Origin of the sequence: Paracoccus methylovorus, from assembly GCF_016919705.1 — a bacterium.
Taxonomy (GTDB): domain Bacteria; phylum Pseudomonadota; class Alphaproteobacteria; order Rhodobacterales; family Rhodobacteraceae; genus Paracoccus; species Paracoccus methylovorus.
In genome coordinates, this window is sequence record NZ_CP070371.1 from 110729 (window position 1) to 167773 (window position 57045).

Here is a 57045-nt window from a genome sequence, read left to right on the forward strand (position 1 = left end):
CAAAGACCGTCAGTTGAGAATCTGCGGCCCAGGCGGCCGTCAGGCTGGTGCTGGCCAGCGCCAGCGCAAGGGCGGGGAAGCGAATAGATTTCATGTCCGTGTTTTCCTTGGGGCAGTTTGAACCGAGGCTAGCGGTCCAGCGAGGCCCTCGCAAGCACGGCGGTGCCTACCAGCGACCCGATGCGCCTCCGCCGCGCGACGAGCCGCCGCCGAAGCCCGAAGAACCGCGTGAGGCGCTGCGATAGCCCGGTGTGGGCTCGCTGCGCAGCATGGTGCCGGTTGGTCCATACCAGACAGTCCGAGGCCGCAGGCTCTGCCTTGTCTCGGTCCAGCCGCAGGCCAAGCAGCGGCGGGTTACATTGTCATGCGAGACCAAATGGCCGCCTTCGGGCAATGGTGTTTCCAGCGGCGTGGTGGCAGTTTCCAATCCGCGCCGGCCGCATTGCGGGCACCGGTTGCGTCGCCAGATCTGCCGCGCGATGCCGCCAAGGATCAGCAACCATGCGCCGCCGAAGATGTAGGGGACGAGGCGGTCCATCAGGCTGTCTTTGGATCCCCCCGCCGGATGGCCTGCTGCGGTCGGCTGGGCGATCAGTTCGATCACAGCTTGCGTTGCTTCGCGGATGCCATGCGAAATCCGGCCGTCACGCAAGGCGGGCAGCATGGTGTTGCGCATGATCTCTTGCGCAAGAATATCGGCATCGTTTTCGTAGCCGCTGCCCAGCTCGATACGGGCCTCGCGATCCTGTGCCAGCACGAGCACCATGAAGCCATCGTTGCGCGTGGCCTCACCTACGCCCCAGTGGTTGAAGAGCCGGGTGGCGAATGGTTCAAGTCCGTCGGTCCCGCCATAGCGCGCGCGGTCGGACAGGGTGACGACCGTTCCCTCGATGCCGGTCTGGTCCTTGAGCAAAGCCAGCGCCGTGTCGATGGTCTGTGCGTCCTCGGGCGTCAGCAGGTCGGCGAAATCATTGATGCGGACATGCTGCCAGTCGGGCAGATCTTGGGCCTGCGCCGGCAACAGCGCCAGCCAGAGCAGGGCGAAAAGGCTGGCGAGCCCGCTAAGGACGGGCCGCAACGCTTTGGCGGCAGGGGCGGTGATCTGGAACGGTCGGGCCATCGGTGATCCTTGCTTGCCTGTCGTTGAACGCGCGGCCCAAGTCGGGTGTTCCGGGGCCTTATCCGGGCAGGATCTCGGGGCCACCAGCGATCTGCGGGTCGGGCTTGCCGATCAGGTCGTCATCGCGTCCGGCGAACTCGACCGCGCGCAGGATGGTCTGGATGGCGGCGAGCCGGGCGCGGCGCTTGTCGTCGGCGCGGATCACGGTCCATGGTGCGATGCCGGAATGGCTGCGCAGCAAGGTGTCGTGGATCGCCGCGGTGTAGTCGTCCCATTTTGCCAGCCCCTCGACATCAACAGGGCTGAGCTTCCATTGTTTCAGCGGATCCTGCTCTCGGTCGAGAAAGCGGGTAAGCTGTTCGGCGCGGCCCACCTCGAGCCACAGTTTGACCAGAATCACCCCGTCATCGACCAGCATGTTTTCAAACAGTGGCAACTGGCGGAAAAAGGTCTCGCGCTGCGCGTCCGAGCTGAAGCCGAAAACCTTTTCGACCACCCCGCGGTTATACCAGCTTCGGTCGAACAATGCGATTTCGCCGCGGGCGGGCAGCCAGTCGACGTAGCGCTGGAAATACCACTCGTCCGCCTCGCGTTCGCTGGGTTTGGGCAGGGCGACGATATAGGCGGATCGCGGGTTCAGGTTCTCGCGCACCCGCTCGATGGTGCCGCCCTTGCCGGCGGCGTCGCGGCCCTCGAACAGCACGACCACGCGCTTGCCCGTATGGATCACGTCGCGCATCAGCCGGACAAGCTGCAGTTGCAGCCCCTGCATCTGCACGTCGTATTCCTTGCCCTTCATCTCTTCGGCATAGGGATAGGATGGATCGAGAATGCGCTTGCCGTCCGCTGCCACGACCTTCTTGCGTAACGTCTCGGGGGCGTCCTTTTCCAGATAGCGGGTGATCGCGCCCACGAAGGGAAGATCGGGCAGCGATTTCGGCTTGTCGTTTTTCTTGCCGTTGCTGGCCATGTCACGCCTCGCCGATGCGGTTCAGGTCGAAATGGGTGGTCTGGTAGATTTCGTTGATCCAGTTGCCGTAAAGCAGGTGGGCATGGCTGCGCCAGCGGTTCGTCGGCGGACGCGTGGGGTCGTTGTCGGGGTAATAGTTCACCGGCACGTTGACTGGTTTGCCCGCGGTCGCGTCGCGATCATATTCGTCCTTGAGCGTCGTGCTGTCATATTCGAAATGGTTGAAGACATAAAGCGCACGGTGATCCGGGTCCTGCAACAGGCAAGGCCCGACCTGATCCGAGGCGATCAGCGTCTGCAGCGCCGGGATGGCGTCCACCTCGTCCTGGCGCACCTCGGTCCAGCGGCTGACGGGAACCAGCACATCGTCGGAAAAACCGCGCAGATAGGGGCTGGCCGGGGTCAGGTTGCGATGCCGGAAGCAGCCGAAGGCCTTGTGATCCAGCAGGTGCTTTTTCAGCCGGTGGAAATGCCAGGCCATCGCCATACCGCCCCAGCAGACGCCGAAGGTCGAGTGGACATGGCTTTGCGTCCAGTCGAAGACGCGCGTCAACTCGTCCCAATAGGTCACCTGATCAAAGGGCAGGTGCTCGATGGGGGCGCCGGTGATGATGAGCCCGTCGAACTTCTCGCCCGTTTCCTCGACTTCGCTGAAGCGGCGGTAAAATGCGGCCAGATGATCGGCGGCGGTGTTGCGGCTTTCGTGATCGGACATGCGGATCAACTGAAAGTCGATCTGCAGAGGCGTTGCGCCGATCAGCCGGGCGAACTGGTTTTCCGTCTGGATCTTTTTCGGCATCAGGTTCAGCAGGCCGATCCGCAGCGGCCGGATGTCCTGCATCGCCGCCCGGCCCGGCGACATGACCATGACGCCTTCGTTCGACAGGATGTCATAGGCGGGCAGGTCATTTGGCAGGGTGATGGGCATCATGCGTCCTTTCTGTCGATGGCCGTCTTTCGATGGCATGGCCGATCAAGGCGATCAGATCGTCCGGGGTTTTTACCTGAACGACCTCTTCGGCCAGCAGCGTTACGCCACGTCGCGCCATGGCCTCGTATCGTGGCTGGCGGTGGGCCAGCGCCCGGGCATAGGTCCAGCGGATGAATTCGTCGGGGTTCACCTGATCCTCGCGCAGGCCCTTTTCGACCCGGTAGTCGGTCCATGCGCGGTCGAGGAATTCAGGCTGGTAATACATCGGCTTGGGCGCGCGGTCGAAGCGGCGCACCAGCTCTTCGGTATGGGCGTCCGAGCCCTTGATCCACACCAGCAGCAATTCGCGTTCCAGCGCATCCAGCACCGGGTCGCTTTCCGCGAACGGGTCCACCACCTCGCAGACCGAGCCGCCGGAATCGCAGACGAAATGGTCGAAGGCATATATTTCCTGGGCGCGTCGGATGAAATGGCCGGAATCCAGCAGTGCGGCGATCTCGGCGGCCCGGTGCTGGGCCTGACGGCGCATGTATTCCTCGAACTCCAGCCCGCCGCGGGTGACGCTGCCCGGCTTGCCCAGATAGGTCGAAAGCGGGGCGAGGTTCTCAAAGGTGATGTTGCTGGCGATATAGACCGAATCCGACAGCAGCAGTTCACGCAGGAACGGCACCTTCATCGCCTCGCGCTTGAAGTTGTCGGCGATCAACTCGCCCATGTAGCGGGTGCCGATGCGGTAATCGATCGAGTAATGGAACCAATCACCCGAGGCGCGCAGCATCGAGGCAAGGAACGTCTTGCCCAGCCCGGACATGCCAAAGAAAAGCACACGCTTTTTTGGGGCGGCCATCCATCCGGCCTTGGTCTGGTAAAGCATGGGCGATCCTTTTGCACGGCTTGGGGATAGTTAATCCCCCGCAGGGCCAAGGAAAAGGGGGCAGGGCGGCAGGATGGGCCGGGGGTGCTTTTCCCGCCCTGCTGGCGGTGTAAGCGTCTGTCGCATGTGTTAACCAATCCGTGGTAGCGCGCTGTCCCTAATCGCGCTATGCTGCCCGCAGACCCGGAAAACGGGCACGTATATCGAGGCAGTGACGGCGGTATCCCATGACCGAGATGGTCTTTGGCACCACGCCCGTACGGGCAGGTGACCCGATTCTTCCACGTTGGTGGCGCACCGTGGACCGGTGGTCCTTGGCCTGTGTGCTGGGGCTTTTCGCGGTAGGGCTGCTTTTGGGCCTGGCGGCATCGGTGCCGCTGGCCGAAAAGAACGGCCTGCCACAGTTCTATTACGTCACCCGGCAAGCGGTGTTCGGCGCGATGGCGCTGGCGGTGATGCTGGTGATCTCGACCTTTTCGCCCAGAATGGTGCGACGGATCGGCGTGATGGGCTTTCTTGTCGCGTTCGTGGTGCTGGCTGTATTGCCCTTTGTCGGCACCGATTTCGGCAAGGGCGCGGTGCGCTGGCTGCGGTTGCCGGGCGGGATGTCGGTGCAACCCTCCGAATTCCTCAAGCCCTGTTTCGTCGCCATCTGCGCATGGTTCATGGCGGCGAGCCAAGAGGTCGGCGGCCCCCCCGGCAAGTCCTTTTCATTCGGGCTGGCCGTCGTGGTGGTCCTGTTGCTGGCCATGCAGCCCGACTTTGGTCAGGCTTCGCTGGTGCTGTTTTCGTGGTGCGTGATGTATTTCATCGCCGGCGCGCCGCTTTACCTGCTGGGCGGCGTGATGGGGCTGGCCTGCGTCGGCGGTATCTTCGCCTATGGCGCATCCGAGCACTTCGCCCGGCGCATCAACGGCTTTCTGGCGGCCGAGATTGATCCGCGCACCCAGCTTGGCTATGCCACCAACGCCATTCAGGAGGGCGGATTCTTCGGCGTGGGCGTGGGCGAGGGCTCGGTTAAGTGGTCGCTGCCCGACGCGCATACCGATTTCATCATCGCGGTCGCGGCCGAGGAATATGGCCTGATCCTGGTCCTGATCATCATCGCTCTTTACACCACCATCGTCATCCGCTCGCTCTTGCGGCTTCAGGGTGAACGCGACCCCTTTGTCCGCATCGCCGGCACCGGGCTGGCCTGCGCCTTTGGTGTGCAGGCACTGATAAATATGGGCGTGGCGGTGCGGCTGCTGCCCGCCAAGGGCATGACGCTGCCCTTCGTCAGCTATGGCGGTTCGTCGGTGATTGCATCGGGGATTGCTCTGGGGATGCTTCTGGCACTGACCCGCTCGCGTCCGCAGGGCCGGATCGGCGACGTGCTTGGGCGAGGGCGGGGATGAGTTCCGGTCCGCTATGCCTGATCGCCGCCGGAGGGACCGGCGGTCATATGTTTCCCGCACAATCGCTGGCCGAGGTGTTGCTGGCGCAGGGCTGGCGGGTCAAGCTTTCGACTGATGAGCGCGGCGCGCGCTATGCCGGCGCCTTCCCGCCCGAAGTCGTGCGCGAGGTGGTCAGTTCCGCCACAACCGCCCGAGGCGGCGCGCCGGCCAAGCTGGCTGTGCCCTTTCGCATCGGCGCCGGCATTTGGGCCGCGATCCGGGCGATGCGGGCAGACCGTCCCGCCGCAGTGGTGGGCTTTGGCGGTTATCCGACGATCCCGGCCATGTCGGCGGCGCTGATGTTGCGCATCCCGCGCATGATCCACGAACAAAACGGCGTCATGGGCCGCGTGAACGCATTTTTTGCACGGCGGGTGGATCGCGTGGCCTGCGGTACCTGGCCGACCGAGCTGCCGTCGGGTGTCACCGGCATCCACACCGGCAATCCGGTGCGGCAGGCGGTGCTGGACCGAGCGGGGGCGCCTTATACGTCTCCGGGTGCGGGGGGGGTGAACCTGTTGGTGATCGGCGGCAGTCAAGGCGCGCGTGTTCTGTCCGACGTGGTGCCCGCAGCCATCGCCGGCCTGCCTGCAGAGTTGCGCGCCCGCCTGTCGGTCAGCCATCAGGCCCGGGCCGAGGATACCGAGCGTGTCACCGACGCCTATCGCGCGGCCGGCATCGCCGCGGTGGTGCGGCCGTTTTTCGACGACGTCCCGCAGCGGCTGGCGGACTGCCAACTGGTGGTCAGCCGGGCGGGGGCGTCCTCAATCGCTGACATCACGGTGATCGGCCGTCCGGCGATCCTGATCCCCTATGCCGCCGCCACCGGCGACCACCAGACCGCCAACGCCCGCGCCCTTGCCGAATCCGGCGCGGCGCTTCTGATGCCCGAATCCGTGCTTGACGCCGAGAGCCTCAGGCGCGACATGCGGGACATCCTTTCCGACAGTGCCCGCGCCACCACGATGGCAGCAGCGGCGCTAACGCTTGCCCGCCCCGATGCGGCGCAGCGCCTTGCAGATTTAGTGACGGAACTTACCCGATGAACGCAGCGACCAAACTTCCGGGCGAGCTTGGCCCCATCCATTTCATCGGCATCGGCGGCATCGGCATGTCCGGCATCGCCGAGGTGCTGATGACGCTGGGCTATCAGGTGCAGGGCTCGGACGCAAAGCGCTCGAAGATCACCGACCGGCTGGAGACGCTGGGCGCCGCCATCTTCGAAGGTCAGTCGGCTGAAAACATTGGAGATGCCGGCGTGGTCGTGATCTCGACCGCGATCAAGAAGGGCAACCCCGAGCTGGAAGAAGCACGCCGCCGTGGCCTGCCCGTGGTGCGCCGGGCCGAGATGCTGGCCGAGTTGATGCGGTTGAAATCCAACGTTGCCATTGCCGGCACGCATGGCAAGACCACGACCACCACCATGGTCGCCACGCTGCTGGACGCCGGAGGCTTCGACCCGACGGTCATCAACGGCGGGGTGATCCACGCCTATGGCTCGAACGCGCGCGCCGGGGCAGGCGAATGGATGGTGGTCGAGGCCGACGAATCGGATGGCAGCTTCAACCGTCTGCCCGCAACTATCGCAATTGTGACCAACATCGACCCCGAGCATATGGAGCATTGGGGCAGTTTCGACGCGCTGCGCAAAGGCTTTCAGGATTTCGTCTCGAACATTCCCTTTTATGGGCTGGCCGTCTGCTGCACCGACCACCCGGAGGTGCAATCGCTGGTCGGCAGGCTGACCGACCGCCGCGTCGTGACCTTTGGCTTCAACGCTCAGGCCGACGTGCGCGCCGTGAACCTGCGCTATGAATCCGGGGTTGCGCATTTCGACATCGCCTTGCAGGGCGAGGCAGAACTGAACGACGGCCAGGCCCCGGTTATCGAGGGCTGCACCTTGCCGATGCCGGGCGACCACAACGTCTCGAACGCGCTGGCCGCCGTCGCCGTCGCCCGCCATCTGGGGATGAAGCGCGCCCAGATCCGCGAGGCGCTGGCCCGGTTCGGCGGGGTCAGCCGCCGCTTTACCCGTGTGGGCGAAGTGGGGGGTGTCACCATCATCGACGATTACGGCCACCACCCGGTCGAGATCGCGGCGGTTCTGAAAGCCGCCCGCCAGGCGACGAAAGGCCGGGTCATCGCCGTGCATCAGCCGCATCGCTATAGCCGGCTGTCCAGCCTTTTCGACGATTTCTGCACCTGCTTCAACGAAGCCGACGTCGTGGCCATCGCCGAGGTCTATTCGGCAGGCGAGGACCCCATTCCAGGCGCCAGCCGCGACGATCTGGTGGCCGGCCTGATTGCCCATGGCCACCGTCATGCCCGCTCGGTGATCGACGAGGCCGATCTGTCGCGGCTGGTGCGCGAACAGGCGCGGCCGGGCGACATGGTGGTCTGCCTTGGCGCCGGAACGATCTCGACCTGGGCCAACAACCTGCCTGAACGCCTGACGGAGGAGGCCGCGTGATCGCGCTGGCCAGCCATCCCGCCACGGCGGCGCTTTGTGCGGTACTGTGGGGCGTGTTGGCGTGCCTTTTGCCTTTCGTGCGGATGCGCTGGCGCAATTCGGCGCTTTGGACACTGGTGCTGTGCGGCGTGCCGGTGCTGGGCTGGCTGACCTATCTTTGCGGGCCGGGCTTTGGCGTGTTGTTCCTGTCGCTGGGCCTGTCGCTGCTGGTCTGGCCGCCCTTTGCCTCGCGCAGCGGGCGCGGACCCCGGCACGGGGCGCATTGAGCGGATGGAAGTCGTCTGGCTGATCGTCGGGCTGACCCTCGCCACGACCATGTGGTTCGGGGCGGTGCGCATGGCCTCGCGCTCTTTCGGGGCGATGGGGATCGGTCTGGCGACCCTGCTTGTCGCGGCCGGGTTGTGCTATCTGATCGGCGAAAGCAAGACGGGTGGTTATCTGGCTGGCATCATCGGCATGTTGCTGAGCATGTTGATGCTGATTGCGGCAGGCGGGCTGGTGGCGGGGGCGTTCCTGCGCTGGCTTTACGACCGGTTGCGGCCGCCAGAGGCGCCGCGCGCGCCGCTGCGCCCGGCATGGGATGTGATGTGCATCGTTGCGCTGGCCGGGCTGGCCGTCATCTTCAGCGCCATGGAGTAATCGCGCGGCCGCATCGCGATGCTTCGGCTGCGGTTGATACGGAACGCGGCGGGTAGCGGCCGCATTGACGCCTTGCGCTGCGCTGATTAGGAGCGGCAGCATGACCCAGATGCTCCCTAGCCCGCGCGGCACCCTGACCCCAAACCGAGCCCTTGCCGACTTGACCTGGCTGCGGGTCGGCGGCCCTGCCGACTGGCTTTTCCAGCCCACAGACGAAGAGGATCTGGCGGATTTCCTGCGCGGCCTTGACCCGGCGGTGCAGGTATTTGCGATGGGCGTCGGCTCGAACCTGATCGTGCGCGATGGCGGCATTCGCGGCGTGGTGGTCCGGCTGGGACGCGGCTTCAACACCATCTCTTGCGACGGCGGTGTCGTCACGGCGGGCGCGGCGGCGCTGGATGCCCATGTCGCGCGCCGCGCGGCCGAGGCGGGGCTGGACCTGACATTCCTGCGCACCATTCCGGGCAGCGTCGGTGGCGCGGTGCGGATGAATGCAGGCTGTTATGGCACCTATATCGCCGATCACCTGATCGCGGTCCGTGCTGTGGCGCGGGATGGCAGCGTTCATGAAATTCCGGCTGCCGATCTGCGTCTGGCCTATCGCCACTCGGAAATCCCCGAAGGTTGGGTGGTGACGCAAGCCCGCTTTCATGCCGAACCGGGCGACCCGGCCACCTTGGCCGCGACGATGGAACAGCAACTTGCCCGCCGCGACGCCAGCCAGCCGACGCGCGAACGCAGCGCGGGATCGACCTTCCGCAACCCGGCCGGGTTTTCCTCGACCGGGCGGGCGGATGACAGTCACGAGTTGAAGGCCTGGTCGCTGATCGATGCGGCGGGCCTGCGCGGTCATCGCTTGGGCGGGGCGCAGATGTCGGAAAAGCATCCGAATTTCCTGCTGAATGCGGATGGCGCCACGGCGGCCGAACTGGAGGCCCTGGGTGAGTTGGTGCGCCAGAAGGTGCGCGAGACCAGCGGGCACGAGCTGCAATGGGAGGTCATCCGCATCGGCGATCCTGACCCGCATAAGCCGTAAGTCGCCGACATTGCCGGAATTATCGCGCAAAACGCGAAATAGGGACTTTTGCGATTCCGTCCAAGCCGCTATCCTGATCCGATAAATACCCGGATCAACCGGGGATAAGAGGCAGGAATTGGTGGGCAGGTCGAGCAGGACAGCCCCGAAAGTCGTCGTCCTGATGGGCGGGCCCTCGGCCGAGCGCGAGGTTTCGCTGTCGTCGGGGCATGAATGCGCGGTTGCGCTGCGGCAGGCGGGCTATGAAGTCGTCGAATTGGATGCGGGCAGGGATCTGCCCGCGCGTCTGGCCGAGCATGCGCCGGACGTTGTCTTCAACGCCCTGCATGGCCGCTGGGGCGAAGACGGCTGCGTGCAGGGCCTGCTGGAGTGGCTGGGCTATCCCTATACGCATTCCGGCGTGCTGGCCTCGGCCCTGGCCATGGACAAGACCCGCGCCAAGGATGTCCTGCGCCTTGCCGGCCTGCCGGTGTTGGAAAGCGTGATCGCCGATGCCGCTGAGGTGCGCGCCCGCCACGTCATGGCGCCGCCCTATGTCGTCAAGCCGAATGACGAGGGGTCGTCGGTCGGGGTCTATATCGTGCACGAGGCCGCGAACGGCCCGCCGCAGCTTTCCGAACAGATGCCCGCGCGGGTCATGGTCGAAACCTATGCCCCCGGCCGCGAACTGACCGTCGCCGTTCTGGGCGATCGCGCGCTTGGCGTAACCGAAATCGTGACCGAGGGCTGGTATGACTATGATGCCAAATACACGCCCGGCGGGTCGCGCCACGTCATCCCGGCCGATATTCCCGAGGAAATCGCTGCCGCCTGTCGCAAGCAGGCTGTGCAGGCGCATCAGGCGCTGGGGTGCCGGGGGCTGAGCCGCAGCGATTTCCGCTGGGACGACACCCGCGGCCTTGAGGGGCTGATTATCCTCGAGGTGAACACGCAGCCCGGCATGACGCCAACCTCGCTTGCGCCCGAACAGGCGGCCCATGTCGGCATGGACTTCCCGGCGCTATGCCGCTGGATCGTCGAGGACACGCTATGCAGGGCCTGAACCCATTCCAGCGCGGGCAAGGCGCGGACAGCAGGCCGGCGCCGGCACGTCCCGCCCCTGCGCGCCCGGCCCCCGTGCAACAGCGCACGACGCGCAGGGACCCTGCGCCTTCGCGGCTGGCCTATCGGCTGAACCGGCTGATGCTGCGCCCGCTGGTGCGGCGGTTGGTGCATGTCGGACTGCCGGCCTTTCTGGCGGCCTTGGTGGCAGGGATCTGGCTGTCGGACGACACCCGTCGCGCCAATCTGACCGGCGGTATCGACGCCGTCGTGGACCATGTTCAGCATCGCGACGAGTTCATGGTCAAGATGATGACCATCGAGGGCGCTTCTCCGGTCGTGGACAAGGGCCTGCGCGCCATGTTGCCGGTGGAACTGCCTGCCTCGAGCTTTGACCTCGATCTGGAAAAACTGCGCGAACGCGTGCTCAAGCTTGACGCGGTCGAGGCGGTGGACCTGCGCATCAAGCCGGGCGGGGTCTTGTCTGCTGTCGTGACCGAACGCGTGCCGGTGGTGCTGTGGCGCCATGCGCGCGGTATCGAGTTGCTGGACAAGACCGGGCACCGCGTCGCGTCGGTCACGTCGCGCGATGTGCGGGGCGATCTGCCGATCATCGCTGGCGAGGGGGCTGATCGTGCCGCACCCGAGGCGCTGGCGCTGATCGATGCCGCCGGCCCGATCTTGCCACGCCTGCGCGGGCTGGAGCGAATGGGCGAGCGACGCTGGGACGTGGTGCTGGATCGCGGCCAGCGCATCAAGCTGCCCGAGGACAAGGCCCTGCAGGCGCTGGAGCGCGTCATCGCGCTGGACCGCGCCCAGCACATGCTGGACCGCGACATCAGCGTCGTCGATCTGCGGCAAGAGGCGCGGCCGGTGGTCCAGCTTGGGTTGGAGGCGCAAAACGCCATCCGCCAGGCCCGGGGTCAGCCGGAACTGGGCCCGGATGGCAAGCCCCTTGAGGCCGGGGCGACGGCGGGCAAGGCGACGAACACGACCAAAAAGAGCGGCTAACGGCTTGAGGAGGCAGCGGAAATGACGGATCTGTATCAAGGGCAGCGGGCGATGCGGAACATGCGCCGCCAGGCCATGCAGCGCGGCGTCATCGCGGTTCTGGATATCGGAACCTCGAAAATCGCCTGCCTTGTCCTGCAGTTCGACGGCCCCAGCCAGTTCCGCGAAACCGATGGTGTCGGCCCCATGGCCGGCCAGTCGAACTTCCGCGTCATCGGCACCGCCACCACCCGTTCGCGCGGGATGCGCTATGGCGAGATCGAGACCATGGCCGAGACCGAGCGCGCCATCCGCACCGTGATCCAGTCGGCGCAAAAGGTCGCGGGCGTGCGCGTCGATCACGTCATCGCGTGCATTTCGGGCGCGCGCCCCGCAAGCTATGGCCTGGCGGGAGAGATTGTGCTGCCCTCTGGCAAGGTGACCGAGGGCGATGTGGCCCGCGTCCTTGCCTCTTGCGACGTGCCGGATTTCGGCCGCGGGCGCGAGGTGCTGCATGCCCAGCCGGTGAACTTTGCCATCGACAATCGCTCGGGTCTGTCGGATCCGCGCGACCAGTCGGGCGGCAAGCTGACCTGTGACATGCACGTGCTGACCATAGACGGCGATGCCGCCAGCAATCTGGTGCATTGCATCCGGCGCTGCGACATGGAGCTGGCGGGTGTGGCCTCGGCCTCATACGCCTCGGGCCTTGCGGCGCTGGTCGAGGACGAGCAGGAACTGGGCGCTGCCTGCATTGATCTGGGCGGCGGCACCACCGGCGTCTCGGTCTTCATCAAGAAGCACATGATCTTTGCCGATGCCGTCCGGTTCGGCGGCGAGTTGATCACCCAGGATATCGCCAAGGGGCTGCGGGTCAGCCATGCCGTGGCCGAGCGGCTCAAGACGCTGCATGGCGGGCTGGAGGCGACCGGCCGCGACGACCGCGAAATGATCGAGTTGGGCGGCGAAACCGGCGATTGGGACACTGACCGCCGCGCCGTCAGCCGCGCCGACCTGATCGGCATCATGCGCCCGCGCGTCGAGGAGATCCTTGAGAAGGTGGGCGAGATTCTGGATGCGGCGGGGTTCGAATACATGCCGGCGCGCCAGATCGTGCTGACCGGAGGCGGTAGCCAGATCCCTGGGCTGGATGTGCTGGCCTCGCGCATGCTGGGGCAGAACGTGCGTATCGGCCGGCCTTTGCGCATTCAGGGCCTGCCGCATAATGCGACCGCGCCGGGGTTCTCTTCGGCCATCGGGTTGGCGCTGCTGACCGCGCATCCGCAGGATGAATGGTGGGACTTCGACATGCCCGCCGAACACTATCCCGCGCGCAGTTTGCGCCGGGCCTATCGCTGGTTCCGCAACAACTGGTAGGGGGGCGGAACCCGGATGCGGTGGTGTGGGCCTGTGCCTCCACCATATGCAGGCGAATGGGCAAGATGCCGCCGAAAACCCCAGCGTTCACCGCGATATTTGGTATGCGGGGTGTGTTTTTTGGGTGACGCTCGGCACGAATCTGGCTAGGCTGGCCAGAATACGGGGATTCGACCGGACTGCGCAGATGTCCGGCGCAACAGATGAAGGCAGGCGAGACATGGAACGGCAGATTCACCTGATGCTGAATGATGACCAGGAATTGAAGCCGCGCATTACCGTCTTCGGCGTCGGTGGTGCAGGCGGCAACGCGGTCAACAACATGATCGACAAGCAGCTGGAGGGCGTCGAGTTCGTCGTGGCGAATACCGACGCGCAGGCTCTGCAGGCCTCCAAGTCCGAAAGCCGCATCCAGATCGGTCCCAAAGTGACCGAGGGGCTGGGCGCGGGCGCCAAGCCGTCGATCGGCGCCAAGGCCGCCGAAGAGACGATCGAGGACATCGTCGATCATCTGATGGGCGCGCATATGTGCTTCATCACCGCCGGAATGGGCGGCGGCACCGGCACCGGCGCTGCCCCGATCATCGCTCAGGCCGCGCGCGAGATGGGCATCCTGACCGTCGGCGTCGTCACCAAGCCCTTCCAGTTCGAGGGCACCAAGCGCATGCGTCAGGCCGAGGAAGGCGTCGAGGCGCTGCAAAAGGTCGTCGACACGCTGATCATCATTCCCAACCAGAACCTGTTCCGGCTGGCCAACGAAAAGACCACCTTCACCGAAGCCTTCGCGATGGCCGATGACGTGCTGTATCAGGGCGTCAAGGGCGTGACCGATCTGATGGTGCGTCCGGGCCTGATCAACCTCGACTTTGCCGACGTGCGCGCGGTCATGGACGAGATGGGCAAGGCCATGATGGGCACCGGCGAAGCCTCGGGTGAAAACCGCGCCGTGCAGGCGGCGGAAAAGGCCATCGCCAACCCGCTTCTGGACGAAATTAGCCTGAATGGCGCCAAGGGCGTGCTGATCAACATTACCGGCGGTTACGATCTGACGCTGTTCGAAATGGACGAGGCGGCCGAGAAGATCCGCGAGAAAGTCGATGCCGATGCCAACATCATCGTCGGCTCGACCCTGGACCCGTCGATGGAGGGGGCGATCCGCGTTTCCGTCGTAGCGACCGGTATCGACGCTTCGGTGGCCGAGGTTCCGGTGCCGCGTCGTGGCATGAAAGAGCCGCTGACCCAGAATCCGCCCGTCGCGCAAAAGCCGGTCGAGGAAGAGTTGTCGGTACCGCCGCGCCGCGTCGCGCCGATGGCCGAGGCCGCGCCGGTGTCGCGTCCGCAGCCCTCTGCCCCCGCCGCGCAATATGACGAGGAAGACATGCCCCGTCCGGCCTATCAGCCCGATCTGCGTCAGCCGGCCGCTCCGGCCGCGCAAAGCGATGCGCTGAACGGCGATGCGGGCGGTTTTGTCGCACCGACCCGTCGTCCTCAGGCGCCGGTGGGCACGCCCTCGGATGCGGTGATGCAACGTCTGGCCGCCGCCGTGCAGAAAGCGCCCGAGCGTCAGGCGGCTGCCCAGCAGCGCGCGACTCAGCAAGAGCCGGCCGAGCAGCCGCGCAACCAAAGCCGCATGGGTGGCCTTAGCCGCATGCTTGAGCGCATCTCGGGCCATGGCGAGCAGGCCGACAAGCCTGCGCCCTCGACCATCGCCGAGCGCGTGAACGAGCGGGTCGCGGCCCGGTCGCGCAGTGGTTTCGACGCGGGATTCGACGATCTGGCCAGCCCCGACCGGGCCGGCGACAATGTCGAGATTCCCGCTTTCTTGCGCCGTCAGGCAAACTGAGCCGATCACAAGATTCCAGTAACAGAATCGCAAAGGACCGCTTCGGCGGTCCTTTTTTGTTTAAAATTCAATAAATTGCCTGCGGGCTGCAGGGTGGGTGCAGAACCCGCCGCCGAATGTTTCACCCCGTTACAAAAGGTTATTTGAGCAATCGGCAGGGCGTGCCTAACTCATCCTCAGGTCGCGGAAATGTCGCGGCACGTAGATCACAATAATCGGCAGGCAAGACCATGCAGACCACCATCGCTCAGAAAGCCCAGTTCCGCGGAGTCGGACTGCATTCGGGTGCGGCCGTGCGGCTGGCGATCCTGCCGGCCCCGATTGACCATGGCATCACCTTCGTGCGCACCGATCTGAACCGCGCGCGGATTCCTGCGCGCTGGGACCATGTGACGCCTTCGCAGCTTTGCACCTTGCTCGATAACGGTCGGGGCGCCACCGTTTCGACGGTAGAGCATGTCATGGCCGCGCTGTCGGGCACCGGCATCAACAATGCCGTCATCGAGGTGAACGGACCGGAAGTGCCGATTCTGGATGGGTCGTCCGCCCCGTTCGTGCAGGGCATCCTGGATGCCGGCCTGCGCCAGCAGCATGCGCCGTTGCGCGCGATTCGGGTGCTGCGCGAGGTCGAGGTGCGTCAGGGCGAGGCTTTTGCCCGCCTGTCGCCCGCCGATCATCTGGAAATCCACTTCGACATTGATTTCGTCGATGCTGCGATTGGCCGTCAGGAAAAACGCCTTGATATGGCCAATGGCAGTTTCGTGCATGAGTTGATGGACAGCCGCACCTTCTGCCGTCAGGCGGATGTGGTGCAGATGCAGAAAAACGGCCTTGCGCTTGGGGGCACCTATCTGAACGCCGTGGTGGTCGATGGCGACAAGGTGCTGTCGCCGGGCGGCCTGCGCCACCGTGACGAGGCCGTGCGTCACAAGATGCTGGATGCGGTGGGCGATCTTGCGCTGGCTGGCGCGCCGCTGCTGGCGCGCTATACCGGTCACCGTGCCGGCCATGCCATGACCAACAAATTGCTGCGCGAACTTTTCGCCCAGCCGGATGCTTGGGAATGGTCGGTCCTGACACCGGCGATGGAGGGTCGCCTGCCTGGCGCGGGGGTAATTTCCTCGGCCGCGCATCTGGCCTCGCGCTCTCGTCAGCTGGCCGTTGCCTGAAGGTGACGGCCATGCCGCCGTTTTACGGTTTTGGCATTTTGCGCAGCCGGATTTTCTGTGCTAGGACGTCCGGGCTGTGCGGGCCTTCTGCCCATGCGGCGGCGTGAATTTCTGACGGGCAGGGTGGAATGACAGGCATCAGATCGGGTTCCTTGGTCGCGGCTGTGCTGTCGTTGGGCCTGCTGGCGGGATGTTCGGGCGGTTCCGGGAAGAGCACCGAATCATTCGAGAATTTTACCGCCGAACAGATCTATAAGCGCGGCGAATATGAGCTGGAGAATTCCAGCCGGCCCAAGGACGCGGTAAAATATTTTTCCGAGGTCGAGCGGCTTTATCCCTATTCTGAATGGGCCAAGCGTGCGCTGATCATGCAGGCCTATTCCTATCACCGCGCCCGCGACTATGAAGAGGCGCGGGGTGCGGCGCAGCGTTTCATCGACACCTATCCGGGGGACGAGGACGCGGCCTACGCGAAATATCTGCTGGCGCTGTCCTATTATGACCAGATCGACGAGATCGGCCGCGATCAGGGCCTGACCTTCCAGGCATTGCAGGGGCTGCGCGAGGTGATCGAGCAATATCCCAACACCGAATATGCGCGTTCGGCGATCCTGAAATTCGACCTGGCGTTTGACCACCTTGCCGCCAAAGAGATGGAGATCGGTCGCTACTATCTCAAACGCGGTCACTACACGGCGGCGATCAACCGTTTCCGCGTCGTGGTCGAAGAATTCCAGACCACCAGCCACACACCCGAGGCGCTGATGCGGCTGGTCGAGGCCTATCTGGCCCTTGGCCTGAATGATGAGGCGCAGACGGCGGGCGCGATTCTGGGTCATAACTTCCAGTCCTCGCCGTTCTATGGCGATGCCTTTGCGCAGTTGCGCGGTCGCGGCCTGCAGCCGCAGGCGCGTGGCGATAGCTGGCTGACCCGGGTCTATCGTCAGGTCGTCCAAGGCAAGTGGCTGTAAGCGCGCGATGCTGCGGCATCTCGACATTCGCGACATGCTGCTCATTGACCGGCTGGAACTGGAGTTCCAGTCCGGCCTGAATGTGCTGACCGGCGAAACCGGGGCGGGCAAATCGATCTTGCTTGATTGTCTGGGCTTTGTGCTGGGTTGGCGCGGCCGCGCCGATCTGGTGCGGACCGGTGCGAGCCAGGGCGAGGTGACGGCGGTCTTCGATCTGCCGCCCGGTCATCCGGCCCGAACGCTGCTGGACGAGGCGGGTTTCCCGGTTTCGGACGAATTGATCATCCGTCGCGTGAATGCCGTGGATGGGCGAAAGACCGGCTGGATCAACGACCGCCGCGCCTCGGGCGAGGTATTGCGGACGCTGTCCGAACTGTTGGTCGAACTGCATGGCCAGCATGACGACCGCGGCCTTCTGAACCCGCGCGGGCACCGGCTGCTGCTGGACGCCTTTGCCGGGGTGGACCTGGGTCCGACCCGCGCGGCTTGGGCAGCCTGGCGCGAAGCGCGCGTGGCTTTGGCCGGGGCTGAGGCGGCGCTGACCGCTGCGAAGAGCGAAGAGGAATTCCTGCGCCACGCCGTGGCGGAATTGGACAAACTCGACCCGCAGCCGGGCGAGGAGGCCGAACTGGATACCCGCCGCCGCGCCATGCAGGGTGCCGAACGCATTCGCGGGGATGTGGCACGCGCCTTGCAGGCGCTGGGTCCTGAGGGTGCCGAGGGCGCGATGCTGGATGCCGCGCGGTGGCTTGACGGTGTCGCCGAGCGGGCCGAGGGCCGCCTGGAAGGTCCTGTCTCGGCCTTGCAGCGAGCGCTGATCGAATTGGGCGAGGCAGCGTCCGGGGTCGAGGTGGCGCTGGACGCGATGGATTTCGATCCGCGCGATCTGGAAAGCACCGAAGAGCGGCTGTTCGCCTTGCGGGCCTTGGCGCGCAAGCATGACGTGCTGGCCGACGATCTGGCCGGCCTTGCCGATCAACTGCGGGAGCGGTTGGGTCGGATCGATGCGGGCGAAGGCGATCTGGTGCGCTTGCGCGACGGGGTTGCTGTGGCCGATGCCGCCTATGAAGCTGCCGCCGCTGCCTTGTCGGAACGGCGCGCCACGGCTGCCAAGCGGCTCGATGCCGCGATGGCGGCCGAGCTTGCACCGTTGAAAATGGAACGCGCAGTCTTTGAGACCCGGTTGTCGCCGGCAGATCCGGGGCCGGAAGGCCGCGATACCATCGCCTTTACCGTGGCCACCAATCCGGGTGCGCCCTCGGGACCGCTGGATCGTATCGCCTCGGGAGGCGAGCTTTCGCGCTTTCTCTTGGCGCTCAAGGTTTGTCTGGCGCGCGGCAACGACGCGCTGACGCTGATCTTCGACGAGATCGACCGCGGCGTCGGCGGGGCCACTGCCGATGCGGTGGGCCGTCGCCTTGCCAGGTTGTCCGAAGGGGCGCAGGTGCTGGTTGTCACCCACAGTCCGCAGGTCGCGGCACTTGGCGGGCATCACTTTCGGGTGGCAAAATCCGTGCAGGGCGGCATGACCACCTCGCAGGTGACCGCGCTGACGGCCAGCCAGCGCATCGAGGAAATCGCACGCATGCTTGCTGGCGAAGAAATCACCCCGGCCGCGAAAGCCGCCGCCCGCGCATTGTTGCAGGTCTAATCCACGATCCGGTCCACTTGCCGGATGATGGACAGCACCTGCGCGTTTTTCGGATCATAGCGGATCAGTTTGCCATCAACGATGCCGTAGAGGCTGCCAGAGGGCGCCTCGCTCATGCCGTAAAGGCCGGGGCGTGTCACGGGATGCAGGCGCGCGTTGTCGAGGTGATCGCCCACGCGCAGCATGGCCGGTTGATTCCCCGTGGCTGCCGCGGCCGATCCTGCGGATTGTTTCAGCGTTTCCGCAAGACAAGCCGGTCCAAGGGCGAACAGCAGTCCGGCGATGAAAAACAGGCTCTGGCGTTTGCGTAACATGGCTCCAGCCTGACACAAAAAACTTGATCAGGGGTTAAACGCCGCAAACCCCTGATCGGCTCCCTCACGAATGCGAGAAATCAATCATGCCTGTGCCGGCTTTCGAATCTGGGCAGCATTGCCGAGAAATCCTGACCTTTTCCGCCCTCTTGCTCGACGAAGCGCGTGTAGAGCGCGGCGGCGAGTTCACCCATGGGCGTGTCCGCATCCGCCGCCTCGGCGGCCTGCTGGCTCAGCCGCAGGTCCTTGAGCATCAGTTCAGAGGCGAACCCCGGCTTATAGCCGTTGTCGGCGGGCGATTGCGGACCCACGCCCGGCGCCGGGCAATAGGCGTTCATCGTCCAGCTATAGCCCGATGAGGTCGAGACGACGTCGAACATCTTTTGCCGGTCAAGTCCCAGCTTGTCAGCCAGCGCAAAGGCTTCGCAGGTGGCGATCATCGTCACGCCCAGGATCATGTTGTTGCAGATCTTGGCGGCCTGGCCGGCGCCTGCCTCGCCGCAATGCACCGCCTTTTGGCCCATGATGTCGAAAAGCGGCTTTACCGTGTCGAAGGCATCGGCTGATCCGCCCACCATGAAGGTCAACGTGCCGGCAGTCGCGCCGCCGACCCCGCCCGAAACCGGCGCATCCAGCGCGCCCAGCCCCGCTGCCTGCGCCTGTGCCGCCACTGCGCGGGCGCTTTCCACATCCACCGTCGAGCAGTCGCACAGCACTGCGCCTGCCTGCATGGCGGGGACCACTTCGGCCGCGACCGCTCGCAGGATCGTCCCGTTCGGCAGCATGGTGATAACCACATCGGCGCCGTTTGCCGCCTCGGCGGCGGTGGCGGCCTTGGCGACGCCTTCGGGCATCGGCGCGGTCAGGTCAAAGCCCGCGACCTCATGCCCGGCTTTGGCCAGATTGGCCGCCATCGGACCGCCCATGTTACCCAAGCCAATGAACCCGATTTTCATTTACCATTCTCCCATTCGATTTCGTCATCGCCCAGCGGCGCGAGCATCGCCGTGACATGCGCGGGGCTGGCATCGGCGGCCCAGCGAGGGCTGCGGTCCTTGTCGATCAGCTGCGCCCGCACCCCTTCCAGAAAATCGCTTTCGGCGGTGGCGCGGGCAGTAAAGCGCAACTCGCGCGCAAGGCTGTCGCGCAGGCTGTCATCGCCGCGCGCCGCGCGCACCAGCGCCAGCGTTGCCGCCAGGGACAGCGGCGAGTTGCGGCGCAGAGGCTTCAACGCTGCCTCGTTCCCCGCCAACTCAAGCGCGGCGATGATATCGGCGACGGTCTGGCCGCCGAAGGGCGAGAGGTCGGCGGTCTCCAGCGACGCCTCGGGGCGTGGATGGCCCTTGATCACCGCGACATCGCCGGTTTCGGCCAGTTGCTCGATCAGGGCGGGCCAATTGGCCTCGGGGATGTAGGTATCGGCAAATCCCGTAAAGATCGCATCGCCCGGCCCTATGCGCGCCGCGGTCAGGCCCAGATATTCGCCGCAACGGCCCGGCGCATGGCCCAACAGCCAGCTTCCGCCGACATCCGGGATCAGGCCGATACCGGTTTCGGGCATGGCGATCTGGGTGGTGTCGCCGACGATGCGGTGACTGGCGTGCCCGCCCACGCCGACGCCGCCGCCCATGACGAAACCCTGCATGAAGGCCACGATCGGCTTGGGGTATTCCGCAATCCGCGCGTTCATGCGGTATTCGTCGCGGAAAAAGGCGCGCCCGACCTGATGGTCGCCGGCAAGGCCCGCGTGATAGACGGCCGCGATATCGCCGCCCGAGCAAAAGGCGCGCTCGCCCTCGGCGTCGATGACCACCAGTGCGACCTCGGGATCGTCGCGCCATTCCTGCAGGGCGGCGTCGATGGCCAGCGCCATCTCGTGGCTCAGCGCGTTCAGCGCCTGCGGACGGTTGAAGGTCAGACGGCCGGCGCGGCGGTCCTTGCGGATAATCATTTCGGCCATCAGTCACGCTCCGCCAGCAGGGCGCGGCCGATGATCAGCCGCATGATTTCATTGGTGCCTTCCAGAATCTGATGGACGCGCAGGTCGCGCACGATCTTCTCGATCCCGTAATCGGCAAGATAACCGTAACCGCCGTGCAGTTGCAGGCATTGATTGGCCACGTCAAAGGCGCGGTCGGTCACATGCAGCTTGGCCATGGCGCAGAATTTGGTGGCATCGCGCTTGCCGTGATCCAGCTTCCACGCCGCCTGTCGCAGGAAGATGCGCGACGATTGCAGCGCCGTCTCCATCTCGGCCAGACGGAATTGCAGCGCCTGGAACTGGTCGAGCGTCTGGCCGAAGGCGCGCCGCTCGCCCATGTAACGCAGCGTCGCGTCCAGCGCCGCCTGCGCCCCGCCAAGCGCGCCGGCCGAAATGTTCAGCCGCCCGCCGTCGAGGCCCGCCATGGCATAGGTAAAGCCCCGGCCTTCCTCGCCGATCAGGTTTTCCTCGGGGATGATGCAATCGTCGAACTGGACCTGTGCGGTCGGCTGTGCCTGCCAGCCCATCTTGTGCTCAAGCGCGCCGAAGCTGAGGCCCGGGGTGCCGGCCTCGACCACCATGGTCGAAATGCCCTTTGGCCCGTCTTTCCCGGTGCGCACCATGACGAGATAGGCGTCCGAGTAACTGCCGCCCGAGATGAACGCCTTGGTGCCGTTCAGCTTCCAGCCGCCCTCGACCCGCTCGGCCCGCGTGCGCAGGGCGGCGGCGTCCGAGCCCGAGCCCGGTTCGGTCAGGCAATAGGAAAACACGCTTTCCATACTGCACAGGTCCGGCAACCAGCGCGCCTTGTTCGCGTCGGTGCCGAACTTGTCGATCATGCCGCCGCACATGTTGTGGATGGACAGGAATGACCCGACCGAGGGGCAGGCCATGGCCAGCGCCTCGAACACCAGCGTCGCGTCCAGCCGCGAAAGCCCGGTGCCGCCGTAATCCTCCGAGACGTAGACCCCGCCGAAGCCCAGCTCGGCAGACCGCGTCCAAAGGTCGCGGGGGATGGTGCCCTCGGTTTCCCATTGCCGGGCGTAAGGTGCGATATGTTCTGCCGCGAAATCGCGGGCCAGATCGAATATGGCCTGCTGTTCCTCGCTCAGCTCGAAATCCATGCTCTTTTCCCCATGTCTTTCGTGATGATTTCTTTTGCCCGGTCATGGCCGGTAAATGTTGCGCAAGTATTGCGGGCTTGCGCGAAATGGGCAGGGGCGTCGATCGCCCCCGCCCGCAACTTGTAAGTCGCTTAGTCCAGCGCCTTGAAGTTCAGCGCGACGCCGTCCTTGATGCCGGAATACCAGCGGGCGGTGACGGTTTTGGTCTTGGTGTAAAAGCGGAAGGCGTCCGGGCCATACTGGTTCAGGTCGCCGAAGGCCGACTTTTTCCAACCACCGAAGGTGTAATAGCTCAGCGGCACCGGGATCGGGAAGTTGATGCCGACCATGCCCACGTTTACCCGGCTGGCGAAATCGCGCGCGGTGTCGCCGTCGGCGGTATAGATCGCCGTGCCGTTGCCATAGTCATTGTCCATGACGAGGTTCAGCGCCTCTTCATAGCTTTGCGCCCGCACGGTCGAGAGCACCGGGCCGAAGATCTCTTCCTTGTAGATCTCCATGTCGCGGGTCACGTTGTCAAAGAGCGATGCGCCGCAGAAAAAGCCGTTCTCGTAGCCTTGGATGTTCAGGCCGCGACCATCGACGACCAGCTTCGCGCCCTGATCCACGCCCGAGCCGATCAGGCGGTTGATCCGTTCCTGCGCGGCCTTGGTGATGACCGGACCGAAATCCACATCGTCGCCGGCGGTGTAGGGGCCGATCTTCAGTTTTTCGATCTTGGGCACCAGCCGCTCGATCAGCGCGTCGGCGGTCTTGTCGCCCACCGGCACCGCGACCGAAATCGCCATGCAGCGTTCGCCCGCCGCGCCAAAGCCTGCGCCGACCAGAGCATCCGCCGCCTTGTCGAGGTCAGCGTCGGGCATGATCAGCATGTGGTTCTTGGCGCCGCCGAAGCATTGCGCACGCTTGCCGTTGGCGGCTGCGCGGCCATAGATATACTGCGCAATCGGGGTCGAGCCCACGAAGCCCACCGCCTGCACGACCGGATGGTCCAGGATCGCGTCCACGATTTCCTTGTCGCCGTTGACGACCTGCAGCACGCCGTCGGGCAGGCCGGCCTCTTGCGCCAGCTTGGCCAGCATCAATGAGGTCGAGGGCACGCGCTCGGAGGGCTTCAGGATCATCGCGTTGCCTGCCGACAGCGCCGGTCCCATCTTCCACAGCGGAATCATCGCCGGGAAGTTAAAGGGGGTGATGCCCGCAACCACGCCCAACGGTTGGCGCATGGAATACAGGTCGATCCCGGGGCCGGCATTGTCGGTGAACTCGCCCTTCAGCATCGCCGGGGCACCCATGCAGACCTCGATCACCTCAAGACCGCGCTGCACGTCGCCGCGCGCGTCGGGCAGGGTCTTGCCATGCTCGCGCGAGACGATCTCGGCCAGCTTTTCCATGTTGTCGACGATCAACTGGCCGAATTTCATCATCACCCGGGCGCGGCGCTGCGGGTTGGTGGCGGCCCAGGCGACCTGCGCCTTTTCGGCGCTGCGCACGGCGGCGTCCAGTTCGGCCGGGGTGGCCAGCGGCAGCCGGGCGATCACTTCGCCGGTTGCGGGGTTGTAGACATCGCTGAAACGGCCCGAGGTGCCCTTGACCTCTTTACCGTCGATCCAATGGCTGAGTTCTTCCATGAGTGCCTCCCATGAGTGTCGGTTGGCGGGATCATAGACTTGCAGCATTGCCGGAAAAAGAGGAAGTCTGGCAAAAGGGATTTGCATTTTTGCAAAGGGGATGGCCGTGGACTGGGATGACCTGCGCATATTTCTGGCGGTCGCACGCGCGGATAGCCTGTCGGGGGCCGGGCGGCGGTTGGCCATAGATGCCTCGACCGTCGGCAGGCGGGTAGCGCGGCTGGAAGGCGCATTGGGTGCAAAGCTTTTCATCAAGACGCCGCAGGGCTATGCGCTGGCGCCAGAGGGCGAGCGGCTTTTGCCCCATGCCGAAGCGGTCGAGACGGCGCTGAGCGGCGCGGAAGAGGCGCTAAGCGGTCCGGGCGATCTGGCGGGGCAGTTGCGTATCGGTGCGCCGGACGGCTGTGCCAACTATCTGCTGCCGCAAGTCTGCGCACGGCTGTCCGAGGCGCATCCGCAACTGGAAATCCAGATCGTCGCCCTGCCGCGCGTCTTCAACCTGTCGAAACGCGAAGCCGATATGGCCATCGCCGTGTCGCAGCCGCAAGCCGGGCGGCTGGTCGTGCAGCGGCTGACCGATTACCAACTGCATCTTGCCGCGCACGAGGATTACCTGCGCGCCCATCCGCCGATCCGTTCGCGCGAGGATCTGCGGGGGCATCGGATGATCGGCTATATCTCGGACATGATCTTTGACCGCGAACTGGATTACCTGACCGAAACCGGCGCGGAATGGGCCGCGCTGACCTCGAACTCGGTTTCGGTGCAGATGCAGGCGATCCGCGTGGGGGCGGGGCTGGGCATCGTGCATGATTTCGCCATTCCCTTCTGCCCCGGTATCCAGAGGGTGCTGACGGACCAGATTTCATTGACGCGCAGCTTTTGGTTGATCCGACATGCCGATGACCGTCGTTCGCAACGGATGAACCGGCTGGCGGATGCGTTGGCGCAGGGTATCCGGGCCGAGGTGGCCCGCCTGCAAGCGCTTGTCTTTCCCTGACTCGCTGCGCTGCAACATCGGGCTTGACGCAAGCGCGGGTTGAGGTGACGCTGTTCGTCAAGGACAGCTTTCGCCAGCCGGAGGAGGAATAGCAATGCTCGTCACCCAGATCCTGTCGATGAAGGCCAGCGGCGATATTATCACCGTCGCCCCGGAAACCAGCGTGGCCGACGCCACCAGATTGCTTTCGGAAAAGCGCATCGGTGCGATCGTGGTATCCGAGGATGGCAAAGTCCCGCTGGGCATCCTGTCCGAACGCGACATCGTGCGCGAGCTTGGAAAGCGCGGGGCAGCGATTCTTGACCAGCCGATCACCGAACTGATGACCCGCAAGCTGGAAACCTGCACCACTGGCGAGGACGCGCTGGTGATCCTGGACAGAATGACGCAGGGCCGTTTCCGCCATCTGCCGGTGGTGGACGAGCAGGGCACGATGATCGGCCTTGTCTCGATCGGCGATGCGGTTTCTGCGCGGCTCAAAGAGCTTGCGGCGGAAAAAGAGGCCCTGACCGGCATGATCATGGGTAACTGATCCGGGTCTGATCACCCGGTCATGCCGCGTGGCCGGGTGGGCGCACGGACTTGCATTTCTTCGCAAAACCCTGTTTGACTGCCGACATTCGGCGAGGAGAAGGCAATCCCCATGCGCATCGGGCTTTACCCAGGCACCTTCGATCCCATCACCTTGGGGCATCTCGATATTATCCAGCGCGCGCTGGAACTGGTGGATCGTCTGGTGATCGGCGTCGCCATCAACCGCGATAAGAGCCCACTTTTCTCGCTTGAGGATCGGGTCGCCATGGTGCGCGAGGAATGCGACAAGGTCGTCGCCCGCCGCAGCGGCGAAATCGTCGTTCACCCGTTCGAGAACCTGCTGATCGACTGCGCCCGCGATGTTGGCGCGACGGTGATCGTGCGCGGGCTTCGGGCGGTCGCGGATTTCGAATACGAATTCCAGATGGTGGGCATGAACCGCGCCATGGATGACAGTATCGAAACCGTGTTCCTGATGGCAGATGCCCGACGTCAAGCCATCGCCTCGAAACTGGTCAAAGAGATCGCACGGCTGGGTGGGGACGTCTCGAAATTCGTCCCGGCACCGGTTCGGGACGCCTTGGTCACCCGCTTCGCGCGCTGAGGCTTTTTCTTTACCGTTGTCCTGGTAACCTTCCTCTCATTGACGGAGGAGCAGATGGTAGTGACCGATTCGAACCCGAAGCCCATTCCCGCCCCGATCCCCGACCCGGGGCGTCCGCCGCTGCCCGACCCCTTGCCCGATCCGGGCCCGGATGAGATCCCGTTACCCGAGGTGATCGGCTTTGACGCCATCCCTGCTGCGCTGGTGGCGGGATGGCAGGACTTTCGGCGCGCGCCGGCATTCGGTTTGCTGTTTGCCGCCTTTTACGTGATGGGCGGGCTGGTGCTGACAGCGGTTGCCACGGCGGCAGGGCAGGAATGGTGGCTGATTCCCTTTGTCGTCGGCTTTCCGCTGATCGCCCCTTTTGCCGCTGTCGGGCTTTACGAAGTCAGCCGGCGCATCGAATCGGACCGTCCGTTGATCTGGCGCGATGTGCTGGGCGTGGTGATCGCGCAAAAGGACCGGCAGGTGCCCTCTATGGCCATGGTCATCCTGCTGATGTTCATGTTCTGGGTCTTTGTCGCCCACACCACTTTCGCGCTGTTCATGGGTGTGTCCTCGCTGACCAATATCACCTCGTCGCCCGAGGTGTTGTTGCAGGGCCGTGGTCTGGTCATGCTGACGACGGGAACGCTGATCGGCGCGGGGTTCGCCGCGCTCTTGTTTGCGATGACCGTGGTCGGCCTGCCGCTGATTCTTGACCGCGAGGTTGACCTCATCTCGGCCATCATCGCGAGTTTTGGGGCGGTGGGTGCAAACCTGCCCGTCATGGCGGCTTGGGCGCTGATCATTGCGGCCCTGCTGTTTGTCGGCTTTCTGCCGCTGTTTCTAGGGCTTTTTATCGTGCTGCCCGTGCTGGGCCATGCCAGTTGGCACATGTATCGCCGACTGATGCCAGACCCGCTGCCATGAAAAAGGGCGGCTCAAGGGCCGCCCGTTTACAGCAATGATCGCCGGATTACTCGGCGTCGCTGTTTGCTGCTTTCGCGGCGGGCGGCGCCAGTTTCGGTGTGATTCCATTGGCCAGCGGGTCTTCCTGACGCTGGACCGAGCCTTCGAAATGGGCGCCGGATTCGATGGCGATGGTTTTGTGGATGATGTCGCCCTCGACCCGGGCGGTGGCGGTCAGGCGAACTTTCAGGCCACGCACACGGCCGATGACGCGACCATTCACCACGACATCTTCGGCGACGATTTCGCCGCGAATCGTGGCGCTTTCGCCCACGACCAACTGATGTGCGCGGATGTCGCCTTCGATCGTGCCTTCGACCTGAACGTCGCCCTCTGTCTGGATATTGCCGGTAACCGTCAAATCCGAGGACAGAACCGAAGGCGCGGTGCGCGTGCGCGGGGCAGCGGCGGGAATGTCGTAACTCGCGTCAAGGCTGCGCGCCGTCTCGGGTTCTGGGGTCGGTTGAGTGCGGGGGCCGGGTTCGGTTACACGCGTTTTAGAAAACATTCTGGGCTGCCTTGATGAAGCTCATAGGATTCACGGCACGACCATTCACGCGGACTTCATAGTGAAGATGCGAGCCAGTCGATCTGCCGGTATTGCCCATATCACCGATCTGGCTGCCGCGCGATACCTTTTGGCCCACCTTCACGCGAATCTTAGACAGGTGGCCATAGCGGGTTTCCGTGCCCAGTTCGTGCTGGATCTTGATGAGATTGCCGTAGCCGCGCTGCCAGCCGGCAAAAATCACCGTGCCTTCGCCCGTGGCAAAGACCGGCGTGCCCACCGGGGCGGCCATGTCGATGCCGTCATGCGAGCGTCCCCACCGTTTGCCGAAAGGCGAGGTATAGCGGAAGGCGGATTTCACCGGCATGGCCAGCGGCATCTTATCGACCGCGATGCGATAGCGGTTCACCTGGTCCAGAGTGATCAGGATTTCGTTGGCCTTGGCCTCGCCCTGGCTGATTTCCGCATTGCCGCTGGAGGAATAGCTGATCGGATTCAGCGGGCCGCCCTGACCGGAATAGCCGCTGCGGACGGTGCGCAGGATCTCGTCCGGGTTTACCCCTACGCTGCGGAACATGTCGTCCAGCGGCTTGACCGAGATGGAAACGGCATCTTCGAGTTGCGACAGGATCTCATCGTTGCGGGCGATGATCTGATCGCGCTCCAGCGTGACGGCGTCGGCAAGGCGCTTGGCATCGTCGGCCTTTTGCACGGCGTCGATGCGTTGGCCAGCAGCCTGTTTCAACTCACCCGCCAGAATGTCCAGCGCAGCTTGCAGTTCGGCCGTGCGGGCGGGGGCGGGTTCGCCATCCGCGTCGCCCAGTGCCTCGGCCAGATGATGGGACTTTACGGTTTCCTGCAGGCTGGCCTGCACGGCGCCAAGGCCGGTTTCCAGTTCGCGCCGTTGCGCTTCTGATTCCAGCAGCAGCGATTGCATGCGTGACACCTGATCCAGCGCCACCGCAAAGCGGTTCTGAGCGGCCACGGCTTCGGCGGCGCGGCGGTCGCGTTCGGCCGAAAGATCGGTGAGCCGCGCTTCGAAGGCGCTTTGGGCCTGCAGTGCCTCGTTACGGGATGAACCCGCGCTGATCGCGTCGATGACAAGGATCGAACTGGCGATGATCGACCAGCCGAAGACCAAAGCGATGCCCCCCAACGTAAACAGTTGCGTGGCAGGACGCAGCCGCAAAAAGCGGGTGGTCTTGTCCGACTTCAGGAAGAGGCGCTGTTCTGGCAGCCAGCGCTCAAGCACCGAATTCAGGCTATGGGTGATGCGCAATGTCCCGGGTCCATTTTGTTTAGGCCGATCTGCCGGACAGAGGCAGTCAGGGCTCCGCACGGATAAATCCGACCTGTGGTCAAAGCGCAACAGCGGTGGCGGGCTGTTGAGATATTGGGCGGATTGATGCCGATCAGCACCCCTTGGCCGGGTGGATATTCGCCGGTGGCAGAGTTTCGGCTTTTGACAACCGTGGATTGATTTGTACGGGTGTTCGGATAACTTAGTGAAATTAATGCAATAATCCGTCGCGTTCGTGCGCGAGCCTCAAGCAAACTCGTCGGCCGTGCCAATTTGCCGCGTTTGCCGGTTTCTGCTCCGCAAATGGGCAGGCCTCGTCGAACCAGCCGCAGGGGTGGCGATTCTCGGGGTTTTTGTCTGCCAATGAGGGAACCCAAGGAGGATGTGCGCGTTTGCCGCCGTTTCAGGCGATCTCATAGGGCAGCGGGCCGGGACGATCAGGCGGGATGCGGATATGCCGGTCCACCGGAGGCACTGAACGCTGATGGCAGTTCGGTCTGGGGCAGATCCGGCAAGAGACGCCGATAGGTTCGAACAACTGGGGGTTGCCGATATCCAGCCCGTCGGCATAGACCATCTCTCGGGCATGGCTGATTTCACATCCCAGCCCGATGGCAAAGCGCCGCACCGGCGCGCCAAAGGCACCGGCGGGCTTTGACACGTCCCGCGCCAGCAGCAGGTAACGCTTGCCGTCCGGCGTTTCGGCCAGTTGGCGCAGAAATCTGCCGGGGGTCTCGAATGCCTGATGTACGTTCCACAGCGGGCAGGCGCCGCCGAAACGGGCGAATTGCATTCGCGTGGCCGAGTGGCGCTTGGTGATCGTGCCGGCCTGATCCACGCGGACGAAAAAGAACGGCACCCCCCGGTCACCGCCGCGCTGTAGGGTGGACAGCCGATGCGCCACCTGTTCCAGAGAAGCGTGGAACAGATGTGCCAGTCGCTCCAGATCGTGGCGCTCTTCCCGCGCAGTGGCAAGAAAGCGGGAATAGGGCATCATTGCTGCGCCTGCGAAATAGTTCGCCAGCCCCAGCCGGGCGATGTCGCGCGCCGAGGCGCTGCGAAAGCGCGCCAGTTCTAGCGTTGCCTCCAACAGGTCGCCTCGCGTCTCCAGCGCCAGCAGGTGCAATAGTTGAAAGGCTTGGGTTGCAGGCTCGGCCGCCGCATTCAGCGTCAGCCGCGTGCCCTCGCGCAGATAGACCGGGGCGCTGCCCAGCTCGGCCATTGTCACCTCGATCCCGCGCTCGGTCAGGGCGGCGATGGCACGGTCCAACGGGCGCAGTTCTGGGCGGGTGCGGGCGAAATGCTCGGCCGCGCGGTCCACCGCGTCGATATAATTGTCGCAGTAGTGGAAAAAGTCGCGCACCTCTTCCCAGGGCGAGGGGGTGGCGTTTTGCGCCCCGGCGCCTAATGCCTCGTCCAGTGCGGCCAGTCGCTCTTGTCCCTCGCGATGGGCGCGATAAAGGTCGAGAAAGGCCCGCGCCAAGGCCGGCGCGTTCGTCGCCGCCAGCCGCAGATCCGCGCGGGGCGGGGTGGTGTCGAACAAGGGATCGGCCAGCGCCTCGGCCATGTCCATCACCATACGCTCGGCATCGCCCACCGCCATGGCGCCCAGATCCACCGAAAACTCAGAGGCGAGTTTCAGCAGCACCCCTGCCGAAACCGGGCGGTGGTTGTTTTCCATCTGCGACAGATAGGGCAGCGATACGCCCAGCCGGTCGGCGAATGCGCGCTGGGTCAGGCCGGCCCGAGCCCGGGTTTCCCGTAACGCAACCCCGGCATAAATCTTTTGCATCGCCATTTGAGGTCCTTTTTGCAAAGCAGACATACGCTTTGCAAAGGCATTGCTGCAAGGGGGGTCAGCCGCGCTTTATCACCTGTCTTTCGCGAATCATCACCCAAAGGATGAAGGCGATCGAGGCAACGGCTGAGACTGCCATGATGACAAGAAGCGGCGCTGCGCCGGTATCGTCGTGCAAAAGCGCGCCAGCCAGCGCCGCCAGACCCGCGCCGCCCGCCACCGCCAAGGCGCCGCCAAGGCCGCTTGCGGTGCCGGCAAGCTCTGGGCGCACGCTCATCATCCCGGCATTGGCGTTGGGCAAGAGCATGCCGTTGCCAAGCCCCATGAACCCGACCGAGCCAAAGAAGATCAGCGGCGTCAACCCGCCCATCAGATCGATGACCAGCGCCACAGCCAGAAATACCGAACAGATCAGTGCCCCTGCCAGAATCATCCTGTTCATGCCGATGCGGGTTGAAAATCGCGCCGAAAGGTAATTTCCCAGCGCATAACCAATCGACGGGCCTGCGAACCAATACCCGACTTCGGCCGGCGACAGGTGCAAAATGACCTGTCCGACGAAGGGTGCACCGCCCAGATAGGCATAGAACGATCCCGCGCTGAGTGTCGCCGTCAACGCATAGCCCCAGAACCGTTGCGAGCGTGCCAGGATGGGATATGTCGCGATTTGCTGGCGCAGGGGCACGCCGCCGCCTCGCGCGGTCTCGTTCAGGTCAAAGGCGCAAAGCGTCATGACCGTCATTCCCGCCAACCCCATGGCGATAAAACTGGCGCGCCAGCCCAGCGTTTCATCCAGCATGCCGCCCAATGTCGGGGCGACCATCGGCACCAGCGACATGCCCATGGTGACATAGCCGATCATGCTGGCCGCCTGTTCGGCCGGCACGATGTCGCGCACCACGGCGCGGCTGATGACGAAGCCGGTCGTTATCACGGCCTGAATCAGGCGAAAGACCATGAACCACCCTGCATTGGGCGCCATCAGCGCCCCGGCCGTTGCCAGCAAAAAAATGGCAAAAGAGCCCAGCACGACCGGCCGCCGCCCAAAACGGTCGCTGATCGGGCCGCAAAGTAGCTGCAATATCGCGCTGACCCCCAAAAAGGCCGACACGGAAAGCTGCATGAAACTGTATTCCACGCCAAAATCCCGTGCCATTGCTGGCAGAGAGGGCAGGAAGATGTTCATCGACAGCGCCCCTGCGGCCGAGATCGATACCAGGGTCACGATATTGGGTCGGCGCGGTGCGGAGGGGATCGGACTGCTCATCCGCGCACCTTTGCCCGGCCGAAGAGCAAAGGCAATCGCCTGTTTATAGGGCACTGTTTCAGGTCAGTGTGTGCTGCCGCCGAAATCGTGAAAGATCAGAAAGGCGCCGAAGCAGATGCACGCGAAACCCGCCGCCACGTTCCAGGTCAGCTTTTCACCCAGCCACACCCATGAGAACAGGACAAAGACCGACAGGCTGATGACCTCCTGAATGGTCTTCAGTTGCGCGGCAGAGAAATAGCCATAGCCGATGCGGTTTGCCGGCACCTGCAGCACATATTCGAAGAAAGCGATGCCCCAGCTTACCAGAATCACCAGCAGCAGGGGTGCTGCCTTGAACTTCAGATGCCCATACCAGGCAGCGGTCATGAACAGGTTGGATAGGGTCAGCAGGCCGATCGTCACAAACGGCACGGGCAGGTTCATTCAGAGCGGTCCCAGCTACGATGTTTTTCCAGATTGCCGAAACGGGTAAAGCGACCCTCGAAGGACAGCTCGACGGTGCCGATGGGACCGTGGCGTTGCTTGCCGATGATGATCTCGGCCTTGCCATGGCAGGATTCCATGATCTGCTGCCAGGACGCCATCTTGTCCAGGTCGTGGTCGGCAGGCTTTTCGCGTTCACGGTAGTATTCTTCGCGAAAGACGAACATGACAATGTCGGCGTCCTGTTCGATCGAGCCTGACTCGCGCAGGTCGGAAAGCTGCGGGCGCTTGTCCTCGCGCGATTCGACCTGGCGCGAAAGCTGGGACAGTGCGATGACGGGGATGTCCAGTTCCTTGGCGATGGCCTTGAGACCCTGAGTAATCTCGCTGACCTCATTGACGCGGCTGTCCTTGGCCGAGGCGGCGCGCAGCAGCTGCAGATAGTCCACGATCAACACATCAAGCCCCATGGTGCGCTTGAGCTTGCGGGCGCGGGCGGCCAATTGGTTGATCGGCAGGGCGGGCGTGTCATCGATGTAAAGCGGACAGTTTTGCAGATCGTGCGCGGCTTTGACAAAGCGGCGGAACTCATCCTCGGTCATGTCGCCGCGGCGGATCGATTCGCTGGGAACCTCGGCGGCCTCGGACAGGATGCGCGCGGCAAGCTGCTCGGCCGACATCTCCAGGCTGAAAAAGCCGACGACGCCGCCGGCCACCGTACCATGAGTGCCATCGGGCAGCTCACCCAGCCTGTGCGCCTTGGCAACGTTGAAGGCGATGTTGGTCGCCAGCGAGGTTTTCCCCATCGAGGGGCGACCGGCCAGGATAATCAGGTCCGAACGGTTCAAGCCGCCCATCTTGCCGTCAAGGTCGACAAGCCCTGTCGAGACCCCCGACAACCCGCCACCGCGGCTGAAGGCGGCATTGGCTGCATTCAACGCGCCGGTGACAGCAGAGAGGAAGCTTTGGAAACCGCGCTCTCCTACGCCCTGTTCGCCCAGCTTGTAAAGGATCTGCTCGGCTTCCTTGATTTGCTCCTCGGCGGAATCGCTGACCGACACGGTGGCCGCGCGCGAGGCGATATCCTGTCCCAGCCCGATCAACTCCCGGCGTAGGGCAAATTCGCGGATCATCTGCGCATAGTCACGTGCAGCATGGGACGAGATCGCCGCCCCCGCCAGCCTTGCCAGATAGGCCGGACCGCCCAGTTCCTTGAGGCCGGCATCATGCTCCATGAAAGCCTTGATCGTTACCGGGCTTGCCAAAGCGTTCCGAGCGATCCGCTCGACGCAGATTTCATAGATGCGGCGATGGACCGGATCGTAAAAATGTGGCGCCTGGATGATGCGCGAGACGTGGTCGTAGACCTCGTTATTGGTCAGCAGAGCGCCCAGCAATTGCTGCTCGGCCTCGATCGAAAAGGGCACGGCCTGTTCCGCGGCGGCTTCAGCAATTTCGCCGGGTTTTCTGATTTCGACAGCACGCAATTCGCTCATCCCATGGTCTCCGACGTCCGACTCGGGTGGAGGTTGTTATCCACCTTATGCGCCTCGGGGTCCATCGCGATATACTCTGGATACGCCGTAAGCAAATGGCCGCCTTTACCCTGTCGGCCAGGCTAGCATGGGTATTTGAACAACGAAGAACAATGGCGAGCAGTAAGCCTCTTCTTCGTTGTTCAAATACCCAATCTACCGAGCGGCAGGGCGAGGCGCCTGCCGTCTGGTCAGGGGTGTGCCGCCTGCCAGGCTCGCGGATCGGTCAGGAAGCTTTCTACCTCAGAGAGGGTTGCTTCGTCGTAAAAACCTTGGGCTTTGGCCTCTGCCAGAACGTCCCACCAAGTGCAGAGATAATGCAGCCCAACGCCATGATCGGCCAGGCGTTGCTTGGTCTCTGGGAAGATGCCGTAATAAAAGATCACCGCGGTATGGGCGCAGGTCGCGCCGGTCTCGCGGATCGCGTCGACGAAGCTCAGTTTCGAGCCGCCGTCGGTGGTCAGATCCTCGACCAGCAGCACACGCTGGCCTTCGGTCATGGCGCCTTCGATCCGGGCGTTGCGGCCATAGCCCTTGGGCTTTTTGCGCACGTAAGTCATCGGCAATTCCAGCCGTTCGGCGACAAAGGCGGCGAATGGAATGCCTGCCGTCTCGCCGCCGGCGACGTTGTCGAACGCGGCAAAGCCGGCCTCGCGCAATACGGTTGCCGCCAAAAAATCCATCAGCGTCGAGCGGATGCGTGGAAAGGAGATCAGCTTGCGGCAGTCGATATAGGTCGGGCCTTTCAGCCCCGAGGCATATGTGAAGGGTTCGGCCGCGTTGAAATGGACCGCCTTGATTTCCAGCAGCATGCGGGCGGTCAGGCGGGCGATTTCCGCGTGCGGGGGAAAGGGCAGGGTCATGCGGGATCCTCGAGGTGCCAATAAAGCGGAAAGCCGGGGTCAAAGACCGTGACGGTTTCGTCTCCGGCGGCGATATGGGTCGGATAATCGGCAGGTGTGTCATGCTTGATCAACCGGATGCGATCCTCGTTCGGAGGCATGTGATAGAAGGCAGCACCGTTGAGCGAGGTAAAGCCTTCGAGACGGTCGATCGCGCCTTCCTCTTCGAAGACTTGCGCCAGGATGGACATGGTGTTTGGCGCGGTGAAACAGCCAGCGCAGCCGCAAGCAGATTCCTTGGCGCTGTCGGGGTGCGGCGCGGAATCCGTGCCAAGAAAGAAGCGCACGTCGCCCGAGGTTGCTGCCTTGCGCAGCGCCAGCCGATGCGTTTCGCGTTTGGCGACCGGTAGGCAGTAGTAATGCGGCCGGATGCCGCCTGCCAGAATATGATTGCGGTTGATGACCAGATGATGAGTGGTGATGGTCGCACCGATGTCGTCATTGCCAGAGACGTAGTCGACGCCGTCCGAGGTGGTGATATGTTCCATCACTACGCGCAGCCCCGGGGTCGCGCGGCGGATCGGCTCCAGGACGCGGTCGATGAATACCGCCTCGCGATCGAAGATATCCACACTGGGATCGGTCACCTCGCCATGAAAGCACAGCGGGATGCCGGCTTGGGCCATGGCTTCTAGTACGGGCCGTACCTTGTCGAAATCGCGCACGCCCGAGGCCGAGTTGGTGGTTGCACCAGCCGGATAAAGCTTGACCGCCGATATGATTCCCTGCGCATGGGCGGCCAGCACATCGGCTGGATCGGTGGTCTCGGTCAGGTAAAGCGTCATCAAGGGACGTAACGTCACTTCGGCGGGCAGAGCGGCCCGGATCCGGTCCCGATAAGCGGCGGCCTGCGCCCCGGTCACCACCGGCGGCATCAGGTTGGGCATGATGATCGCCCGGCCGAAATGGCGGGAAAATGAAGCCACTGCCTGCAGCATAGCGCCATCGCGCAGGTGCAGGTGCCAGTCGTCGGGGCGTCGAAGCGTCACGGATTGGGTCATGATTTTTCCTCTATACCGGGTGCGGCAGCAAGGCCATAGGGCAAAGGTCCCGACCAAAGGAGCTCTTGGCATTTCGTCGTCATAGGCGCAGTTCCCCTGTCTGGTATTCGTTCAAAGGGAATTCGTGATGGGTTTCGGAATGATGAATTTCTCGGCTCTGCAGGCACCGTTGTTGCTGTGGCAGCAGATGGCGCATCTGGCTTGGGAATCGCAGATGGTCATTGCCATGCGAACTGCCGGCATGATGGGTCTTGTGCGGCAAGACCTGACCGAGCCGCAGCGTATGGTGGTTGAAAAGGCCGATGCCGCCTCCGAGGCGCTGCACGCCGCCCTGCGGGCCGCAGGACGGGGTGAGCGTGCCGACCGCGTCATGGCAGCAGCGCTGCGCCCCTATCGCCGACGCACCCGTGCCAATGTTCGACGCCTGTCGGGCAAGAGTTGACCGACTGCGGCCTTAATGCCCAAATCCGATCACAAATGAAAACGCGCCCTGGGCTTTGCCCAGGGCGCGTTTCGGTTTGGTGTCCGGGCTTCAAGCTCAGATAAGTTTGCCCATGGCGACTGCGGTGTCCGACATGCGGTTCGAGAAACCCCATTCGTTGTCATACCAGGTCAGGATGCGGCAAAGCTTGCCCTCCATCACCTTGGTCTGATCCATGTGGAAGACCGAGCTGTGCGAATCGTGGTTGAAGTCCGAGGAGACCAGTTTTTCATCGGTATAGCCGAGGATGCCCTTCAGCGTGCCATTCGCGGCGCTGCGGATGGCCTCGTTGATTTCTTCGACCGTCGTGTCGCGGCTGGCTTCGAAGACGAGGTCCACGACCGAGACGTTCGGGGTCGGCACGCGGATCGCAACGCCGTCCAGCTTGCCCTTGAGCTCCGGCAGCACCAGGCCCACGGCCTTGGCGGCGCCGGTCGAGGTCGGGATCATCGACAATGCCGCGGCGCGGGCGCGATACAGATCGTTGTGCATGGTGTCCAGCGTCGGCTGGTCGCCGGTATAGCTGTGGATCGTGGTCATGAAGCCGCGCACGATGCCGATGCTGTCATTAAGCACCTTGGCGACGGGCGACAGGCAGTTCGTGGTGCAGCTGGCGTTCGAGACGACGGTGTCATCCTTGGTCAGCGTGTCGTGGTTGACGCCAAAAACGATGGTCTTGTCGGCGTTGTCGCCGGGGGCAGAGATCAGCACGCGCTTGGCCCCGGTCGAAAGATGCGGCTGCACCTTTTCCTTGGAGGCGAAGATGCCGGTGCATTCCATGACGACGTCAATGTCGCCCCAGGGCAGTTCGGCCGGGTTGCGGATCGCGGTGACCTTGATCGGGCCACGGCCGACATCGATCGAATCGGCCGAGGTCTTGACCTCGGCGGGGAAGCGGCCATGGACAGAATCGTAGCGCAGCAGATGCGCATTGGTCTCGACCGGGCCGAGGTCGTTGATCGCCACGACCTCAATATCATTGCGCCCCGATTCGATGATCGCGCGCAGCACGTTCCGACCGATCCGGCCAAAGCCGTTGATCGCTACCTTGACAGCCATAGGTTTCCTCCGCCGCAGATGAGTGTTTCGCGCTGCAAATAGCCCGCATCGCCCAGGAAATGCAAATGCCAGAAACCTGCGCGAACGGAAACTCGGCCGAAATGCGTATGTTAGCGGTACAATCGCGGCGTATAGTCGCTGGCGGGTCGTTCGAAAGATGATGCGGCTGTTTTATGACGCCGCAAATCCCTCCGCCTTTGGTCGTGCCGCGGGCTAAGCAAGGGCGAATCGCATCCGCAGGCCGATCAGCGCCAAAAGCTGAGATATTCGATCAGGCTGGCGAACTGCTTGCCCAGAAACAGCGGTATGCCCCAATGCAGCACCAGCGCATCTGCCGCGAACAGCCCGAGGATCAACAGGCCCAGCACGAGTGCGATCTGATTTGTCATGCCATCCGTTCCGTATCTGTCCTGCTTTATCGCGGTTTGTTGTCCCGCCCTCTGCTATGGCAGACACCGGATTCGGACAAGGTATCGCTTCCGTGCTGCGGTCGCACGCCCGGCATTGTCGGGGTTTGCGCCCAGGATATGGCGGGTCGTCACTGCGTCCTTCCTTGCTGACCGGCAAGCGAACTGGAATTGGCCGGCCGTATCATCTGTTTCGGTTAGTCCTCTTCTTCGGGGTCTGGCGCGATCAGGAACAGATTGCCTGCCGCTTCCATGTGACGGATCGTGGCCACGACCTGGTCCATGGCATCTTCGGTATCCTGCGCCGGGACCTTGCCAAGCACCTCCATCTCTTCGCGTATGGATTCGGCCAGGCGTGAGGAAACGCCGCCAAGCAGGAAATCCGCGGTCTCTTGTGTGTCATCCTTGGCCCCGGCGAGCGCCTTGAGCAGCACTGCATTGTCTATTTCGCGCAGGATGCGGGGAATATCGCGCGGGTCGACACGGCGGGGGATATGCTTCCAGGTAAAGATGGTCTTGCGCACCTCGCCCGCGAAGGTGGCATCGTCGTCATCAAGCCCGGCCAGCACGCTGTCGCGCATGCTGGAGGGCGAGAAGTTCAGAATCGCGCCGACTTTTTCGCCCGCCTTTCCCTCCAGCGGAAGTTGCGGAACGGCATCGGCGGCCTGGATCAGCGCCTTGCCGATGCGCTGCAGGGCCTCAGGCTCGATTCTGCCGGTCAGGGACATCGCATAGGCGATCTGTCGCGCCCGCTCCTGTTCAAGCAGGCCGAACACCTCGGCCGCGCGCGGCACCGGCAGTTTCGAAAACATGACCGCCGCGATCTCGACGGCCTCGGCTCTGGCCAGTTCTGCCAGCAGGGCCGGGGTCATGGCCGCGATACGGTCCCACGGATCGCCCGTTCCGTTCAACGCCGCCATGCGACGCAGCCGGTCGGTCGTGTCGGCCGAGAGGTGACCGCCCAGCAGGTCCAATGTTCCGTCGATATCGCCCGGAAAGGACAATCCGATGGATTCCAGCCTGTCGCAAAACTCCGATACGATGGCATTGCGCGTTTCGCGGTCGATAACGCCCATCAGCGCCATTTCCTGCGCCAGCTCCGTTTGCAACGCCGGCGGTAGCCGGGCGAGGTCGATATCCTCGCCCTCGGCCAGCACCAGCCGCACGATCACTGCCGCCTTCTGGCGCGGGCTAAGCCCCGCCACCGTCCCTATCGCCGGAACACCCATGGATTGCCCCCGATTCCTGATCTTCGCGGGCAATCTCGCAGGAAAAAACGAACAGCCGGTTAATGTGCGCCGCTATCGCCGAACACCCGGGCGAAGATCGTGTCCACATGCTTGGTGTGATAGCCGAGGTCGAATTTCTCCTCGATCTCGGCGGGTGACAGGGCCGCAGTCACCTCGGCGTCGGCCAGCAGTTCGGTCTTGAAATCGGCGCCCTGTTCCCAGACCTTCATGGCATTGCGCTGGACCAGACGATAGGCGTCCTCGCGGCTGACACCGGCTTGGGTCAAGGCCAGCAGCACCCGTTGCGACATGACCAGGCCCTTGAACTTATTCATGTTCTTCAACATGTTATCGGGATAGACCACCAGTTTCTCGATTACGCCGGCCAGCCGGTTCAAGGCGAAATCCAGCGTGATGGTCGCATCGGGCGCGATGCCGCGCTCGACCGAGGAATGGCTGATGTCGCGTTCATGCCACAGCGCCACGTTCTCCATCGCGGGAACCACCGTCATGCGCACAAGGCGGGCAAGGCCGGTCAGGTTCTCGGTCAGGACTGGGTTGCGCTTGTGCGGCATGGCCGAGCTGCCTTTTTGTCCGGGGCTGAAATATTCTTCTGCCTCAAGGACTTCGGTGCGCTGCATATGGCGAATCTCGATGGCGATATTCTCCATCGAGCTGGCGATCACGCCCAGCGTGGCAAAGAACATCGCGTGACGGTCGCGCGGGATGACCTGCGTGCTGATCGGCTCGGGGCGCAGACCCAGCTTGGCGCAGACATGTTCCTCGACGGCAGGGTCGATATTGGCGAATGTGCCCACCGCGCCCGAGATGGCACCGGTCGCAACCTCGTCGCGGGCGCGTTCCAGCCGTTCGCGGCCGCGGGCCATTTCCGCATAGAAGCGGGCGAAGGTCAGGCCCATGGTGGTCGGCTCGGCATGGATGCCGTGGCTGCGGCCGATGCGGACGGTATCCTTATGCTCATAGGCGCGTTTTTTTAGCGCGGACAGGACCTTGTCCATATCGGCCAGCAGGATGTCGGCAGCGCGGACCAGTTGCACGTTCAGCGTGGTGTCGAGAACGTCCGAGCTGGTCATGCCCTGATGGACGAAGCGCGCCTGATCCGCGCCGACATGCTCGGCAAGATGGGTGAGGAAGGCAATGACGTCATGCTTCGTCACGGCTTCGATTTCGTCGATGCGGGCCACGTCGAACTCGACGTCCCTGGCTTTCCAGACGGCCTCGGCATTCTCGCGCGGGATTACGCCCAGATCGGCCTGAGCGTCGCAGGCATGCGCCTCGATCTCGTACCAGATCCTGAATTTGGTCTCGGGCGACCAGATGGCGACCATTTCGGGGCGGGCATAGCGCGGGATCATCGGAGGCTCCTGTGTTTGCGCGGGTTCTAGCGGCTTGCCCCCCCGCCCGCAACTGCGCGCCACAATCACGCGTGCATGGGCTGCGTGAAAGGCGGTGCCGCGGCCGATGGCTGCCTTGGGTTTCTGTCCATCCCGGCCGCGAATTGGAAAAGCCGCCACGGGGGCGGCTTTCCTTGTTCTTGCGTCACCGCAGCCGATCAGCAGCTGTAATACATCGCGTATTCGATGGGGTGGGGGGTGTGCTCATAAGCATAGACCTCTTCCCATTTCAGCTTGATGTAGCCTTCCAACTGGTCGCGGGTGAAGACGTCGCCGGCAAGCAGGAAGTCCATGTCCTTTTCAAGTTCTTCCAGCGCCTCGCGCAGGCTGCCGCAAACGGTCGGGATCTCGGCCAGTTCCTCGGGCGGCAGATCGTAGAGATCCTTGTCGGATGCCGGGCCGGGGTCGATCTTGTTCTTGATGCCGTCAAGACCGGCCATCAACAGTGCCGCGAAGGCCAGATAGGGGTTTGCGGCCGGATCGGGGAAGCGGGCTTCGACGCGCTTGCCCTTGGGCGATTCGGTCCACGGAATACGCACGCAGCCCGAGCGGTTGCGGGCCGAATAGGCGCGCAGCACCGGGGCCTCGAAGCCGGGGATCAGGCGCTTGTAGCTGTTCGTGGCGGGGTTGGTCAGCGCATTCAGCGCCTTGGCGTGCTTGAGGATGCCGCCGATGAACCACAGCGCCTCTTGCGACAGGTCGGCATATTTGTCGCCGGCGAACAGCGGCTTGCCGTCCTTCCAGATCGACATGTTGACGTGCATCCCCGAGCCGTTGTCGCCCTTCATGGGCTTGGGCATGAATGTCGCGGTCTTGCCATAGGCGGCTGCGACGTTGTGGATGACGTATTTGTATTTCTGGATGTTGTCGGCCTGCTCGACCAGCCCGCCAAAGATCATGCCAAGCTCGTGCTGGGCGGTGGCGACTTCGTGGTGGTGCTTGTCGACCTTGATGCCCATGCGCTTCATCGTCGACAGCATCTCGCCGCGGATGTCCTGGGCCGCGTCGATCGGGTTCACCGGGAAATAGCCGCCCTTGTGGGCCGCGCGATGGCCCAGGTTGCCATCCTCATACACCGTGTCGGTGTTCCATGCCGCATCGGCCGAGTCGATTTCGAACCCGACTTTCTGGGGGCTCACCGCATAGCGTACATCGTCGAACAGAAAGAACTCGGCCTCGGGGCCGAAATAGGACGTATCGCCAATGCCGCTGGAGCGCAGATAGGCCTCGGCTTTCAGCGCGGTGCCGCGCGGGTCGCGGGCATAGGGTTCGCCGGTGTCCGGCTCGACCACGTTGCAATGCACGCAAAGGGTCTTTTCGGCATAGAACGGGTCGATATAGGCCGAGGACGGGTCCGGCATCAGCTTCATGTCGGACTGGTCGATGGACTTCCATCCGGCGATGGACGAGCCGTCGAACATGAAGCCTTCTTCGAAAAAGTCCTCGTCCACCAGATCGACGACCAGCGTCACATGCTGCAACTTGCCCTTGGGATCGGTAAAGCGGACGTCGACATATTCGACCTCTTCCGTCTTCATCAGATCCAGAACGTCCTTGACTGTCATTGGGAACCTTCCTCCATCAGTCTGCCCGGCGCCGCCGCCGGGCATGGGTAATCGGTTAATTCTGCGGGTTGGCGAAATCAGACCGCGTCGTCGCCGGTTTCGCCGGTGCGGATGCGGATGGCCTGTTCGACCGGGATGATAAAGATCTTGCCATCGCCGATCTTTTCGGTGCGCGCGGCCGATACGATGGCATCGACGGCGGCTTCGACCAGATCGTCGGGCAGAACCATTTCGATCTTCACCTTGGGCAGGAAATCCACCACATACTCCGCGCCGCGATAAAGCTCGGTATGGCCTTTTTGCCGGCCAAAGCCCTTGACCTCGGTAACCGAGAGGCCCTGGACGCCGACTTCTTGAAGTGCCTCTTTCACATCGTCCAGTTTGAAGGGCTTGATGATGGCTTCGACTTTCTTCATCGCCTGATCCTTCTCTCGCGACTTGCCTGCGACCTGATTGGCGGGTTTGATGATGCGCGTCCATGCGGCTTGGCGGCGAAAGCGGCATGCAGACAGCAAATCCCGGGCATATGCCCGAATATTATGCGAGTTGCCTAAATTATGTGCGATGATGTGGCCCCAAGACGCGAGATCCTGACGACTCGGCAGATGCGGGCGGTCGAGGGTGCCGCCATTGAAAGCGGCAGCGTCACCGGCGCCACGCTGATGCAGCGGGCGGGTGCGGGCGTCGTGAAGGAGATGGCAGCGCTGTGGCCACGGCTCCTGCAGCCGGGTCGGGCGGTGGTTCTTTGCGGGCCGGGCAACAATGGCGGTGACGGCTATGTGGTGGCGCGGCTTCTGGCCGAGCGTGGCTGGCAGGTCCGGTTGGCGGCGCTGGCCCCGCCCGCAACCCCGGATGCCCAAGGGGCCGCTGCCGGCTGGCGCGGCGACGTGGCGGCTCTGGACGCCCTGACGTCCGAGGATTTCCCGCCCGGCACGATCTGCATCGACGCGCTGTTCGGCACCGGGCTGGTGCGGCCCCTGTCGCCTCAGATCGCGGTGCTGCTGCGGCTGGCCTCGGCACAGGGTTGCCCTATCGTCGCGGTCGATATTCTTAGCGGGCTTTGCACCGACAGTGGCCGGGTTCTTGGCGGGCTGGACTTGCCCGCGGCGGCGCTGACCGTCAGCTTCCAGCGCGCCAAGCTGGGCCATGTGCTGGCGCAGGGGGGCGAACTGAGCGGCGCCTTGCGCATCGTCGATATCGGTATCGACGACTGGATGGGCGCTGCGGGCATGCCTGCGCGTTTCGCTGGGCCGGTGCCTGCCTTGGCCAAGCGACAGGGGCATAAATACAGCCATGGTCATGCGCTGGTGCTGGGGGGCGGGCCGGGGCAGGGCGGCGCGGCGCGGCTGACAGCGCGGGCGGCGCTAAGGGTCGGAGCGGGGCTGGTGACGCTGGTTTGTCCGCCCGACGCTTTGGCGGAAAATGCCGCAAGGCTGGATGCAGTCATGTTGCGGTCCATCGCCGATCATGGCGGGTTGGTGCGGATGCTGGACGATCCGCGCATCAACGCACTGGGCCTTGGCCCCGGTCTGGGGCTGGCGCGTGCGCAACAACTCGTGCTTGCGGCATTGGCCTTGGGGCGGCCGGCACTCTTGGATGCCGATGCGCTGACTGCTTTTGCCGGTGCTCCCGAATCGCTCTTTGCCGCGTTGCATCCGCAGGTGGTGCTGACGCCCCATGGCGGCGAATTCGCGCGACTGTTTCCCGATCTGGCGCAGCGACTGGCGGAACCGGCCGATACGGGGCCGGCCTGGTCGAGGCTGGACGCCGCGCGAGAGGCGGCCGGGCAGGCAGGTTGCGTGGTATTGCTCAAGGGTCCCGATACGGTGATCGCCGCGCCGGGGGGCGGGGCGCGCATTGCCGCAGCGGTGGGCGAGGCGGCGGCCCCATGGCTTGCGACGGCGGGTGCGGGTGATGTGCTGTCCGGTATCGTCACAGGCCTGCTGGCCCGCGGCTTCCCGCCACTGGAGGCTGCGGCGACCGGCGCTTGGCTGCACGCCGAGGCGGCGCGGGACTTTGGCCCCGGCCTGATTGCCGAGGATCTGCCCGAGCGGATTCCCAAAGTGTTGCGGGGGCTGGGCTACTGAACTTTCCGCTCGCAAGTGGTAAAAGGCTTTGCTAAGAGGGGCGCCGATCCATCGCTGCCGGTTCCGGTCGGCGCTGGTCGGATGCGGGTGTGGCGAAATTGGCAGACGCACCAGATTTAGGTTCTGGCGCCGCAAGGCGTGGGGGTTCAAGTCCCTCCACCCGCACCACATTGAAATCAAGAGCTTGCGTCAAGGAAATGACGGGGGATTCGCCCAGATTTTCCCGCGATTTTGGCAGAGTTTCCCAACAGTTTCCGACGTTCTTTATTCGCCCTCGGCGGTCCTGTGCCGTCTTAGATGCCCGCGACTGGCTGGCCTGCGCTCGGTATTTCCGAACCATGGCCAGTGTTTGTGATCGGTGACTGCCTGTATCTCCGCGTCCGAACAACCGGCTTCGGCAAACTGCTTCGCGGCGGCGTATCGCCATCCGGGGCGCGGTATTTCTGGACGGTTGAGAGCGTCTTGTGACCCGTAACGGACAGTATTTCAATGTCAGGACATTCGCCGGACAAGCGGGCATTTATGCCGGGCTTCCGACCACGCTCGACTTTCAGAGAAATTCTCTCTGGTCATGTACGTCCAGACATTTGCATCCTTGATGAACCCATTCTCGACCAACTGGTTTACTAATTCGACCTCATCTAGTTCGCCCCAAGTGACATGGTTTGCCACGCGTTGTGTTTCCGGCATCCAGTTAGCAATGATGGTATCAATCACCAACGGTTTTCTTCCACTGAATGCGGTCAGGTGGCGGACGATATGCTTATGCGCATCGTGACTACGGCGAAGAATGATACATGCTTCCTGATCAGGGTTGGAAACGTAACTCAGCAGATGAAAGGCAGAGCTATCAAGCCCAACAATCTTGCGGGCGGCCTTGAACATCGAAAGTTGTTTCGAGACGGACATTTTCTCCGGGTAGATAGGTGTATATCCTTGGGCGCGCATGTTCCGCTCAAGAAATCTCTCTCCTATAATGCCGCCCTTTCCAGAGAAGCGCGTGCGAGAAATATAGATATTATCTGGACCATTCGGTTCGATTTTTTCCATTGTCCGGTTGACGAAGGCGCGGAACTCGGGTGTTCCGGATGAAATTGCCCCGATGCCAAACCCCTGCCCAGGAACAAGGATCTCTTCAAACTCGGTCGGCTCTGTAACGATTTCGATGCGATGACCGTTTAGAAAGATTTCCATCATTTCTACCCGGTATCTTGTAGTGACGTCTATGTAACCATGGCGGGGAACGAATACGACGCTTTCGAACTTGTCGAGATCGAGAGCCCATAACCGCGAGATCGTCTCGGTAATGAAATGACCGAAATGTCCGAAATAGATCCCACCCCAAAGGTGCTTGCCGGCCATCTTCCGTGTCGGCGTCGGTTCGCCCATAATCTCTGGCGTGCATCTCCCGCCGCTTCGCCAAGTTGCAGCTTTTGCCAAGTCCTTGCCTGCATACCATATTCCCGGAGCATCCCGAATGGTCGCCGCAGGGCAGACAATGGCATTTTGGATGGATTGTATGTCGCGAGACCAGCCGCTATCCGGTAGCGGTTCTTTGGGCATACGTGGCTCCTGACGTGGGAATAAGGCTGTATCAGGTATACAAGCAGAAACTGCGATGGAGGTCCATCTGAACAAATTGTCGCATGTATCTATTTTTCGGCCGTGTTAATATCTGGTAATTGGGGCCGGAGGGAAAATGAAGGCGCAAGACATACAGATTGTGGGGGTATGCCGTTTTGCAATGCTGGGTCGGGGCGACTGGAAGGCCTACAGAGGTAAGGCTGAGCACGAACTGACCGCAATATACGAAGAAAAGGCCAAAGAGTTATTCGCCCGAAAGCGGATTGAACGCAGATTGGCTACGTTTGAGCATTTGACGCTTGGGTCGATGCGAAATCAGACCGACCCCAATTTCCGCTTTCTGGTTGTTTCATCTGATCGTATGCCCGCGACCTATCGCAAACGCCTTGAAATGCTATGCGCAGATGTTCAGCAGGTCATCCTGCGGTTCGTGCCCCCGATGCATGTGTCAGACACTATGCATCAGTTCTTTACCGAGTTCGAAATGAACATGGCCGATATCGTACAGTTTCGTCTTGATGACGACGACTGTGTGGCCAAGGATTATATCCGCAGGCTGCGACGTCACGCGGCTGGTATGTGGCGGAATGCGAATTTTGCAGTCAGTTTCCCCTCGATTTATTATTGCGTCACGGACGGCCCGACCGGCGGGGTTTATGATTGGTATAGCCCGTTCTTCAGTGCGGGAACGGCGATCCGGCATAACACCAAGACCGTTTTCGATTTCGGACACTACAAGATCCCTCAACATTTAGTGGCGGCGACAGATCCCCATTTTCCGTGCGTTGTTACCCACGCAGGAGACAACGACACCCCCCGCCACGAGGCGGCGATCCTGCGCAAGCGCGGAATGTCAAAAGCTGATCCCAGCCGCGTGTTGCGCGATCTCGGGAGGCATTTCGATTTTCTCTCCGACAAGGGCCGGAAGCTTGCAACCTTGCCAAAGCATATTCGGGAAAGGGCCCGCGAAGACGCCTGACCAGGGCAGGCATTTCGTTCATAAAGCCGATTTCAACCCCGTCACTTAGGGTTCTGCGGGCTGCGCGGAGGGACAGGCGGGCGTTCTTGACATTGCTTATTGCTGTCGTGCCAGCATGGGTGGCAGAGCGGACGTCCGGCCCGTTCCGACACTCGGGAAGGTGGGTACAAGGAGCCATGAATGCGCTGCAACCGGAGGCTGTCATGCGAGTTGCAAGGACCGTTCAGTAATAATTGATAAATAACAGATGGTTAAATAAACTCACTGCGGATTTACTTACCTGTCCTAAAGGGCAACTGGCTGAAAGCGATCAGATCGTTTTAATTGTATCTTATTAGGTGTTCTCTCTTGTTGGTTGGTGAATGATGTTGGTGAATGGTAAGGCTCTGCATGTCTCGGACATGCATTATCCTCTTGGTGACAATGACAGCCTGGTGTTTCTGCAGGTTTTGGGGATCGGGGTCGGCTGTCCGGGTTTCTCGGGCTCGGTCGCGGACTGGTGCGAACAGGGGTTTTCCATCTGCGAAAGCTACCTGCTTGAGGTGCAGGCCCTGTTTCTCAATGGCGATCCTCTGGGCTTTCTGGCCATGGCCGAGGCGCAGTTCGACGCCGAACTTGCCGATGAAGTGTTGCTCCATGCCGGTGCCCTGCTGAATGGCGTGGCTTTCCGTCGCCTGGCAGGGCGGCTGGAATTGGTCGAGACGGGCGATGTGCCGATGGGTCTTGATTGGAAGGTCATCGCCAACCTGTGGTGCGCGATGGAGACGACCAAGGGCGACATGCGCATGCCGCGTCTGGACCCGACTTTCGAAAAGCGGATGCGGATGGCGATGCGGCTGTCCTAAGCGGCGGTCTGTTTTCCGGGGCCGGGTCTTTGGCACGATCAGGCCCTGGGATGCTTGGATCGCCTGCCGGTTTTGGCTATGAAGGCGGTCCAGTCATCAAAGGACGCTGCCCGTGGACGCAACCGCTCGCATAGCCCGCACCATCGCCGCCGAGATCAGCGCCAGCCCCGCCCAGGTATCGGCGGCGGCGGCTTTGCTGGACGGGGGCGCGACCGTGCCCTTTGTCGCGCGCTATCGCAAAGAGGTCACGGGCGGGCTGGACGATACCCAGTTGCGCACCCTGTCGGAACGGCTGGGCTATCTGCGCGAGCTTGAGACGCGACGGGCGGCAATTCTGGAATCGATCCGGGGTCAGGACAAACTGACCGACGCGCTTGCGCGCTCGATCGCCGGGGCGGAAACCAAGGCCACGCTTGAGGATATCTACCTGCCCTTCAAGCCCAAACGTCGCACCAAGGCGATGATCGCCCGGGAAAACGGGCTGGAGCCGCTGCTTCGTGCGATACAGGAAAACCGCACTGCCGAGCCCGAGGCGTTGGCGGCGGGCTACGTTACCGAGGCGGTCGCGGATGTGAAATCGGCACTGGACGGCGCGCGCGACATTCTGGTCGAAGAGCTTTCCGAAAATGCGGTGTTGCTGGGGCGGTTGCGCGAATTCATGCAGGCCGAGGCGGTGATTTCGGCCAAGGTCGTGCCGGGCAAAGAGCAGGTCGGCGCCAAGTTCAGCGATTACTTCGACCAAAGCGAGAAATGGGCAAGTATCCCCGCCCACCGGGCGCTGGCGATCCTGCGTGGCGCCAAGGAAGAGGTGCTGACAATCGGAATCGCCCCCGAGCCCGAGACGGGCACCGCCCGGGCCGAGGGAATCGTCGCCTCGGGCTTGGGCCGGCTGGGGGAAGGGCCGGGCGACCGCTGGCTGCGCAAGGTCGCCGGCTGGTGCTGGCGGGTGCGGCTGTCGAACACCATGTATATCGACCTTCTGACCGAGTTGCGCATGCGGGCGCATGCTGAGGCGATCCGGGTGTTCGCCCGCAATCTTCGGGATTTGCTGTTGGCCTCGCCCGCCGGGCAGCGGCCCACCATCGGGTTGGACCCGGGCATCCGCACCGGCGTAAAACTGGCGGCAGTCGACGGCACCGGCAAGGTCGTCGAAACCGCGACGCTTTATCCCTTTCCGCCGAAATCCGATTTGCGTGGGGCCGAGGCGGCGCTGGCAGCCGCCATCATGCGCCACAAGATCGAGTTGATCGCCATCGGCAACGGAACCGCCAGCCGCGAGACCGAGCGTTTCGTGGCCGAGGTGCTCAAGCGCCTGCCTGAAAGCGTGAAGACCCCGCTCAAGGTGATCGTGTCCGAAGCCGGCGCCTCGGTCTATTCCGCCTCCGAACTGGCGGCGAAAGAATTCCCGGATCTGGACGTGTCGCTGCGCGGCGCGGTCTCGATCGCCCGGCGTTTGCAAGATCCGCTGGCCGAGCTGGTGAAGGTGCCGCCCGAGGCGATCGGCGTCGGCCAGTACCAGCATGACGTGGACCAGCGGCAATTGGCCAAGACGCTGGAGGCGGTGGTCGAGGATGCGGTGAACGCGGTCGGGGTGGACCTGAATACGGCCTCGGCACCGTTGCTTGCGCATGTCGCGGGTCTGGGGCCCTCGCTGGCGCAGAACATCGTCGCGCATCGGGATGCACAGGGGGCTTTCCACTCTCGCGCGGCGTTGAAGAAGGTGACGGGTCTTGGCCCGCGCGCTTTCGAGCAATGCGCCGGCTTCCTGCGTATCCGCGACGGTGATGAGCCGCTCGATGCCTCGACCGTCCACCCCGAGGCTTACGGCGTCGCGCGCAAGATCGTCTCGGCTTGTGGCCGCGATATCCGCCAGATCATGGGCAATGGTGCGGCGCTCAGGGACATCCGGGCCGAGGCCTTTGTCGACGACAAGTTCGGTTTGCCGACCATTCGCGATATTCTGGCAGAGTTGGAAAAGCCCGGCCGCGACCCGCGTCCCAGCTTTATCACCGCCAGCTTCGCCGAGGGGGTCGAGGCGATCGGCGACCTGCGCCCGGGCATGCAGCTTGAGGGCACGGTGACGAATGTGGCGGCCTTCGGCGCTTTCGTGGATGTCGGCGTGCATCAGGATGGGCTGGTGCATATCAGCCAGCTTGCTGATCGTTTCGTGAAAGACCCCAACGAGGTGGTGAAAGTTGGTGATGTGGTCAAAGTGCGGGTGACCGAGGTCGACGTGGCGCGCAAACGCATCGGCCTGACGATGCGCAAGGATGGCGGCGCCAGCGCCAAGGACGCGCAGAAGGAACGCGATCCTAAGCCCCAGCCGGCGCGCGGACCGAAATCCGCCTCTCCCTCAGGCAACGGGCAGCCCGGTGCGCTTGGGGCTGCGCTGCTGAATGCGTTGCGGAAGAATTAGGGGCGCTGCCCCCACCACGCCTGCGGCGCGGCTCCCCCGGGATATTTGGGCACGAAAGAAGCGCTGAATATCAAGGAGTGAGCAGGGCGGCGCGGAACTCGGGGTCGGAAAGTACGACTTCCTTGGTGCCTAGCCCGGCCGCCCGGCTCAGCGCGCGCGAGGTTTGTATTTGAGCGAATTCGACCGCCTGCGGCAGCCTCTGCCCACGCCCCAGCGCGGCGATAACCAGCCCCGCGAAAAGGTCTCCGGTCCCGGCCAGCGCCACGGGCAGATGCGGCGTCGGATGGCGTGTCAGTCCTTTCGACCCCAGGATTACGCTTTCCAGCATCCCGGCTTCGGTTTCGTGCAGCTTGCAGCCGGTAACGATCAACTGTGCCTCGGGTGCCATTCGCAAGGCCTGCGCGGCGCGCGGAATATCGGCCAGTTCGGCGATGGGCTGGTCGGTCAGCCAGGCGATCTCGAACGGGTTGGGCGAGGCGATATCGGCCATCGGCAGCAGCCGGTTGCGGAAAATGTCGGCGATCTCCCTGGGCACATAAAGACCGGGCTGTTCGTCGCCCAGTACCGGGTCGCAGTAATAACGCAGCTGCGGATTGGCAGCTTTGGCGCGCGCGACAAAATCGGCGGTCAGATGCGCCACCTCGACCGAGCCGATATAGCCCGTCAGCAGAAAATCCGCCCGTTCGGGCAGGCCACGTTCCCAAGCGCCCTGCAACAGGTCGGCAAAGAAATCAGCCGGCAGCGCCCGGCCGCGCAGCGTCGGATAGTCGGGCGTGTTGGAAAAGATCACCGTGGGAATCGGCGCCACTTCCAGCCCGGTGGCCAACATTGGAAACACCGCCGCTGAATTGCCGACATGGCCCATGACCACCTGGCTTTGAATCGAGATCACCAGTGGGCGGCTCATGCTTTGCCCTCCAACCGCTTCGACCAGTCCTCGACCCGGCCGCTTTCCAGACGGCGAACGGCATAGCGCCGCCAACCATCGGCCAAAACATCCAGCGCGGCGATGCCCTGCAACTCGTCAAGGTTCAGCCGGTCCACGTAAAGCGCATGCCAAAGCCGGTGCAGCGTCCAGTCCGGCGCCAGACGGTCGATCAAGTCCAGCCGGTCGCCGGGCCCAACAATGCCCGGTTCCAACACGCGATAATACCAGCCGGTGCGTCCGGTATCCTGTACGCGCCGTGCCATGTTGGCGACGCCGAAGCGGTGGTTCAGCTTCCAGCAAGGCTGCCGGCCCTGACTGACCTGCACCAGCGCTGCCCCCAGCCGAAAGGTGTCGCCCACCGCGACATTCGCCTCGCTTAACCCACGGGTGGAAATATTCTCGCCAAATGCGCCGGGCGCATCCAGCAAGGTCCTGGTTTCATTCGTGCCCAAATATCCCACGGGGGTCCGGGGGTGTGAAACCCCCGCTTCTGCTGGTGACGTCTGTTCCAGTTCGACCCGCCAGACAGCGTAATGGTCAAAGGGATAGTGATGCACGGCCTTTTCCGGCCCGCCATGCACGCGGCGATCCGCTTGTTCGTCGCCCTCGAATCCTTCGCGGCCCAGCATCAACGGGCGGTTCGCCGGGCGCTTGTCGATTCCGCTTTTCTGGTCGCTTCCGGGCAAGAAAGTGGCCTTGCCCGTCAAAAGGATGATTTCCACCGTGGTTTTCCCGTGCTGGCGTATTGCGGCCAGATTAGCCAAAGCTTCGGCAGGCTCAAGAGAAGCGAAGGGGATTTTCCCGGCAATGCTGTCGCTTACGGTATGCCTGTGGCGGTGGCACTGCTGTCAGAATCTGCCCGGATATTGCGCAAGCAGGTAGCTGGCGGGTGCGCAGGGGGCGGGATGTGTTGCGGGTGCGCGATTGCGGTGGCACCTGCAAAAGCAACCCGGATCAGGAACCAGATGGACAAACGCCTTTCCATCATCGTCATCGAGCCCGACCCCGAGCGCGCCGCCCCGATCGTGGATGGGCTGCGCGAGATCGGTGACCACGACATCCGCATCATCTCGGAAAATACTGGCCTTGCGCGCCATATAGCGGCGTGCCGACCGGATATCGTGCTGATCGACCTGGCCAATCCGTCCCGCGATGTGCTTGAGGAACTGGCTCTGGCCTCGGGCCCCACGGAACGGCCGGTGGCGATGTTTGTGGATCGCTCGGACGAGCACCTGACGCGCGCGGCGGTCGAGGCGGGGATCTCGGCCTATGTGGTGGACGGGTTGCGGCCGGACCGGATCAAGCCGGTGCTGGATGCCGCTGTCGCGCGGTTTCACATGTTCCAGCGTATGCGTGCCGAACTGGCTGCGACCCGCACGGCATTGGAGGAACGCAAGGTGATCGACCGTGCCAAGGCGGTGCTGATGAAAGCGCGCGGCATTGATGAAGAGGCCGCCTATGCGCTGCTTCGCAAGACGGCGATGGATCAGGGCAAGCGCGTGGCCGAAATCGCCCAGCAACTGGTCCTTGCCGCGGGGCTGCTCTCATGCCGTTGACGCCGCTGCGCCTGGGTTATGTGCCCCTGATCGACGCCGCGCCGCTGATCGTGGCGCAAGAGATGGGGTTCGCCGCAGAAGAGGGGCTGGAGTTTCAGCTTTTGCGTCTTGGTGCCTGGGCGCAGGCCCGCGACATGCTGGGCGCCGGGCTGATCGAGGCGGCGCATATGCTGGTGCCCATGCCTGTGGCGCAGGCACTGGGGCTTGGCCCGGCACTGCCTGATCTGGATCTGGTGATGTTCCTGTCGCAAGGCGGGCAGGCGGTCGCGGTCAGCGCCGTGCTGGCGGAACGGCTGCGCGATCAGGGCCATGATTTCGACTTTCGCGACGCACGCAAGGCGGGCCGGGCGCTGCATCGCGCCGCGCCGGACCGGCTGCGCGTGGGCGTGCCTTTCCACTTTTCGACCCAGTTGGAACTGGTCCGGCATTGGCTTGGCGCCTGTGGTTTCAGCCAGGCACCCGAGGTCGTGACCGTGCCGCCACCATTGATGGCGCAATCCATGGCGGCAGGAGAGGTCGACGCCTTTTGCGTGGGCGAGCCTTGGGCGTCCGGCGCGGTGGATCGCGGGCTGGCCTCGTTGCTGCTGCCCGGCACCGCAATCTGGGCGTCGCCGCCGGAAAAGGGCCTGGTGCTGCGCCGCGATTATACCGCCGCTCAGCCGCAGATGACCGGTGCGTTGATGCGGGCCGTCTGGCGCGCCGGGCGCTGGCTGGATGAGACCGAGAACCGCGATACCGCGGCCGAGATCCTGTCTCGGCGCGAGTATCTGGACCTGCCGCCCGAACTGGCCGAGCGTGGCCTGACCGGTCGGTTGCAGGTCACGCCTTCGGGCGAGATCCGGCATGTGCCGGACTTTATCGTCTTCCACGCGGGTGCGGCGAATTTCCCGTGGAAAAGCCTTGCCGCGCTTTTCGCGCAGCGCATCGCGCAGCGCCACGGGCTTGCGCCGGTACCGGCGATGCAAAAGGCGATGAAGCATTTCCGTACCGACCTTTACCGCGAACACCTGCGCGAGGCGGGTGCGGCCCTGCCCGGGGCCTCGGCCCGGCTGGAAGGGGCCCTGGCGCAGGATTGCGAGGTCGCGGCCGAAAAGGGGCAGATGATTCTGCGCGCCGATGCCTTTTTTGACGGCACCATCTTTGATCCGCCCTTTTCAAGCTGAGCGTTTTGCAGGCATGGCGGCAGGCCACTGCCCGGCTTTCGGGCGATGCCTGCCGGCGATGCTGCGATGCCGCATCAAGGCTTGATCCGGCCTGCGCGCTGACCCAATCTGACCCCATGGCCCGGCGCAATGGCGCGCCACCGGCCCGCTCGCAATGATGCGGCGACCCTCTCCGCGATGCTGCGGAAATGCCATCCCAAAGCGCAACCCTGTTGTGGCGTCCCGCCGCCTGGCCGCGCTTTCCGACCGCCTTCGCCTCAGCAACGCATCGGAGCTATCATGCCCGCCATTTCCCCCGTTCCACCGTCCGAGGCCAGCCGCGCGCTGGGCCTGTCCACCTTCGCCTTCACCATCTGCTTTGCAGTCTGGACCATCTTCTCGATTATCGGCTTGCAGATCCGCGAGCAGCTTTCCCTGACCGAAACCCAGTTCGGCTTTCTCATCGGTCTGCCGATTCTGACCGGCTCGCTGGTGCGCATCGCGCTGGGCGTGCTGACTGACCGGATGGGCGGGCGGCTGGTCTATACGCTGACCATGCTTTCCGCCGCCTTGGCGACGCTGCTTTTGTCCTTTGCCTCGACCTGGCCGCAGATGCTGCTGGCGGCGCTGGGCGTCGGTCTTGCCGGCGGTTCGTTCGCGGTCGGGGTGGCCTATGTCTCGCGCTTTTATGCCGAGGGGCGGCAGGGCACTGCGCTGGGTATCTTTGGCACCGGCAATGTCGGCGCGGCGCTGACCAAATTCGTCGCACCTTTCGTCATGCTGGCGCTGGGCTGGCAGGCGACTGCGCAGATATGGGCCGGGGTGCTGGCGCTGACCGCCGTATTGTTCTGGCTTTTCAGCAAGGACGATCCTGTCACCGCTGCCGGAGGCCGCAGCCGCAAGGTACCGCTGCGGGCCGAGTTTGCGCCGCTGAAAACCCTGCGTGTCTGGCGCTTTTCGGCCTATTACTTCTTCAGCTTCGGCGGTTTCGTCGCCCTGGCCCTGTGGCTGCCGCATTACCTGACGCAGGTCTACGGGTTCGACATCAGGACAGCCGGGATGATCGGCGCAGCCTACTCCATCCCCGGCTCGATCTTTCGCGCCTATGGCGGCGTGTTGTCCGACCGGATCGGCGCGCGGGTGGTGATGTATGCGACCTTCATCACCTCGCTCGGGGCGACCGCGATCCTGTCGATCCCCTCGGGCGTGCCGGTGCCGGTGTTTCTGGCGGTGATCTTTGTGCTGGGCTTTTTCATGAGCCTGGGCAAGGCCGCCGTCTACAAGCACATCCCCAGCTATTACCCGCAACACGTCGGCGCGGTCGGCGGGCTGGTCGGCATGATCGGGGGTCTTGGCGGTTTCGTCCTGCCGCTGCTGTTCGGCTGGCTGCGCGACCAGACCGGGCTGTGGTCCAGTTGTTTCATGGCGCTGTTCCTGCTGGTCGCCGCCTGCACGCTCTGGATGCATGCCTCGATCCGCCAGATGGGTCGCGCACCCTTGCAAGCCGCATGAGAAAGGAGCCAGCCATGAAGAAACTTGTCGTCATCGGCGCCGGCATGGCCTCGGGTCGCCTGCTGGAGCAACTGTTCGAGGCCGCGCCCGGCGAATGGCATGTCACCCTGTTCAACGCCGAGCCGCGCGGCAACTACAACCGGCTGATGCTGTCGCCGGTGCTGTCGGGCGAAAAGACCTATGAGCAGATCGTCACTCATGACGAAGGCTGGTATGGCGCGCACGGCGTCGATTGCCGCTTTGGTGAGCCGGTGATCGGGATCGACCGTGCTTCCCGCAGGGTCCATTCCAACCGTTCCAGCGCCGAATATGATGCGCTGGTGATCGCCACCGGCTCGGCGCCCTTCATCATTCCGGTTCCGGGCAGCGATCTGCCGGGCGTCGTGACCTATCGCGATCTGGAAGACACCAATGCGATGATCGAGGCCGGCGTGGCCGGCAAGGATGCCGTGGTCATCGGCGGCGGGCTGCTGGGCCTTGAGGCGGCGGCGGGCATGGCCGCGCGCGGCGCAAGTGTCACCGTCGTTCACCTGATGGGCCACCTGATGGAGCGGCAGTTGGACCCCGCCGCCGGCTATCTGCTGCAAAGGGATCTGGAGCGGCGCGGCATCAAGGTGCATTGCAAGGGCGCGACCAAGGCGGTCCTGGGTCATGGCCGGGCCGAGGCCGTGTTGCTGGAGGACGGCACCGTCCATCCCGCCGATCTGGTCTGCATGGCCGTCGGCATCCGCCCCGAGGTGCGGCTGGCCAACGACGCGCATCTGGAGGTCGAGCGCGGCATCGTGGTTGATGACGCCCTGCGCACCAGCGATCCGCATATCTTTGCGCTTGGCGAATGCGTGGAACATCGCGGTCAGGTCTTTGGCCTTGTCGCGCCGCTTTACGATCAGGCCAAGGTGCTGGCCCGGACGTTGCTTGGCGAACCGGCCGAGTTCCGCCCGGTGCAGACCGCGACCAAGCTGAAGGTGACCGGCTGCGACCTGTTCAGCGCCGGCGACTTCGCCGAAGGCGAGGGGCGCGAGGATATCGTCTTTCGCGATCCCGGCCGGGGCATCTACAAGCGGCTGGTCTTGCAGGACAACCGGATCATCGGCGTTGTCATGTATGGCGATACCGGCGACGGCAGTTGGTTCTATGGGCTGATGAAGGACGGCACGGATATCGGCGAAATGCGCGATACGCTGATCTTTGGCCCGGCCTTTCAGGGGGGGACCCCGCTGGACCCTATGGCGGCCGTTGCAGCCTTGCCGCCTGAGGCGGAGATCTGCGGCTGCAACGGCGTTTGCAAGGGCACCATCACCGATGCCGTTCTGGGCGGCGCGACCACGCTGGAGGCGGTTCGCGCCTGCACCAAGGCCAGCAGCTCTTGCGGCACCTGCACCGGTCTGGTCGAGCAGGTGATGAAGCTGACGCTGGGCGATGACTTCGCCGCTGCCGCGCCCGCAGGCATGTGCAAATGCACCGATCACAGTCACGAGGACGTGCGGCGGCTGATCCGGTCCATGGGGCTGAAGTCGATCCCCGCCGTCATGCAGGAACTGGGCTGGAAATCCGTCGGCGGCTGTCATTCCTGCCGCCCGGCGCTGAACTATTACCTGCTGGCCGAATGGCCGCTGGAATACCGCGACGATCGCCAGTCGCGCTTTGTGAACGAAAGAAACCACGCCAATATCCAGAAAGACGGCACCTATTCGGTGGTGCCGCGCATGTGGGGCGGGGTCACGACGCCGCAAGAGCTGCGCGCCATCGCCGATGCGGCCGAGAAATATGCCGTTCCCATGGTCAAGGTCACCGGCGGCCAGCGCATCGACCTGCTGGGCGTGCGCAAGCAGGACCTGCCGCATATCTGGGCCGACCTGAATACGGCGGGGCTGGTGTCGGGTCACGCCTATTCCAAGGGGCTGCGCACGGTGAAGACCTGCGTGGGATCGGAATTCTGCCGCTTTGGCACGCAGGATTCGACCGGGCTGGGCATCAGGCTGGAAAAGCTGCTCTGGGGGTCATGGACGCCGCACAAGGTCAAGCTGGGGGTCTCGGGTTGTCCCCGCAACTGCGCCGAGGCGACCTGCAAGGACGTGGGCGTGGTCTGCGTCGATTCCGGCTACAACATCAGCGTCGCCGGGGCGGCGGGGATGGAGGTGAAAGAGACCGAACATCTCGCCTCGACCCCCTCCGAGGACGAGGCGGTCGAGATCATTACCGCCTTCATCCAGCTTTACCGCGAGAACGCGCGTTATCTGGACCGGCCCTATAAATGGGTGGCCAAGGTTGGGCTGGACTGGGTGAAACAGCAAATCGAGGACCTGCCTATGCGACATGCGCTGGTCGAACGGTTCGAACTCAGCCAGTCGGTTTATCGCCATGACCCATGGGCCGAGCATTCCACCAAAACCGAGACGCCCAAATGGGCACCCCTTGCCGATCTGATACTGGAGGCTGCGGAATG

54 protein-coding genes and 1 tRNA gene (3 of these 55 cut by a window edge) are annotated in these 57045 nt (G+C 63.6%); 28 read left to right on the forward strand and 27 right to left on the reverse strand.

Annotated features, from left to right (window positions below; all coding sequences use genetic code 11):
• From JWJ88_RS13730 to JWJ88_RS13750, 5 genes are all read right to left on the reverse strand, one after another.
• On the reverse strand, positions 1-94 hold the 5' portion of the coding sequence (locus JWJ88_RS13730; protein ID WP_205296353.1) for an ABC transporter substrate-binding protein. 959 nt of this gene lie to the left of the window's left edge; only the first 94 of its 1053 coding nucleotides appear in the window; its start codon is at positions 92-94; the stop codon falls past the left edge of the window.
• Between the two features lie 72 nt (positions 95-166).
• The gene (locus tag JWJ88_RS13735; protein WP_205296354.1) at positions 167-1120 is read right to left on the reverse strand and encodes a TPM domain-containing protein; all 954 of its coding nucleotides are present in this window, start codon (positions 1118-1120) and stop codon (positions 167-169) included.
• Positions 1121-1178: 58 nt separating this feature from the next.
• The gene (gene ppk2, locus JWJ88_RS13740; RefSeq protein ID WP_205296355.1) at positions 1179-2090 is read right to left on the reverse strand and encodes a polyphosphate kinase 2; all 912 of its coding nucleotides are present in this window, start codon (positions 2088-2090) and stop codon (positions 1179-1181) included.
• 1 nt (position 2091) lies between these two features.
• Positions 2092-3018, reverse strand: coding sequence for a homoserine O-succinyltransferase (locus JWJ88_RS13745; protein WP_205296852.1), 927 nt, complete (start codon positions 3016-3018; stop codon positions 2092-2094).
• Entirely contained in the window at positions 2996-3895 is a 900-nt protein-coding gene (locus JWJ88_RS13750) for an ATPase (RefSeq protein WP_205296356.1), read from the reverse strand. The genes JWJ88_RS13745 and JWJ88_RS13750 overlap by 23 nt, the downstream gene beginning before the upstream one ends.
• 227 nt (positions 3896-4122) lie before the next feature.
• On the opposite strand from JWJ88_RS13750, the gene JWJ88_RS13755 reads away from it, so the two are divergent.
• The 13 genes from JWJ88_RS13755 (at position 4123) to recN (ending at position 18518) form a co-directional block, all read left to right on the forward strand.
• Positions 4123-5292, forward strand: a complete 1170-nt coding sequence (locus JWJ88_RS13755; RefSeq protein ID WP_205296357.1) for a peptidoglycan glycosyltransferase FtsW — start codon at positions 4123-4125, stop codon at positions 5290-5292.
• On the forward strand, positions 5289-6377 hold the full coding sequence (locus JWJ88_RS13760; protein WP_205296358.1) for a UDP-N-acetylglucosamine--N-acetylmuramyl-(pentapeptide) pyrophosphoryl-undecaprenol N-acetylglucosamine transferase: 1089 nt from the start codon (positions 5289-5291) through the stop codon (positions 6375-6377). The genes JWJ88_RS13755 and JWJ88_RS13760 overlap by 4 nt, the downstream gene beginning before the upstream one ends.
• Positions 6374-7801, forward strand: coding sequence for a UDP-N-acetylmuramate--L-alanine ligase (gene murC / locus JWJ88_RS13765; protein ID WP_205296359.1), 1428 nt, complete (start codon positions 6374-6376; stop codon positions 7799-7801). The genes JWJ88_RS13760 and murC overlap by 4 nt, the downstream gene beginning before the upstream one ends.
• The gene (locus JWJ88_RS13770) at positions 7798-8067 is read left to right on the forward strand and encodes a DUF2484 family protein (protein WP_205296360.1); all 270 of its coding nucleotides are present in this window, start codon (positions 7798-7800) and stop codon (positions 8065-8067) included. The genes murC and JWJ88_RS13770 overlap by 4 nt, the downstream gene beginning before the upstream one ends.
• 4 nt (positions 8068-8071) lie before the next feature.
• Complete coding sequence (locus JWJ88_RS13775; protein WP_205296361.1) at positions 8072-8440, forward strand: hypothetical protein; 369 nt, start codon at positions 8072-8074, stop codon at positions 8438-8440.
• A gap of 109 nt (positions 8441-8549) precedes the next feature.
• Positions 8550-9476: a UDP-N-acetylmuramate dehydrogenase gene (gene murB, locus JWJ88_RS13780; protein WP_205296853.1), complete on the forward strand. Its 927-nt coding sequence runs from the start codon at positions 8550-8552 to the stop codon at positions 9474-9476.
• A gap of 118 nt (positions 9477-9594) precedes the next feature.
• Positions 9595-10518: a D-alanine--D-alanine ligase gene (locus JWJ88_RS13785; RefSeq protein WP_205296362.1), complete on the forward strand. Its 924-nt coding sequence runs from the start codon at positions 9595-9597 to the stop codon at positions 10516-10518.
• Positions 10506-11528 carry a cell division protein FtsQ/DivIB gene (locus tag JWJ88_RS13790; protein ID WP_205296363.1) on the forward strand — a complete coding sequence of 341 codons (1023 nt, stop codon included), beginning with the start codon at positions 10506-10508 and terminating at the stop codon, positions 11526-11528. The genes JWJ88_RS13785 and JWJ88_RS13790 overlap by 13 nt, the downstream gene beginning before the upstream one ends.
• A gap of 21 nt (positions 11529-11549) precedes the next feature.
• Positions 11550-12884 carry a cell division protein FtsA gene (gene ftsA, locus JWJ88_RS13795; protein ID WP_205296364.1) on the forward strand — a complete coding sequence of 445 codons (1335 nt, stop codon included), beginning with the start codon at positions 11550-11552 and terminating at the stop codon, positions 12882-12884.
• Between the two features lie 220 nt (positions 12885-13104).
• Positions 13105-14727, forward strand: a complete 1623-nt coding sequence (gene ftsZ, locus JWJ88_RS13800) for a cell division protein FtsZ (RefSeq protein ID WP_205296365.1) — start codon at positions 13105-13107, stop codon at positions 14725-14727.
• Between the two features lie 230 nt (positions 14728-14957).
• Positions 14958-15896 carry a UDP-3-O-acyl-N-acetylglucosamine deacetylase gene (lpxC, locus tag JWJ88_RS13805; protein ID WP_205296366.1) on the forward strand — a complete coding sequence of 313 codons (939 nt, stop codon included), beginning with the start codon at positions 14958-14960 and terminating at the stop codon, positions 15894-15896.
• A 128-nt stretch (positions 15897-16024) separates the two neighbouring features.
• On the forward strand, positions 16025-16867 hold the full coding sequence (locus JWJ88_RS13810) for an outer membrane protein assembly factor BamD (protein WP_205296367.1): 843 nt from the start codon (positions 16025-16027) through the stop codon (positions 16865-16867).
• A gap of 7 nt (positions 16868-16874) precedes the next feature.
• On the forward strand, positions 16875-18518 hold the full coding sequence (recN, locus tag JWJ88_RS13815; protein WP_205296368.1) for a DNA repair protein RecN: 1644 nt from the start codon (positions 16875-16877) through the stop codon (positions 18516-18518).
• On the opposite strand, the gene JWJ88_RS13820 is transcribed toward recN, so the two are convergent.
• The 5 genes from JWJ88_RS13820 to JWJ88_RS13840 form a co-directional block, all read right to left on the reverse strand.
• Positions 18515-18832, reverse strand: coding sequence for a hypothetical protein (locus tag JWJ88_RS13820; protein ID WP_205296369.1), 318 nt, complete (start codon positions 18830-18832; stop codon positions 18515-18517). The genes recN and JWJ88_RS13820 overlap by 4 nt on opposite strands.
• 80 nt (positions 18833-18912) lie before the next feature.
• Complete coding sequence (gene mmsB / locus JWJ88_RS13825) at positions 18913-19788, reverse strand: 3-hydroxyisobutyrate dehydrogenase (protein ID WP_205296370.1); 876 nt, start codon at positions 19786-19788, stop codon at positions 18913-18915.
• Entirely contained in the window at positions 19785-20792 is a 1008-nt protein-coding gene (locus tag JWJ88_RS13830) for an enoyl-CoA hydratase/isomerase family protein (RefSeq protein WP_205296371.1), read from the reverse strand. Before JWJ88_RS13830 ends, mmsB begins: the two co-directional genes overlap by 4 nt.
• The gene (locus tag JWJ88_RS13835) at positions 20792-21937 is read right to left on the reverse strand and encodes an acyl-CoA dehydrogenase family protein (protein ID WP_205296372.1); all 1146 of its coding nucleotides are present in this window, start codon (positions 21935-21937) and stop codon (positions 20792-20794) included. The genes JWJ88_RS13830 and JWJ88_RS13835 overlap by 1 nt, the downstream gene beginning before the upstream one ends.
• Positions 21938-22068: 131 nt before the next feature.
• Positions 22069-23568, reverse strand: a complete 1500-nt coding sequence (locus JWJ88_RS13840; protein ID WP_205296373.1) for a CoA-acylating methylmalonate-semialdehyde dehydrogenase — start codon at positions 23566-23568, stop codon at positions 22069-22071.
• 106 nt (positions 23569-23674) lie between these two features.
• On the opposite strand from JWJ88_RS13840, the gene JWJ88_RS13845 reads away from it, so the two are divergent.
• From JWJ88_RS13845 to JWJ88_RS13860, 4 genes are all read left to right on the forward strand, one after another.
• On the forward strand, positions 23675-24568 hold the full coding sequence (locus JWJ88_RS13845) for a LysR family transcriptional regulator (protein WP_205296374.1): 894 nt from the start codon (positions 23675-23677) through the stop codon (positions 24566-24568).
• Positions 24569-24662: 94 nt separating this feature from the next.
• Positions 24663-25100 (forward strand): CBS domain-containing protein, encoded by a 438-nt coding sequence (locus JWJ88_RS13850; RefSeq protein WP_205296375.1) that lies wholly within the window; start codon positions 24663-24665, stop codon positions 25098-25100.
• Positions 25101-25211: 111 nt separating this feature from the next.
• On the forward strand, positions 25212-25706 hold the full coding sequence (coaD, locus tag JWJ88_RS13855) for a pantetheine-phosphate adenylyltransferase (RefSeq protein ID WP_205296376.1): 495 nt from the start codon (positions 25212-25214) through the stop codon (positions 25704-25706).
• A 54-nt stretch (positions 25707-25760) separates the two neighbouring features.
• Positions 25761-26618 (forward strand): DUF2189 domain-containing protein, encoded by an 858-nt coding sequence (locus JWJ88_RS13860; RefSeq protein WP_205296377.1) that lies wholly within the window; start codon positions 25761-25763, stop codon positions 26616-26618.
• 46 nt (positions 26619-26664) lie between these two features.
• On the opposite strand, the gene JWJ88_RS13865 is transcribed toward JWJ88_RS13860, so the two are convergent.
• From JWJ88_RS13865 to pyrC, 8 genes are all read right to left on the reverse strand, one after another.
• Positions 26665-27165 (reverse strand): bactofilin family protein, encoded by a 501-nt coding sequence (locus JWJ88_RS13865; RefSeq protein WP_205296378.1) that lies wholly within the window; start codon positions 27163-27165, stop codon positions 26665-26667.
• Positions 27155-28444 carry a M23 family metallopeptidase gene (locus tag JWJ88_RS13870; protein WP_205296379.1) on the reverse strand — a complete coding sequence of 430 codons (1290 nt, stop codon included), beginning with the start codon at positions 28442-28444 and terminating at the stop codon, positions 27155-27157. Before JWJ88_RS13870 ends, JWJ88_RS13865 begins: the two co-directional genes overlap by 11 nt.
• Before the next feature lie 424 nt (positions 28445-28868).
• Entirely contained in the window at positions 28869-30263 is a 1395-nt protein-coding gene (locus JWJ88_RS13875) for a helix-turn-helix domain-containing protein (protein ID WP_205296380.1), read from the reverse strand.
• Between the two features lie 58 nt (positions 30264-30321).
• Positions 30322-31530 (reverse strand): multidrug effflux MFS transporter, encoded by a 1209-nt coding sequence (locus tag JWJ88_RS13880; protein WP_205296381.1) that lies wholly within the window; start codon positions 31528-31530, stop codon positions 30322-30324.
• 63 nt (positions 31531-31593) lie between these two features.
• Positions 31594-31956, reverse strand: a complete 363-nt coding sequence (locus JWJ88_RS13885) for a DMT family protein (RefSeq protein ID WP_205296382.1) — start codon at positions 31954-31956, stop codon at positions 31594-31596.
• Positions 31953-33452, reverse strand: a complete 1500-nt coding sequence (locus JWJ88_RS13890; RefSeq protein ID WP_205296383.1) for a replicative DNA helicase — start codon at positions 33450-33452, stop codon at positions 31953-31955. Before JWJ88_RS13890 ends, JWJ88_RS13885 begins: the two co-directional genes overlap by 4 nt.
• Positions 33453-33682: 230 nt before the next feature.
• A complete protein-coding gene (locus JWJ88_RS13895; RefSeq protein ID WP_205296384.1) occupies positions 33683-34354 on the reverse strand; it encodes an orotate phosphoribosyltransferase in 672 nt (223 codons plus the stop codon).
• On the reverse strand, positions 34351-35394 hold the full coding sequence (gene pyrC, locus JWJ88_RS13900) for a dihydroorotase (RefSeq protein ID WP_205296385.1): 1044 nt from the start codon (positions 35392-35394) through the stop codon (positions 34351-34353). Before pyrC ends, JWJ88_RS13895 begins: the two co-directional genes overlap by 4 nt.
• 127 nt (positions 35395-35521) lie before the next feature.
• Here pyrC and JWJ88_RS13905 point away from each other — a divergent pair, with 127 nt between their 5' ends.
• Positions 35522-35836, forward strand: coding sequence for an antibiotic ABC transporter (locus JWJ88_RS13905; protein WP_205296386.1), 315 nt, complete (start codon positions 35522-35524; stop codon positions 35834-35836).
• A 96-nt stretch (positions 35837-35932) separates the two neighbouring features.
• On the opposite strand, the gene gap is transcribed toward JWJ88_RS13905, so the two are convergent.
• The 6 genes from gap to JWJ88_RS13935 all read right to left on the reverse strand — a co-directional run bounded on the left by gap (position 35933) and on the right by JWJ88_RS13935 (position 41966).
• Entirely contained in the window at positions 35933-36934 is a 1002-nt protein-coding gene (gene gap, locus JWJ88_RS13910; protein ID WP_205296387.1) for a type I glyceraldehyde-3-phosphate dehydrogenase, read from the reverse strand.
• A 245-nt stretch (positions 36935-37179) separates the two neighbouring features.
• Positions 37180-37323, reverse strand: coding sequence for a hypothetical protein (locus JWJ88_RS13915; protein WP_205296388.1), 144 nt, complete (start codon positions 37321-37323; stop codon positions 37180-37182).
• Between the two features lie 215 nt (positions 37324-37538).
• Positions 37539-38570 carry a flagellar motor switch protein FliG gene (locus JWJ88_RS13920; protein WP_205296389.1) on the reverse strand — a complete coding sequence of 344 codons (1032 nt, stop codon included), beginning with the start codon at positions 38568-38570 and terminating at the stop codon, positions 37539-37541.
• Between the two features lie 59 nt (positions 38571-38629).
• On the reverse strand, positions 38630-39946 hold the full coding sequence (gene purB, locus JWJ88_RS13925; protein ID WP_205296390.1) for an adenylosuccinate lyase: 1317 nt from the start codon (positions 39944-39946) through the stop codon (positions 38630-38632).
• 197 nt (positions 39947-40143) lie between these two features.
• A complete protein-coding gene (glnA, locus tag JWJ88_RS13930) occupies positions 40144-41550 on the reverse strand; it encodes a type I glutamate--ammonia ligase (RefSeq protein WP_205296391.1) in 1407 nt (468 codons plus the stop codon).
• A gap of 77 nt (positions 41551-41627) precedes the next feature.
• Positions 41628-41966 carry a P-II family nitrogen regulator gene (locus tag JWJ88_RS13935; RefSeq protein ID WP_024843759.1) on the reverse strand — a complete coding sequence of 113 codons (339 nt, stop codon included), beginning with the start codon at positions 41964-41966 and terminating at the stop codon, positions 41628-41630.
• A gap of 141 nt (positions 41967-42107) precedes the next feature.
• Here JWJ88_RS13935 and JWJ88_RS13940 point away from each other — a divergent pair, with 141 nt between their 5' ends.
• Entirely contained in the window at positions 42108-43637 is a 1530-nt protein-coding gene (locus JWJ88_RS13940; RefSeq protein WP_205296392.1) for an NAD(P)H-hydrate dehydratase, read from the forward strand.
• 83 nt (positions 43638-43720) lie between these two features.
• Positions 43721-43805, forward strand: a tRNA-Leu gene (locus JWJ88_RS13945).
• Positions 43806-44129: 324 nt separating this feature from the next.
• On the opposite strand, the gene JWJ88_RS13950 is transcribed toward JWJ88_RS13945, so the two are convergent.
• The gene (locus tag JWJ88_RS13950; protein WP_205296393.1) at positions 44130-45200 is read right to left on the reverse strand and encodes a glycosyltransferase family 61 protein; all 1071 of its coding nucleotides are present in this window, start codon (positions 45198-45200) and stop codon (positions 44130-44132) included.
• 136 nt (positions 45201-45336) lie between these two features.
• Between JWJ88_RS13950 and JWJ88_RS13955 the strand changes: the two genes are divergently transcribed.
• The 3 genes from JWJ88_RS13955 (at position 45337) to JWJ88_RS13965 (ending at position 49461) form a co-directional block, all read left to right on the forward strand.
• Positions 45337-46200 (forward strand): glycosyltransferase, encoded by an 864-nt coding sequence (locus tag JWJ88_RS13955; RefSeq protein ID WP_205296394.1) that lies wholly within the window; start codon positions 45337-45339, stop codon positions 46198-46200.
• A gap of 362 nt (positions 46201-46562) precedes the next feature.
• Positions 46563-47045, forward strand: coding sequence for a hypothetical protein (locus JWJ88_RS13960; RefSeq protein ID WP_240200325.1), 483 nt, complete (start codon positions 46563-46565; stop codon positions 47043-47045).
• Between the two features lie 112 nt (positions 47046-47157).
• A complete protein-coding gene (locus tag JWJ88_RS13965) occupies positions 47158-49461 on the forward strand; it encodes a Tex family protein (protein WP_205296395.1) in 2304 nt (767 codons plus the stop codon).
• A 70-nt stretch (positions 49462-49531) separates the two neighbouring features.
• Here JWJ88_RS13965 and pdxY read toward each other — a convergent pair whose 3' ends face one another.
• Positions 49532-50368 (reverse strand): pyridoxal kinase, encoded by an 837-nt coding sequence (gene pdxY / locus JWJ88_RS13970; protein WP_205296396.1) that lies wholly within the window; start codon positions 50366-50368, stop codon positions 49532-49534.
• Positions 50365-51111, reverse strand: coding sequence for an MOSC domain-containing protein (locus JWJ88_RS13975; RefSeq protein ID WP_205296397.1), 747 nt, complete (start codon positions 51109-51111; stop codon positions 50365-50367). The genes pdxY and JWJ88_RS13975 overlap by 4 nt, the downstream gene beginning before the upstream one ends.
• Positions 51112-51354: 243 nt before the next feature.
• Between JWJ88_RS13975 and JWJ88_RS13980 the strand changes: the two genes are divergently transcribed.
• Entirely contained in the window at positions 51355-51945 is a 591-nt protein-coding gene (locus JWJ88_RS13980) for an ANTAR domain-containing response regulator (protein WP_205296398.1), read from the forward strand.
• Positions 51936-53108 (forward strand): CmpA/NrtA family ABC transporter substrate-binding protein, encoded by a 1173-nt coding sequence (locus JWJ88_RS13985; RefSeq protein WP_205296399.1) that lies wholly within the window; start codon positions 51936-51938, stop codon positions 53106-53108. The genes JWJ88_RS13980 and JWJ88_RS13985 overlap by 10 nt, the downstream gene beginning before the upstream one ends.
• 279 nt (positions 53109-53387) lie before the next feature.
• On the forward strand, positions 53388-54599 hold the full coding sequence (locus JWJ88_RS13990) for an MFS transporter (RefSeq protein ID WP_205296400.1): 1212 nt from the start codon (positions 53388-53390) through the stop codon (positions 54597-54599).
• A 14-nt stretch (positions 54600-54613) separates the two neighbouring features.
• Positions 54614-57045, forward strand: the 5' portion of a protein-coding gene (gene nirB / locus JWJ88_RS13995; protein ID WP_205296401.1) for a nitrite reductase large subunit NirB. Its footprint extends 1 nt past the window's final position; only the first 2432 of its 2433 coding nucleotides appear in the window; the start codon lies at positions 54614-54616; the stop codon is cut by the window's right edge — 2 of its three bases fall inside, at positions 57044-57045.
• On the forward strand, positions 57043-57045 hold the 5' portion of the coding sequence (gene nirD / locus JWJ88_RS14000) for a nitrite reductase small subunit NirD (protein ID WP_205296402.1). It continues 333 nt past the right edge of the window; 3 of the gene's 336 nt are visible here — the first part of the coding sequence; it begins with the start codon at positions 57043-57045; its stop codon lies off the right edge, out of view. Before nirB ends, nirD begins: the two co-directional genes overlap by 4 nt.

Bases quoted from the DNA above. Each gene is read 5' to 3' on its own strand.
- JWJ88_RS13915 (WP_205296388.1), bottom strand. From the start codon at position 37,323: ATGACAAATCAGATCGCACTCGTGCTGGGCCTGTTGATCCTCGGGCTG.
- JWJ88_RS13980 (WP_205296398.1), top strand. From the start codon at position 51,355: ATGGACAAACGCCTTTCCATCATCGTCATCGAGCCCGACCCCGAGCGC.
- JWJ88_RS13955 (WP_205296394.1), top strand. From the start codon at position 45,337: ATGAAGGCGCAAGACATACAGATTGTGGGGGTATGCCGTTTTGCAATG.
- JWJ88_RS13835 (WP_205296372.1), bottom strand. From the start codon at position 21,937: ATGGATTTCGAGCTGAGCGAGGAACAGCAGGCCATATTCGATCTGGCC.
- JWJ88_RS13920 (WP_205296389.1), bottom strand. From the start codon at position 38,570: ATGGGTGTTCCGGCGATAGGGACGGTGGCGGGGCTTAGCCCGCGCCAG.
- JWJ88_RS13895 (WP_205296384.1), bottom strand. From the start codon at position 34,354: ATGACCCTGCCCTTTCCCCCGCACGCGGAAATCGCCCGCCTGACCGCC.
- JWJ88_RS13990 (WP_205296400.1), top strand. From the start codon at position 53,388: ATGCCCGCCATTTCCCCCGTTCCACCGTCCGAGGCCAGCCGCGCGCTG.
- JWJ88_RS13860 (WP_205296377.1), top strand. From the start codon at position 25,761: ATGGTAGTGACCGATTCGAACCCGAAGCCCATTCCCGCCCCGATCCCC.
- JWJ88_RS13830 (WP_205296371.1), bottom strand. From the start codon at position 20,792: ATGGCCGAAATGATTATCCGCAAGGACCGCCGCGCCGGCCGTCTGACC.
- JWJ88_RS13875 (WP_205296380.1), bottom strand. From the start codon at position 30,263: ATGGCGATGCAAAAGATTTATGCCGGGGTTGCGTTACGGGAAACCCGG.
- JWJ88_RS13850 (WP_205296375.1), top strand. From the start codon at position 24,663: ATGCTCGTCACCCAGATCCTGTCGATGAAGGCCAGCGGCGATATTATC.
- gap (WP_205296387.1), bottom strand. From the start codon at position 36,934: ATGGCTGTCAAGGTAGCGATCAACGGCTTTGGCCGGATCGGTCGGAAC.
- JWJ88_RS13880 (WP_205296381.1), bottom strand. From the start codon at position 31,530: ATGAGCAGTCCGATCCCCTCCGCACCGCGCCGACCCAATATCGTGACC.
- recN (WP_205296368.1), top strand. From the start codon at position 16,875: ATGCTGCGGCATCTCGACATTCGCGACATGCTGCTCATTGACCGGCTG.
- ftsZ (WP_205296365.1), top strand. From the start codon at position 13,105: ATGGAACGGCAGATTCACCTGATGCTGAATGATGACCAGGAATTGAAG.
- JWJ88_RS13775 (WP_205296361.1), top strand. From the start codon at position 8,072: ATGGAAGTCGTCTGGCTGATCGTCGGGCTGACCCTCGCCACGACCATG.
- JWJ88_RS13905 (WP_205296386.1), top strand. From the start codon at position 35,522: ATGGGTTTCGGAATGATGAATTTCTCGGCTCTGCAGGCACCGTTGTTG.
- ftsA (WP_205296364.1), top strand. From the start codon at position 11,550: ATGACGGATCTGTATCAAGGGCAGCGGGCGATGCGGAACATGCGCCGC.
- glnA (WP_205296391.1), bottom strand. From the start codon at position 41,550: ATGACAGTCAAGGACGTTCTGGATCTGATGAAGACGGAAGAGGTCGAA.
- purB (WP_205296390.1), bottom strand. From the start codon at position 39,946: ATGATCCCGCGCTATGCCCGCCCCGAAATGGTCGCCATCTGGTCGCCC.
- JWJ88_RS13810 (WP_205296367.1), top strand. From the start codon at position 16,025: ATGACAGGCATCAGATCGGGTTCCTTGGTCGCGGCTGTGCTGTCGTTG.
- murC (WP_205296359.1), top strand. From the start codon at position 6,374: ATGAACGCAGCGACCAAACTTCCGGGCGAGCTTGGCCCCATCCATTTC.
- JWJ88_RS13885 (WP_205296382.1), bottom strand. From the start codon at position 31,956: ATGAACCTGCCCGTGCCGTTTGTGACGATCGGCCTGCTGACCCTATCC.
- JWJ88_RS13935 (WP_024843759.1), bottom strand. From the start codon at position 41,966: ATGAAGAAAGTCGAAGCCATCATCAAGCCCTTCAAACTGGACGATGTG.
- lpxC (WP_205296366.1), top strand. From the start codon at position 14,958: ATGCAGACCACCATCGCTCAGAAAGCCCAGTTCCGCGGAGTCGGACTG.
- JWJ88_RS13750 (WP_205296356.1), bottom strand. From the start codon at position 3,895: ATGCTTTACCAGACCAAGGCCGGATGGATGGCCGCCCCAAAAAAGCGT.
- JWJ88_RS13960 (WP_240200325.1), top strand. From the start codon at position 46,563: ATGATGTTGGTGAATGGTAAGGCTCTGCATGTCTCGGACATGCATTAT.
- JWJ88_RS13950 (WP_205296393.1), bottom strand. From the start codon at position 45,200: ATGCCCAAAGAACCGCTACCGGATAGCGGCTGGTCTCGCGACATACAA.
- JWJ88_RS13735 (WP_205296354.1), bottom strand. From the start codon at position 1,120: ATGGCCCGACCGTTCCAGATCACCGCCCCTGCCGCCAAAGCGTTGCGG.
- JWJ88_RS13890 (WP_205296383.1), bottom strand. From the start codon at position 33,452: ATGAGCGAATTGCGTGCTGTCGAAATCAGAAAACCCGGCGAAATTGCT.
- murB (WP_205296853.1), top strand. From the start codon at position 8,550: ATGCTCCCTAGCCCGCGCGGCACCCTGACCCCAAACCGAGCCCTTGCC.
- mmsB (WP_205296370.1), bottom strand. From the start codon at position 19,788: ATGAAAATCGGGTTCATTGGCTTGGGTAACATGGGCGGTCCGATGGCG.
- JWJ88_RS13820 (WP_205296369.1), bottom strand. From the start codon at position 18,832: ATGTTACGCAAACGCCAGAGCCTGTTTTTCATCGCCGGACTGCTGTTC.
- JWJ88_RS13760 (WP_205296358.1), top strand. From the start codon at position 5,289: ATGAGTTCCGGTCCGCTATGCCTGATCGCCGCCGGAGGGACCGGCGGT.
- JWJ88_RS13790 (WP_205296363.1), top strand. From the start codon at position 10,506: ATGCAGGGCCTGAACCCATTCCAGCGCGGGCAAGGCGCGGACAGCAGG.
- JWJ88_RS13745 (WP_205296852.1), bottom strand. From the start codon at position 3,018: ATGCCCATCACCCTGCCAAATGACCTGCCCGCCTATGACATCCTGTCG.
- coaD (WP_205296376.1), top strand. From the start codon at position 25,212: ATGCGCATCGGGCTTTACCCAGGCACCTTCGATCCCATCACCTTGGGG.
- JWJ88_RS13985 (WP_205296399.1), top strand. From the start codon at position 51,936: ATGCCGTTGACGCCGCTGCGCCTGGGTTATGTGCCCCTGATCGACGCC.
- pdxY (WP_205296396.1), bottom strand. From the start codon at position 50,368: ATGAGCCGCCCACTGGTGATCTCGATTCAAAGCCAGGTGGTCATGGGC.
- ppk2 (WP_205296355.1), bottom strand. From the start codon at position 2,090: ATGGCCAGCAACGGCAAGAAAAACGACAAGCCGAAATCGCTGCCCGAT.
- JWJ88_RS13755 (WP_205296357.1), top strand. From the start codon at position 4,123: ATGACCGAGATGGTCTTTGGCACCACGCCCGTACGGGCAGGTGACCCG.
- JWJ88_RS13840 (WP_205296373.1), bottom strand. From the start codon at position 23,568: ATGGAAGAACTCAGCCATTGGATCGACGGTAAAGAGGTCAAGGGCACC.
- JWJ88_RS13940 (WP_205296392.1), top strand. From the start codon at position 42,108: ATGTGCGATGATGTGGCCCCAAGACGCGAGATCCTGACGACTCGGCAG.
- pyrC (WP_205296385.1), bottom strand. From the start codon at position 35,394: ATGACCCAATCCGTGACGCTTCGACGCCCCGACGACTGGCACCTGCAC.
- JWJ88_RS13865 (WP_205296378.1), bottom strand. From the start codon at position 27,165: ATGTTTTCTAAAACGCGTGTAACCGAACCCGGCCCCCGCACTCAACCG.